53 protein-coding genes (1 of these 53 running past the window's edge) are annotated in these 57,671 nt (G+C 40.9%); 24 read left to right on the top strand and 29 right to left on the bottom strand.

Translation table 11 applies throughout. The annotated features are described in order from the left end of the window. A protein-coding gene (locus Q3A68_RS22040) for a sensor histidine kinase (protein ID WP_302903307.1) crosses the window boundary here: on the bottom strand, positions 1–516 show its start. It extends 1,629 nt beyond the left edge of the window; only the first 516 of its 2,145 coding nucleotides appear in the window; it begins with the start codon at positions 514–516; the stop codon falls past the left edge of the window. A 121-nt stretch (positions 517–637) separates the two neighbouring features. Between Q3A68_RS22040 and Q3A68_RS22035 the strand changes: the two genes are divergently transcribed. Both Q3A68_RS22035 and Q3A68_RS22030 read left to right on the top strand, forming a co-directional pair. Further along, complete coding sequence (locus tag Q3A68_RS22035) at positions 638–1,087, top strand: response regulator (protein ID WP_302903306.1); 450 nt, start codon at positions 638–640, stop codon at positions 1,085–1,087. Positions 1,088–1,231: 144 nt separating this feature from the next. After that, positions 1,232–2,248: a PorP/SprF family type IX secretion system membrane protein gene (locus Q3A68_RS22030; protein ID WP_302903305.1), complete on the top strand. Its 1,017-nt coding sequence runs from the start codon at positions 1,232–1,234 to the stop codon at positions 2,246–2,248. A 4-nt stretch (positions 2,249–2,252) separates the two neighbouring features. On the opposite strand, the gene rpoN is transcribed toward Q3A68_RS22030, so the two are convergent. Beyond that, positions 2,253–3,728 carry an RNA polymerase factor sigma-54 gene (gene rpoN, locus Q3A68_RS22025; protein WP_302903304.1) on the bottom strand — a complete coding sequence of 492 codons (1,476 nt, stop codon included), beginning with the start codon at positions 3,726–3,728 and terminating at the stop codon, positions 2,253–2,255. Positions 3,729–3,915: 187 nt separating this feature from the next. On the opposite strand from rpoN, the gene mscL reads away from it, so the two are divergent. Next, entirely contained in the window at positions 3,916–4,329 is a 414-nt protein-coding gene (mscL, locus tag Q3A68_RS22020) for a large-conductance mechanosensitive channel protein MscL (RefSeq protein WP_302903303.1), read from the top strand. 84 nt (positions 4,330–4,413) lie between these two features. Here mscL and Q3A68_RS22015 read toward each other — a convergent pair whose 3' ends face one another. Further along, entirely contained in the window at positions 4,414–5,295 is an 882-nt protein-coding gene (locus Q3A68_RS22015; protein WP_302903302.1) for a ChaN family lipoprotein, read from the bottom strand. A gap of 169 nt (positions 5,296–5,464) precedes the next feature. Here Q3A68_RS22015 and rpmH point away from each other — a divergent pair, with 169 nt between their 5' ends. From rpmH to tsaB, 4 genes are all read left to right on the top strand, one after another. Further along, positions 5,465–5,623, top strand: coding sequence for a 50S ribosomal protein L34 (rpmH, locus tag Q3A68_RS22010; protein ID WP_302903301.1), 159 nt, complete (start codon positions 5,465–5,467; stop codon positions 5,621–5,623). A 70-nt stretch (positions 5,624–5,693) separates the two neighbouring features. Further along, positions 5,694–6,086, top strand: coding sequence for a ribonuclease P protein component (gene rnpA, locus Q3A68_RS22005; protein ID WP_302903300.1), 393 nt, complete (start codon positions 5,694–5,696; stop codon positions 6,084–6,086). After that, positions 6,083–6,325, top strand: a complete 243-nt coding sequence (yidD, locus tag Q3A68_RS22000; RefSeq protein ID WP_302903299.1) for a membrane protein insertion efficiency factor YidD — start codon at positions 6,083–6,085, stop codon at positions 6,323–6,325. The genes rnpA and yidD overlap by 4 nt, the downstream gene beginning before the upstream one ends. Positions 6,326–6,328: 3 nt before the next feature. Further along, positions 6,329–7,015, top strand: a complete 687-nt coding sequence (gene tsaB / locus Q3A68_RS21995) for a tRNA (adenosine(37)-N6)-threonylcarbamoyltransferase complex dimerization subunit type 1 TsaB (protein WP_368045696.1) — start codon at positions 6,329–6,331, stop codon at positions 7,013–7,015. 6 nt (positions 7,016–7,021) lie between these two features. On the opposite strand, the gene Q3A68_RS21990 is transcribed toward tsaB, so the two are convergent. Both Q3A68_RS21990 and Q3A68_RS21985 read right to left on the bottom strand, forming a co-directional pair. Continuing rightward, positions 7,022–8,443: a DUF5723 family protein gene (locus tag Q3A68_RS21990; RefSeq protein WP_302903298.1), complete on the bottom strand. Its 1,422-nt coding sequence runs from the start codon at positions 8,441–8,443 to the stop codon at positions 7,022–7,024. Between the two features lie 152 nt (positions 8,444–8,595). Next, positions 8,596–10,179 carry a hypothetical protein gene (locus tag Q3A68_RS21985; RefSeq protein ID WP_302903297.1) on the bottom strand — a complete coding sequence of 528 codons (1,584 nt, stop codon included), beginning with the start codon at positions 10,177–10,179 and terminating at the stop codon, positions 8,596–8,598. 81 nt (positions 10,180–10,260) lie between these two features. Between Q3A68_RS21985 and Q3A68_RS21980 the strand changes: the two genes are divergently transcribed. Both Q3A68_RS21980 and priA read left to right on the top strand, forming a co-directional pair. After that, positions 10,261–10,653 carry a DUF423 domain-containing protein gene (locus Q3A68_RS21980; RefSeq protein WP_302903296.1) on the top strand — a complete coding sequence of 131 codons (393 nt, stop codon included), beginning with the start codon at positions 10,261–10,263 and terminating at the stop codon, positions 10,651–10,653. Then, positions 10,653–13,139 (top strand): replication restart helicase PriA, encoded by a 2,487-nt coding sequence (priA, locus tag Q3A68_RS21975; RefSeq protein ID WP_302903295.1) that lies wholly within the window; start codon positions 10,653–10,655, stop codon positions 13,137–13,139. Before Q3A68_RS21980 ends, priA begins: the two co-directional genes overlap by 1 nt. Positions 13,140–13,143: 4 nt before the next feature. Here the strand turns inward: priA and Q3A68_RS21970 are convergent, their stop codons facing one another. After that, positions 13,144–13,488: a hypothetical protein gene (locus Q3A68_RS21970; RefSeq protein WP_302903294.1), complete on the bottom strand. Its 345-nt coding sequence runs from the start codon at positions 13,486–13,488 to the stop codon at positions 13,144–13,146. 131 nt (positions 13,489–13,619) lie between these two features. Between Q3A68_RS21970 and Q3A68_RS21965 the strand changes: the two genes are divergently transcribed. Continuing rightward, positions 13,620–14,276: a protein-L-isoaspartate(D-aspartate) O-methyltransferase gene (locus Q3A68_RS21965; protein WP_302903315.1), complete on the top strand. Its 657-nt coding sequence runs from the start codon at positions 13,620–13,622 to the stop codon at positions 14,274–14,276. A 50-nt stretch (positions 14,277–14,326) separates the two neighbouring features. On the opposite strand, the gene smpB is transcribed toward Q3A68_RS21965, so the two are convergent. The 3 genes from smpB to Q3A68_RS21950 are packed head-to-tail and all read right to left on the bottom strand — an operon-like array spanning position 14,327 to position 17,351. Then, positions 14,327–14,779: an SsrA-binding protein SmpB gene (smpB, locus tag Q3A68_RS21960; RefSeq protein ID WP_302903293.1), complete on the bottom strand. Its 453-nt coding sequence runs from the start codon at positions 14,777–14,779 to the stop codon at positions 14,327–14,329. 26 nt (positions 14,780–14,805) lie between these two features. Continuing rightward, on the bottom strand, positions 14,806–16,704 hold the full coding sequence (locus Q3A68_RS21955; RefSeq protein WP_302903292.1) for an Nramp family divalent metal transporter: 1,899 nt from the start codon (positions 16,702–16,704) through the stop codon (positions 14,806–14,808). Further along, on the bottom strand, positions 16,701–17,351 hold the full coding sequence (locus tag Q3A68_RS21950; protein WP_302903291.1) for a metal-dependent transcriptional regulator: 651 nt from the start codon (positions 17,349–17,351) through the stop codon (positions 16,701–16,703). Before Q3A68_RS21950 ends, Q3A68_RS21955 begins: the two co-directional genes overlap by 4 nt. Before the next feature lie 126 nt (positions 17,352–17,477). Between Q3A68_RS21950 and Q3A68_RS21945 the strand changes: the two genes are divergently transcribed. Continuing rightward, entirely contained in the window at positions 17,478–17,948 is a 471-nt protein-coding gene (locus Q3A68_RS21945) for an Lrp/AsnC family transcriptional regulator (protein ID WP_302903290.1), read from the top strand. 86 nt (positions 17,949–18,034) lie between these two features. Here the strand turns inward: Q3A68_RS21945 and ung are convergent, their stop codons facing one another. Further along, positions 18,035–18,712 carry a uracil-DNA glycosylase gene (gene ung / locus Q3A68_RS21940; RefSeq protein WP_302903289.1) on the bottom strand — a complete coding sequence of 226 codons (678 nt, stop codon included), beginning with the start codon at positions 18,710–18,712 and terminating at the stop codon, positions 18,035–18,037. Positions 18,713–18,787: 75 nt separating this feature from the next. Here ung and Q3A68_RS21935 point away from each other — a divergent pair, with 75 nt between their 5' ends. Then, complete coding sequence (locus Q3A68_RS21935; protein WP_302903288.1) at positions 18,788–19,336, top strand: tetratricopeptide repeat protein; 549 nt, start codon at positions 18,788–18,790, stop codon at positions 19,334–19,336. Positions 19,337–19,371: 35 nt separating this feature from the next. Here Q3A68_RS21935 and Q3A68_RS21930 read toward each other — a convergent pair whose 3' ends face one another. From Q3A68_RS21930 to Q3A68_RS21900, 7 genes are all read right to left on the bottom strand, one after another. Continuing rightward, positions 19,372–19,584 carry a hypothetical protein gene (locus tag Q3A68_RS21930; RefSeq protein WP_302903287.1) on the bottom strand — a complete coding sequence of 71 codons (213 nt, stop codon included), beginning with the start codon at positions 19,582–19,584 and terminating at the stop codon, positions 19,372–19,374. A 165-nt stretch (positions 19,585–19,749) separates the two neighbouring features. Further along, positions 19,750–21,474, bottom strand: coding sequence for a lysine--tRNA ligase (gene lysS / locus Q3A68_RS21925; protein WP_302903286.1), 1,725 nt, complete (start codon positions 21,472–21,474; stop codon positions 19,750–19,752). A gap of 116 nt (positions 21,475–21,590) precedes the next feature. Then, the gene (locus Q3A68_RS21920) at positions 21,591–21,809 is read right to left on the bottom strand and encodes a hypothetical protein (RefSeq protein ID WP_302903285.1); all 219 of its coding nucleotides are present in this window, start codon (positions 21,807–21,809) and stop codon (positions 21,591–21,593) included. Between the two features lie 33 nt (positions 21,810–21,842). Continuing rightward, on the bottom strand, positions 21,843–23,756 hold the full coding sequence (locus tag Q3A68_RS21915) for an AMP-dependent synthetase/ligase (RefSeq protein ID WP_302903284.1): 1,914 nt from the start codon (positions 23,754–23,756) through the stop codon (positions 21,843–21,845). Between the two features lie 133 nt (positions 23,757–23,889). Then, positions 23,890–24,216 (bottom strand): HesB/IscA family protein, encoded by a 327-nt coding sequence (locus tag Q3A68_RS21910; protein WP_302903283.1) that lies wholly within the window; start codon positions 24,214–24,216, stop codon positions 23,890–23,892. A gap of 129 nt (positions 24,217–24,345) precedes the next feature. Next, positions 24,346–24,759, bottom strand: a complete 414-nt coding sequence (iscU, locus tag Q3A68_RS21905) for a Fe-S cluster assembly scaffold IscU (RefSeq protein ID WP_302903282.1) — start codon at positions 24,757–24,759, stop codon at positions 24,346–24,348. 118 nt (positions 24,760–24,877) lie between these two features. Continuing rightward, positions 24,878–26,089, bottom strand: a complete 1,212-nt coding sequence (locus Q3A68_RS21900) for an IscS subfamily cysteine desulfurase (RefSeq protein WP_302903281.1) — start codon at positions 26,087–26,089, stop codon at positions 24,878–24,880. 109 nt (positions 26,090–26,198) lie between these two features. Between Q3A68_RS21900 and mce the strand changes: the two genes are divergently transcribed. Then, the gene (gene mce / locus Q3A68_RS21895) at positions 26,199–26,600 is read left to right on the top strand and encodes a methylmalonyl-CoA epimerase (RefSeq protein WP_302903280.1); all 402 of its coding nucleotides are present in this window, start codon (positions 26,199–26,201) and stop codon (positions 26,598–26,600) included. Between the two features lies 1 nt (position 26,601). On the opposite strand, the gene Q3A68_RS21890 is transcribed toward mce, so the two are convergent. After that, entirely contained in the window at positions 26,602–27,573 is a 972-nt protein-coding gene (locus Q3A68_RS21890) for an ion channel (protein ID WP_302903279.1), read from the bottom strand. Positions 27,574–27,888: 315 nt separating this feature from the next. Between Q3A68_RS21890 and trpD the strand changes: the two genes are divergently transcribed. The 4 genes from trpD (at position 27,889) to trpA (ending at position 31,521) form a co-directional block, all read left to right on the top strand. Further along, a complete protein-coding gene (gene trpD / locus Q3A68_RS21885) occupies positions 27,889–28,881 on the top strand; it encodes an anthranilate phosphoribosyltransferase (protein ID WP_302903278.1) in 993 nt (330 codons plus the stop codon). Then, the gene (locus Q3A68_RS21880; RefSeq protein ID WP_302903277.1) at positions 28,881–29,495 is read left to right on the top strand and encodes a phosphoribosylanthranilate isomerase; all 615 of its coding nucleotides are present in this window, start codon (positions 28,881–28,883) and stop codon (positions 29,493–29,495) included. Before trpD ends, Q3A68_RS21880 begins: the two co-directional genes overlap by 1 nt. Further along, on the top strand, positions 29,492–30,673 hold the full coding sequence (gene trpB / locus Q3A68_RS21875) for a tryptophan synthase subunit beta (protein ID WP_302903276.1): 1,182 nt from the start codon (positions 29,492–29,494) through the stop codon (positions 30,671–30,673). The genes Q3A68_RS21880 and trpB overlap by 4 nt, the downstream gene beginning before the upstream one ends. Positions 30,674–30,750: 77 nt before the next feature. Further along, positions 30,751–31,521: a tryptophan synthase subunit alpha gene (gene trpA / locus Q3A68_RS21870; protein WP_302903275.1), complete on the top strand. Its 771-nt coding sequence runs from the start codon at positions 30,751–30,753 to the stop codon at positions 31,519–31,521. Between the two features lie 45 nt (positions 31,522–31,566). Here the strand turns inward: trpA and Q3A68_RS21865 are convergent, their stop codons facing one another. The 3 genes from Q3A68_RS21865 to sucC form a co-directional block, all read right to left on the bottom strand. Next, complete coding sequence (locus Q3A68_RS21865) at positions 31,567–32,187, bottom strand: L-threonylcarbamoyladenylate synthase (protein WP_302903274.1); 621 nt, start codon at positions 32,185–32,187, stop codon at positions 31,567–31,569. Positions 32,188–32,320: 133 nt separating this feature from the next. Further along, the gene (locus Q3A68_RS21860; protein ID WP_302903273.1) at positions 32,321–32,863 is read right to left on the bottom strand and encodes a YceI family protein; all 543 of its coding nucleotides are present in this window, start codon (positions 32,861–32,863) and stop codon (positions 32,321–32,323) included. A 297-nt stretch (positions 32,864–33,160) separates the two neighbouring features. Then, complete coding sequence (gene sucC, locus Q3A68_RS21855) at positions 33,161–34,354, bottom strand: ADP-forming succinate--CoA ligase subunit beta (protein WP_302903272.1); 1,194 nt, start codon at positions 34,352–34,354, stop codon at positions 33,161–33,163. A 186-nt stretch (positions 34,355–34,540) separates the two neighbouring features. On the opposite strand from sucC, the gene Q3A68_RS21850 reads away from it, so the two are divergent. The 4 genes from Q3A68_RS21850 to Q3A68_RS21835 all read left to right on the top strand — a co-directional run bounded on the left by Q3A68_RS21850 (position 34,541) and on the right by Q3A68_RS21835 (position 37,736). After that, the gene (locus tag Q3A68_RS21850; protein ID WP_302903271.1) at positions 34,541–35,194 is read left to right on the top strand and encodes an ABC transporter ATP-binding protein; all 654 of its coding nucleotides are present in this window, start codon (positions 34,541–34,543) and stop codon (positions 35,192–35,194) included. 6 nt (positions 35,195–35,200) lie between these two features. Further along, entirely contained in the window at positions 35,201–35,509 is a 309-nt protein-coding gene (locus Q3A68_RS21845) for a hypothetical protein (RefSeq protein ID WP_302903270.1), read from the top strand. After that, on the top strand, positions 35,496–36,113 hold the full coding sequence (locus Q3A68_RS21840; protein ID WP_302903269.1) for an HAD hydrolase-like protein: 618 nt from the start codon (positions 35,496–35,498) through the stop codon (positions 36,111–36,113). The genes Q3A68_RS21845 and Q3A68_RS21840 overlap by 14 nt, the downstream gene beginning before the upstream one ends. Positions 36,114–36,176: 63 nt before the next feature. After that, positions 36,177–37,736 (top strand): S41 family peptidase, encoded by a 1,560-nt coding sequence (locus Q3A68_RS21835; RefSeq protein ID WP_302903268.1) that lies wholly within the window; start codon positions 36,177–36,179, stop codon positions 37,734–37,736. A 61-nt stretch (positions 37,737–37,797) separates the two neighbouring features. On the opposite strand, the gene smc is transcribed toward Q3A68_RS21835, so the two are convergent. The 5 genes from smc to lpdA form a co-directional block, all read right to left on the bottom strand. Then, on the bottom strand, positions 37,798–41,334 hold the full coding sequence (gene smc / locus Q3A68_RS21830) for a chromosome segregation protein SMC (RefSeq protein WP_302903267.1): 3,537 nt from the start codon (positions 41,332–41,334) through the stop codon (positions 37,798–37,800). Positions 41,335–41,429: 95 nt separating this feature from the next. Continuing rightward, positions 41,430–42,215: a PhzF family phenazine biosynthesis protein gene (locus tag Q3A68_RS21825; protein ID WP_302903266.1), complete on the bottom strand. Its 786-nt coding sequence runs from the start codon at positions 42,213–42,215 to the stop codon at positions 41,430–41,432. A gap of 234 nt (positions 42,216–42,449) precedes the next feature. Continuing rightward, on the bottom strand, positions 42,450–43,310 hold the full coding sequence (locus tag Q3A68_RS21820; protein WP_094570678.1) for a sigma-70 family RNA polymerase sigma factor: 861 nt from the start codon (positions 43,308–43,310) through the stop codon (positions 42,450–42,452). Between the two features lie 148 nt (positions 43,311–43,458). Then, positions 43,459–44,298, bottom strand: coding sequence for an MBL fold metallo-hydrolase (locus tag Q3A68_RS21815; RefSeq protein ID WP_302903265.1), 840 nt, complete (start codon positions 44,296–44,298; stop codon positions 43,459–43,461). 76 nt (positions 44,299–44,374) lie between these two features. Beyond that, positions 44,375–45,763, bottom strand: coding sequence for a dihydrolipoyl dehydrogenase (gene lpdA / locus Q3A68_RS21810; protein WP_302903264.1), 1,389 nt, complete (start codon positions 45,761–45,763; stop codon positions 44,375–44,377). A 331-nt stretch (positions 45,764–46,094) separates the two neighbouring features. Here lpdA and Q3A68_RS21805 point away from each other — a divergent pair, with 331 nt between their 5' ends. Further along, the gene (locus Q3A68_RS21805; protein WP_302903263.1) at positions 46,095–49,433 is read left to right on the top strand and encodes a TonB-dependent receptor; all 3,339 of its coding nucleotides are present in this window, start codon (positions 46,095–46,097) and stop codon (positions 49,431–49,433) included. Between the two features lie 85 nt (positions 49,434–49,518). Here Q3A68_RS21805 and Q3A68_RS21800 read toward each other — a convergent pair whose 3' ends face one another. The 3 genes from Q3A68_RS21800 to Q3A68_RS21790 form a co-directional block, all read right to left on the bottom strand. Then, positions 49,519–50,700 carry an AIR synthase related protein gene (locus Q3A68_RS21800; RefSeq protein ID WP_302903262.1) on the bottom strand — a complete coding sequence of 394 codons (1,182 nt, stop codon included), beginning with the start codon at positions 50,698–50,700 and terminating at the stop codon, positions 49,519–49,521. 103 nt (positions 50,701–50,803) lie between these two features. Continuing rightward, positions 50,804–52,657 (bottom strand): chloride channel protein, encoded by a 1,854-nt coding sequence (locus Q3A68_RS21795; protein ID WP_302903261.1) that lies wholly within the window; start codon positions 52,655–52,657, stop codon positions 50,804–50,806. 136 nt (positions 52,658–52,793) lie between these two features. Further along, on the bottom strand, positions 52,794–54,968 hold the full coding sequence (locus tag Q3A68_RS21790; RefSeq protein ID WP_302903260.1) for a glutamine synthetase III family protein: 2,175 nt from the start codon (positions 54,966–54,968) through the stop codon (positions 52,794–52,796). Positions 54,969–55,524: 556 nt separating this feature from the next. Between Q3A68_RS21790 and Q3A68_RS21785 the strand changes: the two genes are divergently transcribed. After that, positions 55,525–57,153 carry an ammonium transporter gene (locus tag Q3A68_RS21785; RefSeq protein ID WP_302903259.1) on the top strand — a complete coding sequence of 543 codons (1,629 nt, stop codon included), beginning with the start codon at positions 55,525–55,527 and terminating at the stop codon, positions 57,151–57,153. Positions 57,154–57,387: 234 nt separating this feature from the next. After that, the coding region (locus Q3A68_RS21780; protein WP_302903258.1) for an outer membrane beta-barrel protein at positions 57,388–57,671 on the top strand (284 nt) is incomplete at its 3' end.

Here is a 57,671-nt window from a genome sequence, read left to right as displayed (position 1 = left end):
GTTAGCGCTGCTTATCTGAATTGGTATAACGCCTGGAGAGCTGCTTTTCACCCTGAGATAAATTGTACGGATTGAATCAGGGAAAATGATACAATTAATAAAGGTGTTATTTTGCTTAATAAGTTTTGAATCGCGGGACGGGATATCTGAGGTCAAACTAATTATATGTTTGCTTTTCTCCGGGTCGGTATAATAAATGTCAAAATTGTCAATTACGCCCGGGCCAATGTTAATTGGTACAAATGCTCTTGTTGTTTTGTTCTTTAGTATAAACTTAAGCCAGGTTGTCGGTTTTGAGTAATTCAGTATGGGCAATGAGGAACTAATGGGGTGGAAATTGGGATTAGATATAACATCATTGATTTTATAACGACTTGCAGTGTCTTCCAACTCAAAAAAATAATTGTGAGTTAAAAGCTTTGTTTCCTTTTCGTGAATAGTTAAAGTATCTACCTGAGCGGCAAAAAGCAAAGTATTTTGTACGATAAGGTATATGATTAGGAATATTTTTCTCATTTTTACAAATGGCTTTTTCGCAATTGGTATGATTTACCATTAAAAATGCACAGAAAATTAAACTTTTAAGAATATTTTCAGTTAAAGTTTGTATACCTAAAACTCTAAAAAAATTAATTGTATGTCTTTCGGAGTACTGTACGTTGACGATGAGATTAATAATCTGAATAGTTTTAAGGCAGCGTTCCGGCGCGATTTTGACATATATACGGCTCAATCGGCCCGAGAAGGACGAAAAGTTTTGGATACTAATGAGATCGGAGTAATCATTACTGATCAGCGTATGCCGGGTATGACCGGTATTGAGTTTCTGGAATCTATTTTACCTGTGTATCCTGATACAATCAGGATTCTTCTCACCGGGTTTTCAGACATGAATGCAGTAATGGATGCAATCAACAGGGGGCAGGTTTATAAGTACCTCGTAAAACCCTGGCAGAATGACGAGTTGAAGCTCTACATCCAGAACGCATTGGAAATTTATCACCTGCGTCGTGAAAACAAGGACCTGGCTCAAAAATTGCACCAGGCTAATCTACAATTGGCTCAGTTGAATAAACAAAAGCAATAATTTTTTATTTCCTTTACTGATAACCGGGATAATAGGTTTTGGTATATTCGCTTAGCGACTTTACTTTTTGTTGTTGCCCTTATATTTTTAGAACCTTATTAACACCAAGTCCATTTTTACATAGTGTGGTATTGCTGATCAGGGATGAAAAAACTTTTACATACGTTTATTCTGCTTTTGCTATTTCAGTTAAGCAATGCACAGCAAAAACCGCAATACACACAATATGTATTTAATAATATCTTACTAAATCCGGCGGTTACAGGCATTGAAAATTATATTGATCTGAAAGCAGGTTACCGCAGCCAATGGACAGGGCTCCAGGGAGCACCGATAACGAGCTACCTGACTGTCAGTGCGCCGTTCGGATCGGATTTTGTGCGTGGTGATGCAGCCTCGATGTCGCCCGGCAACGAAGCAAACCCTTATAGCCGTTTGTACAGCCAGAACTACGAAGCTGCCGAGCCACACCATGGTATTGGTTTTATGATGGTATCCGATCAGGCCGGTCCGATTAGTACCACCAATATCAATGCAACTTATGCTTATCATCTTGGTTTGGCAAGCAACTTTAATTTATCACTTGGCGTTGCAGGAGGTCTGAATCATATTAGCCTTAATACTTCTCAGCTATTATTGGAGAACCCCAATGATCCGGCAATTACAAATGGGAACAACAGTCAATGGAAACCCGACTTAAGCATAGGTGTTTGGGGGTACTCGGCAGATTATTATTTCGGTATTTCGGCCCAGCAATTGTTATCTCAAAATCGATATTTTACTACTACTAATAAAAGCTATAACCAAAGCAAAACTGTGCCTCAATATTTTGTGACTGCTGGTTACAAAATGTATTTATCTGATGATATAACATTAATGCCGTCGGCTCTGCTGAAAATTATACAACCAGAGCCAGTTGCTTTTGACGTTAATATGAAGCTGGCTTTCAGAGATAGATTCTGGATAGGAGGGGCTTACCGGAATCAGGATTCAGTTGCCGGACTTATGGGTCTTAATATCAGTTCGCTGATCAATATCAGCTATTCTTACGACTATACGACCTCTGCCTTGCGTACAGTAAGCAACGGCACGCACGAGATTGTAATAGGTTTGATGCTGAATAACCAGGATCGGGTAGTGTCGCCACGACATGGGTGGTGAAATTTTAGAGCTCTTTGCGTAGTCTTGCAACCGGAATATTCATTTGCTCACGGTATTTGGCAACCGTTCTGCGGGCAATATTATAGCCGGCATCTTTCAAAATCTCTGTCAGCTTTTCATCAGCCAATGGATGTCGCTTGTCTTCCCGGCCAATATGTTCTTCCAGTATCTTTTTCACCTCTTTGTTAGATACTTCCTCGCCGCTTTCAGTTTGTATGGCCTCTGAGAAGAAGGATTTCAACAGAAAAGTGCCGTGCTCGGTTTGTACATATTTTGAGTTGGCCACCCGTGATACGGTCGAGATATCCATACCTATCCTGTCGGCAATATCCTTTAGGATCATTGGCTTCAGGTTCTTTTCATCACCGGTCAGGAAAAACTCGTACTGATACTGCATGATGGCATTCATTGTTTTTAACAACGTTTGCTGACGTTGTTTTATAGCATCTATAAACCATTTTGCCGAATCGAGCTTTTGTTTTACAAACTGAACCGCTTCTTTTAGTTTTTTATCTTTTTGAGATGCCTTGTCGTAATGCTCAAACATTTCCTGGTATGAACGGCTTACCCGGAGTTCGGGTGCGTTTTTTGCGTTTAAGGTCAATACCAGTGTGCCATCGTTATTGGAAATATGAAAATCAGGTATCACCTGCATTTGCTTGGTGTTAACTTCGCTGGAATCACCGGGCTTAGGATTGAGCTTTAGTATTTCATTGATCACGCCCCTGAGCTCAACAGAGTTCATATTTAGCGATTTTTCCAGTTTATCGTAGTGTTTACGGGTAAACTCTTCCAAATAATTTTCAACTACCTGGATGGCCTTTTTTATGATTGGATCTCCGTTTTCTTTCCGCCTAAGTTGTATCAGCAAACATTCCTGTAAACTGCGCGCCCCTACACCCGGAGGATCAAAGGATTGTATCACCTTCAGCATTTCCTCTACTTCTTCATCCTCAGCAAATATATTTTGCGAGAAGGCAAGATCATCTGTAAGTGAAGTAGTAGAACGGCGAAGGTATCCGTCATCGTCAAGACTGCCGATAATTTGCTGACCTATCCTGAAATCTTTATCTGATAAAGGAAGCAAGTCGAGCTGTGCCTGTAAGTTTTCAAAAAACGAACTCTGCACAGCTATCGGTATTTCTTTACGGTCATCCTCATCATCCCCATTTTGATCATAGCGTGAACCGTATTCGTTCAGATTGTCTTCCTGTAAGTAGTCGTCGATATTGAATTCGTCCGCCGGCCCTTCATTTTCATCGCTATTGTAGGATTCTTCTTCCGGATCGCGGTCAGGGTATTGTTCTTCGGGCTCGTTCAGATTGGTTAAACTTAAATCTTCAAGCGCGGGATTTTCCTCCAGCTCTTCTTTTATGCGCGTATCAAGCGATACTGTAGGTACCTGCAACAGCTTAATAAACTGTATCTGCTGCGGGGAGAGCTTTTGTAAAAGTTTCTGTTGAAGATTCTGTTTTAACATAATTAGACGGCCAAAAATACATCAATTAATGTTAACTAAAAAGTTAACTTTTTGATTCGGCTTACATCCCTTTAACGTAATCTGGTTATAAGTGTTTACCTTGCCGGGGTAATAATATTTTTTTGAAAAGAATATTTTAATATCTTTAATTAACTAACAATCCTATTCACTAAATCCTTTTTTTACTATGGCTATTGTAAAAGAATTTAAAGAGTTCGCCATGCGCGGCAATGTAGTCGATCTTGCTGTCGGTGTCATCATCGGTGCTGCCTTCGGAAAGATCGTTACTTCTCTTGTAAATGATATCATAATGCCGCCGATAGGCTATCTCACCGGTGGAATTGATTTCAAAAATCTGAAGGTTATTATTAAAGAGGGGGATCCTGCTAAAAAGATAGCTGATGTTTCTATCAACTACGGTAACTTCATCAATACGCTTATTGAATTCCTGATCGTTGCCTTCTGTATTTTTATGATAGTGAAAGCGATTAATTCTCTTAAGAAACCGGAAGAGGCGCCAGCGCCTGCTCCTGATCCAGGGCCTACCAAAGAAGAAGTTTTATTGACTGAGATAAGAGATTTACTGGCGAAAGGGAAATAATAATAGTTTAATAACAGAAATATGCTCATGCCCTGATTGGTTTATGCTGGTCGGGGTATGTTTATTGAGTGATTTTGTATTGAATTAATAAGTCCTGGGAAGTTTCGGATCGGTCAAAATAATGTAGTCGTTATTCTTGCTGAATTTGACCCAGTCGGGGTTGTCGAAGTTTTCATCTGAAAATATAGCTATATTCATTATTCTGACCTTTGATGAATATTTCTTTAGCTGCGCTGCTGCGCCCAATTTTTCTTCGCTGTGAAAACCTCCGTTTAACTGTAGTATTTTATAATCCTTATGTTTTTTTAAGAATTGTGCGATAGACCAACCCATGGTTGCATCCCACAGGTTTTGCGCCTGGTACATTTGCATCCCGCCCATATTACTGCTATGCCCACCCATTATCTGCAGAAACTTTTCGTAATAGGCACCTGTTGCAGTATCTATTGGCAGCGGCGGAAGCCACGCTTGACCTGTCTTGCTTAGCTTTTCTAAACTGGTTAATCCCATCCTGTTCACCATATTTACATACCGGGCAGGTGCATTTGCTGCTAAAACGGGTATTTGTTGTGTTTTTGCCAGTTCTATTAGTGAACGGTAATCTTTATAATTATGCCAGGCGCGCGCTTCCGAAATAAAATTCTTTTCACGTATCAAGCCTTCCAGGTATTCGTTTAGTACATTCTGACAATCAGTTTCGAACATTTCCATTGACAGCGCCGTTTTACCGGGATAACTTGCTGCTAATTTGGTTAGAAAAGTCAGCTCAAGAACATGGCAGGTGGAGTCATTGTGTTCTTCTCCAAAGAAAAGGACGCCTGCATTGCTCATGTCGCTAATGATATCATCGACGGATATTATTTTCTGATTTCGGGTGTCGTAAATTTTGTAATGACGAGAAAAATCTTCCTGGCAAAAGGCAAACAACGGCAGTAACAGGAGTGATAAAATAATGCTGATCTTCATAACAATGCGAGTAAATTTAAGTAAATAACGCTGTATATATTTAAATTGCACCTTTAGTTTGTTGCAAAATAACCTATTCAACAAATAAGTAATTTGTATTTGACAAGTTTAAAAAATACGCTACATTTGCACTCTTGTTTTTAAAAGCGACGAATAGAATAAAAATACAATGAAAAGAACGTTCCAGCCTTCTCAAAGAAAAAGAAGAAATAAACACGGTTTCCGTGAGCGCATGGCAACTGCCAATGGCAGAAGAGTATTAGCAGCAAGAAGAGCCAAAGGCAGAAAGAAATTAACAGTTTCTGACGAACGCAGCCACAAAGCATAATTTAGACTAAATTGCTTATTCCTCCATATGGGGGTGGGGGCCGGCTGTTTTTACAATTGCGGTTCTGATCATGAGCAAAACATATACTTTTACAAAAGAAGAACGTTTATGTAATAAGAAGCTGATCGATCAGCTTTATCATAACGGTTCTTCTTTTTTATGTTATCCTTTTAAGGTTTCGTGGGCCTTGTCTGCTGATCCGCAGCCATTTCCGGCGCAGGTATTATTCTCTGTATCCAAAAAGCGATATAAAAAAGCAGTCGACCGTAACCTGATAAAGCGACGCCTGCGTGAGGCTTACCGCCTGAACAAACACCAATCCTTATATTCGTTACTGAGTGATGCCGGCAAAAACATTGTTTTTTCAATTAGCTTTATAGGGAAAGAAATAGCCCCATATGACTTTATTGAAAAGAAGATGCTCAAATTGTTATCGCAGCTTTCGGAGCAGGTGACCAAATGAAGATAATTATTGACATATTGAAAAAGATAGTAGGTAGCTTTTTCGTTATCCTGATCAGAATATACCAATACTTTATCTCGCCACTCACCGGCGCTTCGTGCCGTTATACACCAACTTGTTCGCAATATGGCGTTGAGGCCATAAAAAAATACGGAGCCTTTAAAGGGGGCTGGTTGACTTTAAAACGTATTGCCAGTTGCAATCCATGGGGAGGGCATGGCCACGACCCGGTACCTTAAAATATGATGAGCCTGATATTACAAATAGAAACCGCTACTACCGTATGTTCGGTAGCGCTTTCAGAAAATGGAAGCGTATTGGCGCATAAAGAAATACAACAACGGAATGTTCATGCCGAGGTGATTACCTTATTTATTGATGAGGTGCTGAAAATGGCCGGAAAGCAATATAGACAGTTGAACGCAGTTGCTGTAAGCTGTGGTCCTGGCTCGTACACTGGATTGCGGATAGGCATATCGGTTACAAAAGGCTTATGCTATTCATTGGATATCCCATTTATCGCTGTTGAAACGCTCGAAGCAATGACTGACGGGATGATTGCTGAAACCTCAGATAACGATGTGCTGTTTTGCCCGATGATTGACGCTCGCAGGATGGAAGTGTTTACTGCCATTTTTGATGCGGAAGGCCAAAGGATAAGATCCACCTCAGCCGAGATAATAGATCAATATAGCTTTTCAGACTTACTCAAAACCAATAAGATCATATTTTTTGGTGATGGTGCAGCTAAATGCAGTGAAGTATTAGGTGCAAATCCCCATGTTCAGATTATCCCAGATTTCCAGAATTCAGCACTACACCTTACCGAAAAGGCAACTGAAAAATTTATAAATAAGGATTTTGAGGATACAGCTTACTTCGAGCCGTATTACCTGAAAGACTTTATAGCCGGGAAAAAGTCTGTTTAAGCGATATTAATATGCTTTAAATATTCTGTTCCACAGCCGGGCCAGGAAACCTTTGTTGCCATCAGGGATGGTATTTGCATTTAATGGATGTTCAATCACTGGTCCGAATTTTAGGGCGAATCCCAGATAGAAATCAGCCCCGGTAAATGAACTATTAGCGTACGTAGCCGTTTTGCTTGTTGAACTGGCAAAAGAGAGTGTACGTGTTAAACGATCGCTACCAATAAAGATCTCCATATTATTGGGCTTATACATCAATTGTAAACCGATATTAAACAAGTTTAAATTGTCATATGAAGCCATTAAACTGCCATTGAACGCTTTGTATTGAAAATGGTTGACCATTGCCCCGGCAAAACCATCATAAAACAGGTCCTTTGCTACAATGAGTGTCGGCAAATATTTTAGCGTATTGTCGTCGTTGAGATAATACGATTTAGTTGCGCTTAGTTCTGCACGACCGTTAGTGGATGAATTAAAAGAGGTGGTTTGAGACCCTGATGTGAATAAATCATAAACGGCACCATATATATTCTTTTCGCGTTTGGCTGAAGATAGGCCGGTTATGGTTGTTGTATTATCAAAATTGCTAACGACCGAATTACTATACCAATGAATAAATCCAAGGTCCTTCAGGTTTCCCTGGAAGGTAATATTATCATCGGTTGTATATGACAGACCGGCGCTGAATTGTAATCCGGGGCTGCGCGATGTCGGATAAAAGCTCTGCTTGTCAAAAGCGCCAGGGCCTTTACTATACGAATATTTTCCTCTGAGCGAAATAGTTGCAGCATCATTTAGCCTGTCAAAACTCAAATGGGATTCGTAAATATCCAGTTTGGTATAATCTATCCCCATTAGCAAACCCACTTTAAAACCTACAGCAACCTGATTACTTATTTTTTCGCGATAAGTAAAACCAAGATCATGATATATCTGGTTATAAAAGTGGTTGTTGAGGACATTATCATAAATATTGTCCGGAAAAGTAGAAGGCCCGTTAAATAAGCCGATTGATTCATCAGTAAATACGCCTCTGCCCTCAGATTTGGTTTCGAAAAAAAAGCCCAGTTCTTCATAACCGTTCAAACTGGCAAACATTTTAAACATCAGGGTATATGCTGAAGCATTCGCATTTACCCGGTTTAAAGCACCACTGCCAATTTGAAGTGAGGAGTTATCATATTTTGAGCTGAATGCCCTGCTCAGCAGAGTTGACTGAGCGTTGCCAGTCAGGAAAAAATTGCCATCAAAGTTGGGAACTAGGAAATTAAAGGCATATTTTTTACTCGTATCAGGTATAAAAGATCGTTGTGAAGGGTTCTCGAATGAATCGAATAAAGTACCCGTATTGTACAACGAATATTGTTGCGAAAAGCCCGTAGCTGCTATTAACAAGAAACAAGAAATAAGTAAAATCTTCTTCATTAAAGTGAATAAGGGGGCTTTTATTAGCGTAAAAGTATTAAATATAAGCTTTTTAAACTTTATTATATAATGAAATTTAAATTAAGCGCTAGTGCGTTAAACGAATTTTAAACCCGATAGTTATCTTAAATATACATTTTTTTGAAAAACTTTTATCGGGCCGTAGTATCGGTACTTAACTGCATACAAAAATTGGTGTAGTAATTTTTGTCGGATGATGTGAGTTGCCAGGCAGCAGCATAGTAGTCTTTCCAGCCAGGTGAAGTACGCTCAAAGGCTTCATAAAATGCTGGTTTCATATCTTCTTTAAAAAGTTGCAGTGCATTCTTGAACTGTATAAAAAACGACAGGTTACTTCGCTCGGAAAGCAATTTATCAAACTGGCTATAACCGTCTGTTTTATTAAGAAATTTCCTGTTGTTATAGCTGTCATCGTAGCTTTTCATTTCCAGGATACTATTTGTTAAAACAAGATAATTATCAAATACCTTAAAATAAGGTTTTTTAAAGGCGCTAAATGCCTCACCCAATAGCAATTGGGGTATTTTCTCGTAATTGAATAATCCTGTATTGTTGTCACCCATCTGGCTGATATTGCTAAGCAAGGTTCGTGCCCGTGATCCGTCTTTTACCTGGATAATGGCAATCCGCTCATGAAAACGGGTTGTGATTTCTGCAAATTCGTTGCTAAGTAATTTTGTAAATTCTTTTTTCAGTGAGATACCGGTCTCTGATTTAACTTTATTGATGAGTTTTGACCTTTCATCTTTTAAATTGGCCCTGGACTGCCAGTCGCTCAGATCGGATTCGAATTTTTCCGGATCAGAAACCGCAAAACTGGTGCTGTATGCGGTTGTGGAAGGGAAAATCTCTTTCAGGCGGGTCTCTATAGGCTGTTGATAGCTAAAAATACCAAGGTAACTGTCATCCGGGCTGTCTTGTAACTTAGTCGATCCATTGAACATCAAGGCGTCGTTCTTATAGTTTAAACTTAATGCTGCAAATGCTGGAAGTTGTCGGAAGGATCTGAATAGGTCTGGGTTCTTGTTTGCAAATATCTGCGAGAACAGGGGTGATAATGCCTTATAGTTGATATATAAATTGGCCAGGGAATTGGAGCTTTGCCTATCGGAAAGTAAAACGAAAGCCTGCTTCTCTTTCTGATAATCATATTTTGAACATTCTTCGATCAATGGTTTTGAAAAGCTCCCGGAAAGTGTCTGATCGTCTTTGTTAATCAAATAAAACCGGCGCTTAATATCACTCAGGTAAATAACATAGCCTTGTTTTTCACCAATACTAAAAGTGTTGAGTACTAAACCATTTTTCTTTTGTTTCGATAGCTCATCAAACAGCTCCGGCTCGAAGCCTTTCGGGATAGATATAGTGACCAGAAAATCAATATCATCCCCTTTTTGCGGGTGAATGGATATGTATAGGTTTTGACCCGATAAATGCGGCTCGATTACTGGGTTTTGCAGTATTCTTTTCTTAAGCGCTATTAGTTCGGTCATTTTATCCTCACCAATCAGGCTCATAAAAAGCTTATTGCCGGTAAAAATGTCGTATAAGCTTTTTTCGTTGTTGAACTCAAGTATCAGTGAAGCATCATTGGGGATTGTCCGAAGGGCCTGGGTGGTTTGTTGTGAAACGCCGCCCAGGTTTTTGAAATAGACCACGGTTACCAGCACAGTAGCTATAAGCAATATTATGGTGGCAAATATGAGTCGCTTCATCTTGTGTATTACAAAGGTAGATTTTTACCGTATAGCCGTAAAGTAATACTTTCAATTGGTAACTTAGCACTTTATATCTACATGAACAGACGAATTATTATTACCGCTTCGATATTTGGCCTGTTGGCGGTAATCTCAGGTGCTTTTGCCGCTCACGGATTAAAACAGTATTTATCTCCATCGCAATTAGAAATATGGCATACGGGCGTTCAATACCAGTTTTATCATGTATTTGCGTTGCTGTTTTTAGCTATGTTTGCTAAACCCGAAAGCAGGTTGACGGATGCGGCTTATTATCTTTTTACTTTTGGCATAATCTGCTTTTCCGGTTCGATATATTTATTAGCCTGCCGCGAACTGCTGGGTTGGGGATGGATAATTGCAATGGGGCCGGTAACACCACTGGGCGGTTTGATGTTCATAGCCGGATGGGCAACGATGGCTTTGGCCGCTTTCAGAAATAAACAGTCGTAATGCTCGAATTTGCCGAAGTACAACATACCGATCGGGAGACGCTTTTTGTCGAGGTGATTTTGCCTTTGGCAATAGCGAAAAACTACACCTATCGCGTCCCTTTTCATCTGAATAATGAGGTGGTACCAGGCAAAAGGGTGGTAGTGCAATTCGGCAAGAGCAAGTTATATACTGCGATAATCGCCTCAATTGGTATCCAGGCCCCCGAAAAATACGAGGCCAAATATCTGATGGAAATTCTGGACGATCGTCCGGTTGTTTCTGAACGTCAATTGCAGTTCTGGCAATGGCTGGCCGAGTATTATATGTGTACGGTAGGCGAGGTGATGAATGCCGCGCTGCCGTCGGCACTGAAACTAGCCAGCGAGACAAGGGTTGTTCTGAATAAGGGTTTTGAATTTGATAGAACTGCTCTGCACGATAAGGAATTCATGATCGTCGAGGCGCTTGAACTGCAATCAGAACTTACGGTTGGCGATATTGCCAAATTGCTTGGCCAAAAAACAGTGATGCCTATTTTGAAATTAATGTTCGAAAAGAACATTATCAATATTTCAGAAGAGGTAAGCGGGCGTTACAAACCACGCAAGAAGACGTTTATTAAACTTAACCCGATTTATAACGATCCTGAAAATTTAAAGGAACTGTTCCCGATACTGGAAAAGCGTGCACCTAAGCAAGCAGATGCTTTGCTGGCCTATATTAAACTGGCGCGTCATCAAAAAAATATTTCGAAAAGTGAATTGGCAGAGGAAAGTGGAGCGGGTGATGCGAGTATTAAGTCATTGATTGAGAAAGAGGTATTTATTGCCGAAGAGAAGAATGTCAGCCGTTTATATTTTGATGAAGAGGAATTTAGCAGCGATTTTTTATTAAGTCAGAATCAACAAACTGCACTGAATGAAATTAAGGAGCAGTTTGAACAAAAAGATGTGGTGCTGCTGCATGGGGTAACCTCATCGGGTAAAACGCAGATCTATATTCGGTTGATAGAAGATATGATCAACTCGGGCAGGCAGGTGCTTTATCTCTTGCCGGAGATCGCACTTACAACCCATATCATTGAGCGTCTTCGGCAATATTTCGGAAGCAGTATTGGTGTTTACCATTCCCGGTTTAATGATAATGAAAGGGTAGAGGTCTGGCAAAAGGTATTGAACCACGAATATAAAGTGGTGTTAGGTGCACGTTCATCGATGTTTTTACCTTTTGATGATCTGGGATTGATCATTGTGGATGAAGAACACGAAACCTCGTACAAGCAATTTGACCCCGCTCCCCGCTATAATGCCCGCGATGCAGCTATTTATTTGGCCAATACTTATCACAGCAAAGTGCTTTTAGGTTCGGCTACACCTTCGTTTGAGACGTATTACAATGCTCGTATGCACAAATATGGCTTGGTTGAATTGCTGGAACGATTTGGTGGTGTAGAGTTACCACAAACTGAAGTCGTAAGCATATCTGAGGAGATCAAAAAGAAAACCATGCAGTCGCATTTTACCAGTGTGCTGATGGAAGATATGGTAAAGGCGCTTTCAAACAAAGAGCAGGTAATTCTCTTTCAGAACCGCAGAGGCTATGCGCCATTGCTAATTTGCCGAAGCTGCGCCTATACACCCAAGTGTATTAATTGCGATGTAAGCCTTACTTATCATAAAAGCAGCGGGAAGCTGCATTGCCATTACTGCGGATATAAGGAAGATGCTCCATCCATTTGTCCAGCATGTGGTTCGACACATTTGGAATACAAAGGATTTGGTACTGAAAAAGTAGAAGACGAGCTCGCTATGTTGCTCCCTGAAGCCAGAATTAGCAGGATGGATCTGGATACTACACGCTCCAAAAACTCCCTGCAAAATATCCTGAATGATCTGGAAGAGAAGCGGATTGATATCTTGGTTGGTACACAAATGGTAGCAAAGGGACTGGATTTTTCAGATATTACAGTAATAGGAATCATTAATGCCGATAGTTTATTAAAATATCCCGACTACCGGGCTAATGAACGTAGTTTCCAGATGCTGGCGCAGGTAAGTGGTCGGGCAGGGCGCAGGGGCAAACAAGGAAAGGTTGTGATTCAGACTTATGACCCCAATCATCGGGTGATCAAACAAGTGATCGAAAATGATTACAAAGATCTTTACCTGACCGAGATGGAGGAACGAAGAAGTTTTAAATATCCCCCGTTTTACCGCATCATCAACCTGGATATTAAGCACAAAAATGCAGATATTTTATACAACCAGGCCGAATACCTGGCAGCAGAGCTCCGGAAGAATTTTGGTGACCGGGTAATTGGCCCGGAAGTGCCGCTGATCAGTCGTATCCGCAACTATTATATCAAATCTATTATGCTCAAATTTGAGAAGGATGGAGTGTCGATTAATCGCGCCAAAGCAGCTATCCGGGATATTATCACGCAGTTTCAAACTGTCAAACTTAGCAAAGGGAGTATCATTCAGCCTGACGTCGATCCGTACTAAGCTATTATCTGCCCTTGATATCGGTGATATGAATAACCGGAATACGAGTGTTCGGGTTCATTCCGCATTGAAATGCGGCGTCCGAAAGCTCAAAATTGACCGTAATATTTAATTTGTCTTTTTGAAATTCTGTGGGAAGGTTATCAGCGTGATAAAAAGTCACCGAATCTGTTTGTACCAGATAGTCGCATCCGTCAGCAGCAACAGGGCCTGTATTAATGATAGTGGCTTTAATGCCCGACATGGTTGGTTTAATCGAGATTGTGTTTCCCTTATGACAGCTTAAAGCAATCATAGTAAATACCCCAAAAGCAATAGCCGGCGATATTAAAATCCTGCACTTTCTCATAACGACTTTTTTAGCTTTACGTGATGGAGAGTTGTAACGATACAATTATACCGGTAATAATTTAGTTGTGGACAAATTGAATGAATTTCACAAATGCTAAAACCCGCTTTTTGTATAACTTTGCCTGTGTAATGGCTTATAAATTTGTTGATAATTACCGCGAAAAAGGTGCCCGTAAACAGTTAGTTGATATTCTAAAAAAGAAGGGCATTGACGATGAATCAGTACTAAAAGCTATAGGGAAAGTTCCACGCCATTACTTTTTTGATGAAACTTTCTGGAACCAGGCTTATAAAGATATCGCCTTCCCGATAGGCGAAGGACAAACTATTTCGCAGCCTTATACTGTTGCTTATCAAACACAACTACTGCACATTAAAAAAGGGAATAAGGTGCTTGAGATCGGTACAGGGTCGGGTTACCAGGCTTGTATATTGATGGAACTTGGCGCTAAGGTTTATACAATAGAACGCCAGGAAAAATTGTATGAAAGAACTGTGCAGGTTTTGCCTTATATGGGGTATAAAGCACATTTCTTTTTAGGCGATGGCTCCAAGGGCATTCCTGAACATGCGCCATACGATAAAATTATCGTTACCGCCGGCGCACCCATGGTACCCGAAGAATTGTTAAGGCAATTAGCTATTGGCGGCATATTGGTAATCCCCGTAGGCGATGCCGAAACCCAAAAGATGGTCACCATATTAAAAACAGCCGAGAATGATTACGAAAGGCACGTTTTGGATACATTTCGGTTTGTGCCACTCGTGGGAGATAGAGCGTGGTGAGGTAAGCAGCAGTGGCAGCAGCAAGTAGCAGTAATTGACTGCAACTGCCACTATCTTTTCATCGCCCTATCCATCTCGATCTTTGTGTCGCGCTCTTTTAAAGTATCACGCTTATCGTAAGTCTTTTTACCCTGGGCCAAACCGATCTCCAGCTTAGCAAAACCACGCTCACTAATAAACAAGGCAAGCGGAACAATGGTCAAGCCCTTTTCTTCGCCTCGTGTTTGTAGCTTCTTTAGCTCTTTTTTGTTAAGCAGCAGCACGCGGTCTCGCTTGGCTTCGTGGTTATAAAATGAACCGTAGGAATATTCGGAGATATGCAGATTGCGTACATATAGTTGGTTGTCGATAAACGTGCAAAAGGCGTCATTCAGGTTGGCTTTGCCGTCACGAATAGACTTGATCTCGGTGCCCAGCAGTTTTATGCCCGCTGTGTATTTGTCGAGAATCGAGTATTCAAAATAAGCTCTTTTGTTTTTTATATAGATATCCTGCTGGCTCATCCCTGCTATTTTGACGCAAATATAGTTTATTGTGGTTTGACCACAAGCACCGGAACATTCACCTTGTGCCTGACAGAATTTACTGTAGTGCCAAAAATCAGGTCTTTGATCGCTTTATGACCATGGGAGCCCATCACAATAAAATCAATTCTTTCTTCATTCACAATTTTTGCAATGGCGCTGGCGGCTGTGCCATAACCTATTCTTGCCTCAGCTTTATAACCGAGCTCCTCTAGTGCCGAGACATATTTATTCAGGTTATCTACATCACTTTGCGTTTCATGGTCCATTACCTCGGTGCCGTAATAACGCGCCCCGGCTGTCTCAACCACATGTATCAGTGTATATTTGGCATGCTTGTGGCCTTGCATAATGGCATGTCTGATGCACTCCCGGTCATTTTTTGAGAAATCTATGGTAACAGCGATATGATTATAAGAGATTGCCGTCAGATCGGTAATGGTGGTTGCCAGGCCATGCGGTACCTGTGCCGGACGGTCGTAATGTTTAAATAATAGTGGCCTTAAAAATACATAAATCAGTAATGCTGCAACGCCGATTGTTATAGGCACAACCAGCCCATATATCCATCCGGAAGCAGATGGATATTGCTTTATCCAATCGGTGATCTGGTCGACCACTAATTTGCCATTTAATCCAATGATCAAAATAGCGCATGCCCACGCCAATATTCTAACCTTTAAGCTTATAGCAAATTTACCCATCCTTTTGCGGTCTGACGTAAAATGGATCAAAGGTACAATGGCAAATCCCAATTGCAGACTAAGTACCACCTGACTTAATATAATGAGGCTGCCTAAACCACCTTCGCCAAAGTAAACGATGGTTAACATTGCCGGAATAATTGCCAGCAATCGTGTAAGCAGGCGGCGCAGCCAGGGCTCAATACGAAGGTTGATGTGCCCTTCCATAATGATCTGCCCTGCCAGGGTGCCGGTAATGGTAGAGCTTTGTCCGGATGCAATTAAGGCAATAGCGAACAGGGTAGGCGCAAGAGCTCCAAAAATATGTTCCAGTAATTTGTAGGCATCCTGGATTTCGGCCACCTCGAAATATCCGTTTCTAAAAAAAGCACTTGCAGCCAATATTAATATAGCTGCGTTTACAAAAAAGGCAAGATTAAGAGCTATGGTCGTGTCGAAAAGGTTGAACTTGATGGCTGACTTAATTCCTTCATCCGTTCTGGTGATCTGGCGCGTCTGTACTAATGAAGAATGCAGATACAGATTATGCGGCATTACTGTTGCACCGATTATCCCGATTGCTATATAGAGCATTTCGTGGCTCACCTTATCACCTTTAAATAAATTGCTGGGGATAAATCCTTTAGCTATACCCTGAAAATCAGGTCCAACTATAAACATCTCGATTAGATAAGAGGCCCCAATGATAGATATCATTGCGATAATAAAAGCTTCCAGTTTTCGCATGCCTTTGTTCATCAGGAAGAGCATTAATACAGTGTCCGTAATAGTCAGAGAGACACCCCATATCAATGGCAAATGAAACAATAGCTGTAAACCGATGGCCATACCTATAATTTCGGCCAGGTCGCAGGCGATGATCGCAATCTGAGCCAGGATATAAAGACAGAAATTTGCAAAACGCGGATAAGTATTTTTAGAGGCCTGGGCCAGATCGAGCCCGCGCACTATTCCCAATCGTGCACTTAATGATTGCAATAACAATGCAATCAGGTTTGAAACGAATAGCACCCATATCAATTTGTATCCAAAGGCGCTGCCGCCTGCAATATCAGTTGCCCAATTACCCGGGTCCATGTAGCCGACACTTACTAAATAAGCAGGGCCAATAAATGCCAGTAATTTGCGCCAGCCTATCTTATTCTCTGTGGCTACGCTGCTATGTACATTACTTAGTGATTGATGTTGTTCGGTATTCATATAGATATAAGCAGATTATTAGCCACTTCACGGCTGATATGAATTTTTTTATCTTCTACTAATAAAATAACCGAATGATCATAGTCATTTATCTCGGCTACCTTTATCGTTTTGCCAATGGTTAATTGCATTCTCTCCAGGTATTGCAAAAATGCAGACGAATGGTCCCTAACACCCGAAATAATGCCCTTCTCGTTTGTGGTAAGTGCTGATACAGGTTTTAATTCGTGTGTTTTAAATAATCCATTGCTGTCTGGTATAGGATCTCCGTGCGGATCATATCTGGGATTACCCATAAAGTTGTCCAGCCGGTCGATTAACTCTTTTGATGAAATATGTTCGAGTTCCTCCGCTACATCGTGCACTTCGTCCCATTTAAAGTTGAGCTTCTCGACCAAAAAATATTCCCAGAGCCTGTGCTTACGGATAATGCTAATGGCAATTTTTTCGCCGGAAGGCGTAAGGGTAACGCCCTGATATTTGGCATAGTTGATCAGTTCCTTGTCAGCCAGTTTCTTGAGCATGTCCGTCACTGACGCTGCTTTTGTATTCAGCGCAGCCGCAATCTGATTAGTACTTACGCTCTCAGATTGTAAGGATAGATGATATATTGCTTTTAAATAATTCTCTTCAGTAAAAGTATTCATTTAAACAAATCTAATAATAATTTTAGACTAATCTAAAAATTTTATTCAAAAAATTTATTTTTGTTTAAGTACATTTGTGAGAAATTTTATTCTGCTGATGCAGGAAAAACTATATTTGTACTTACCATGGCAGCTGAACTCGATAAAATAGACCTCCAGATCCTTAGAACTTTACAGGAAAACGGCAGAATTACTAATTTGCAGCTATCAAATGAGATTGGCCTTTCGCCGGCTCCAACCCTCGAGCGTGTGCGTAAACTGGAAAATGCAGAGTATATCAAAAGCTATCACGCGCTGGTAGATGAAGAAAAACTTGGTTTAGGAATCAAAACGTTTATCCAGGTATCGTTAGACTTTCATAAAAATAACACCATCCAGGTGTTTCTGGACGAGATAAAAAATATCAAAGAGGTTACCGAATGCCACCATGTAACCGGTCAGTGCGATTTTCTGTTGAAGGTTTATGTCCGCGATATCAAATCGTACGAGCAACTGATCATGGAAAAAATTAGCCGTATCCCGGTTGTGAAAACATTTCAGACCATGATGATCATGTCGACCAGTAAGAAGGAACCTATAGTTCCGCTCGAATATTAATGTGCGGATTGCAGATGTGTAAATGTGCAGATGGAATCTTACAATAATCGATAGTCAAAGCATCCGCACATCCTCGCATTTGCATATCAATGAATTTGCCAGTCAATCGGCTTTTTCCCTTCTCTTATTAATATTTCGTTTGTTTTTGAAAATGGCTTTGAACCAAAAAAACCGCGATCAGCTGAAAAAGGTGAAGGGTGGGGCGATTTAATTATAAAGTGTTTGGATTTATCGATCAGCTCGGCCTTTGCCTGCGCATAAGCTCCCCAAAGAATAAATACAATGCCTTCCTTTTTATCGGAGATGGTTTGGATTACTTTATCAGTAAACTCTTCCCATCCTTTTTTCTGGTGTGACCCTGGGGTTCCGGCGCGAACAGTTAGGGTAGCGTTAAGCAGCATCACGCCCTGCTCGGCCCATTCGGTTAACTCGCCATGGTTAGGAATAACAAAACCGGGAATGTCAGCTGATAGTTCTTTGTAAATATTTTTAAGTGACGGTGGAGAGGTAATACCCCTTTGCACCGAAAAGGACAGCCCATGTGCTTGGTTTGGGCCGTGATAGGGGTCCTGCCCCAATATTAACACCTTTAATTTATCAAAGGGCGTTTTCCAGAAGGCATTAAATATATCAGCATTTCGGGGATAGGTGCGATGACCGGCATCTTGCTCCTCGTTCAAGAAATGCCTGAGTTTTTTCATATAGTCTTTTTCAAATTCGTCGTGTAAAACTTCCACCCAGGATGGTTCGAAATTTAATGCCATAAATATGCGCGTGGATATTGGTTAAGAATACAAATAAACGGATATTTGCATTCTATTTTTATAGCATATAAAATTATGTCGAATCTAGTACGATTAATTATTGCCTGCGTCGTGGCAGGAGCGGGCGTAACGCTTTGTGGCTTTGGTTTTTGGGGTTGGGGTATATCGGTATTTCTTTTAGGCGGACTTATCCTGCTTACTTTCTTTTTCAATGAAAATATGCTGATTGCACAGTTTTATCTGCGTAAAGATAATACAGCTAAAGCTGAACAGTGGTTAAATAAGATCACCAATTACGAAAACCAGTTAAACAAGAGCCAGCATGGTTATTATAACTTATTGATTGGTTTGCTGGAATCGCGCAAGGCGCCGATGAAATCAGAAAAATACTTTAAGAAAGCGCTTTCGTTAGGGATGAAGATGTCGCACAATGTGGCATTGGCTAAATTAAGCCTGGCAGGTATTGCGATGGCCAAACGCAACAAGCGCGAAGCGCAGATGTATTTGCAGGAAGCAACAAAGGATGATAAAAACAAATTGCTTGCTGACCAGATAAAGATGATGAAAGGCCAGCTTGCTCAAATGGATAAACAGGTGGTTCGTGGTGGATACCGCCAGTTCTAAAAAAAACAGCCTTTAAAAGAGAACACTTTTAAAGCCTATTTTTCGTCAATAAAGCTATAGTAGTCTGGCTCAGGCGAATTATTCTGTCTCGGCGACATATATCGCTCGGTTATAGAGTGATCATCAGAAGAAGGATTGGCTACTTCTACAATTTTCAATAGGCTTCTGATAAACGACAGATCGAAATTGCTACGGTTTAGCTTTATCAGGTATTCGTTTTCAGTAATTTCTAATATCGAGTTAGTCATGATTTCTGCATAATTTGTGTAATTATAAAATTATACAGAGAAATTGATACAAAAGTTTTATTTGTTTTATGATTTCATTAACAAATTGTTACCGGAAGTCGGTTTGTGGTGCGCAGTTGGCAGTCTGCGGTATAATAGTGCAAACTGCTAACCGGTAACTGTCAACTATTTTTCAAACCAGGCCATTACCACTTCTTTTGCCGGCATGGTAATGTCAAGCTTCAGTTTTTTGCGCATACCCCCCAGATCGTTAAATACTTTATTGGGATTTGCAGCTTTTAGCTCTTCAATGGTGTTGAAGCCCATTTGGTTAAGCACCTGCACCCATTCAGCAGGAACGCCTATTTTAATAAAATCATCTGCTGTAGCCACTTTAGCTTTTTTCTCCGGACGCATTTGCGGAAAGAATAATACTTCCTGTATGGTGTGTTGGTTGGTCATTAGCATTACAAAGCGGTCGATGCCAATACCCAAACCGGATGTGGGCGGCATGCCATATTCTAACGCGCGTAAAAAGTCATCATCCATTGCCATCGCTTCTTGGTCACCACGACCGGCCAGTTCCAATTGCTCTTCAAAACGCTGGCGCTGATCTATTGGGTCATTCAACTCTGAATAGGCATTGGCTATTTCCTTGCCGTTTACAAACAGCTCAAAGCGTTCAACCAAACCTTCTTTACTGCGGTGCTTTTTAGCAAGTGGCGTCATCTCGATAGGATAATCGGTAATATAGGTTGGCTGTATCAAGTTAGCTTCTACTTTGGCACTGAATATCTCGTCGATCAATTTGCCTTTGCCCATGGTATCATCGATCTCGATATTTAGATCGGCGCAGGTTTTCCTCAGAGCAGCCTCATCCATTGCAGATACGTCTATCCCGGTATATTTCTGGATAGATTCATACATGGTTAATCGGGTATAAGGTCCCGCAAAGTTGATCTCGTTTTCGCCTACCTGAACTACCGGAATACCATTAACCGCACGGGTTACATACTCCAGGCAGTTTTCAACCATCTCCATCATCCAGATATAATCCTTGTAAGCAACGTAGATCTCGACCGAGGTAAACTCAGGGTTGTGGGTGCGGTCCATACCTTCGTTACGGAACATCTTACCGAATTCATACACACCGTCAAATCCGGCTACGATCAACCTTTTTAAGTATAATTCATTAGCGATACGCAGGAAAAGCTGCATATCTAACGTATTGTGATGTGTTTTGAAAGGCCGTGCCGCTGCGCCGCCGTGTATTGCCTGCAGAATTGGGGTTTCTACCTCCATCCATCCCTGCGAGTTAAAGTAATCGCGCATTGAGCTGATTACTTTCGAGCGTTTCATAAATATCTGCTTAAACTCTGGGTTTACTGTCAGATCGACGTAACGCTGACGATAGCGCAATTCAGGGTCAGTAAAGGCATCATGAATATTTCCTTCTTCATCCCGTTTAACGATCGGCAGTGGTTTTAACGATTTAGATAGTAATGTAAATTCCTGCACATGAACAGAAACCTCACCGGTTTGAGTGGTGAAAACATAACCTTTTACCCCGATGTAGTCTCCTAAATCCAGCAGTTTTTTAAATACAGTATTGTAGAGCGTTTTATCTTCACCCGGGCAGATATCATCACGTTTAAGATAAATCTGTATACGCCCGGTAGAATCTTGCAATTTAGCAAATGAGGCGCTTCCCATCACGTTGAAACTCATTATCCTGCCGGCGATAGTGACCTGTTTATAGGTATCCGGAAATTTTTCAAAGTTTTCCAAAATATCCTGCGCGGTGGCAGTGACCTTAAACTCTTCGGGCGGGTAAGGATTGATGCCCAGCGCGCGGAGTTGATTTAGCTTCTCGCGGCGCAAAATTTCCTGTTCGGATAAAACGATACTCATAGTCTTTATTAAGGCTGCAAAAATAGCGTTTTTTTAGATTTGCGAGGTGAGATTTGCGATATGACTTTGTATTTAGGCAGATATGCCTAGAACATGTCTAATACGGTCGAAAAAACTTATGCTTTTAATATTTTTAACTGATTTATGCTTCTCTCAATTTGCTCAAGCTCGGCAAGGAAATTTGTCAGGCTGACTAATTTATTAAATTCATTCTCCATCCCCGGACGATTTAACCGATCAATTTTTTTCTTCACCTCAGCTTTGGTCGCAGAAAGTGCTGTTGTAAAATCGGGCAAAATTTTTGCGTAAAAATTATTGTTAGGTGATATGTCCATGGTATGTGATTTGAACAAATGAATTAAATGATGTTAATCTACCTCGGCCTCCTGTAAATACATATCATCAATAGCTTCGGCGTATTTTTTCTCTATTACTTTGCGCTTAGCCTTCATGGTAGGAGTGATCTCGCCCTCATCCATACTGAACGGATTGCGCTTCACCTTGAAGTTTTTGATCCGCTCAAACTTGGCCAGTTCGATTGATAAACGTTTGACGTCGCGGGCGATCCAGTCGACTATTTCCGAATCTTCTATAAACAGATCAGGATTAGTGAAAAACTCTTCCGTAAGGCCAAATGTTTCTTGCATAATCTCTTTGGCGGGTACAATAATGGCTGTGATATATTCGCGTTTATCACCCACTAAAAATATCTGTTCTATCCGTGAGCTTTTTAAATAAGTGTTCTCAACAGGAGTAGGGTAAATGTTTTTACCATAAGCGTTTACCAGCATGTTTTTCAGCCTGTCGGTAATTTGCAGATTGCCTTTGTAAAAGCGGCCTATATCACCCGTGTGGAACCAGCCATCGGGGTCAATTACATTGGCAGTTTCCTCTGGTTTGTTCCAGTAACCTTTCATTACGCAATGCCCGCGAACAATGATCTCGCCTTCTTCTGACTGAAAATCTTGCTTAAAAGTATGATGCGTTTGGACAGTGTAGATCTCTTTTGTATCTACGTTTTGTATCGCTACCTCAATACGTGGTATTATGCGGCCCACCGTTCCATAGATCACCCGTTCATTTTCTGTAACAGCCATTACAGGTGAAGTTTCTGTTAATCCAAATCCTTCTAATACTTTGATTCCCAGGTCTCCAAAAAATTCTCCAATGTTTTTTGGTAATGCGCCTCCGCCGGATATAAGGAACTTTAACCGCCCGCCGGTCTTTTCTTTTATTTTACTGAATACCAGCTTTTCTGCAATCCTGTGCTGGCCGCGAAGTATTAGTCCTGGCTTTTTCCCACCCTCATACTGTAACCTGTATTTTTTGCCAATACCAAGCGCCCAGAGGAAAATTTTAGTTTTTGCGCCACCAGCTGACAAACCATTTTTCATGGCCCTGTCGTGAATACGCTCCAGCAAACGGGGTACACAGCACATAATGGTTGGTCTTACCTCTGCCATGTTTTTGGCCAACAAGTCTAAGCTTTGGGCGAATGCGATCTGGCAGCCTTCATGTAAACAGATATGGTATGTGGCCGTGCGCTCAAATACGTGTGAAAGTGGCAAAAAGGACAGGAATATATCTGTCTTTTCCAAGACCTGAATTTGCTCAAGACTGGCCCGAACATTTTCCGTAAGGTTGTGATGAGTTAGCATGACGCCCTTAGGAATACCTGTAGTACCCGAAGTATAAATAAGGCATGATAAATCGGACGGTAAAATAGCCTCGCGCGCGCTGTTGATAGCATGGCGATATTTGTCAACTATTTGTTTGCCTTCTTCAATTACTTCATGAAACCCGATAACCCCGGCGTTGAGGCTTACTTTCTCAGTATATTTCTCATAGTCATCAAAAGCAGGTAGGATGCGTATAAGATCAGGGCAATTGTTGGCTGCTTTAATTACTTTTCTGAATAAAAACGGGTTGCCGACAAGAATGGTTTTTGCACCGGAATCATTTAAAATATACTCAATTTCGCTTTCTGAAAGAGTAGGATATATCGAGGTATTTACAGCGCCGATTTGCTGTAATGCCTGATCATAATATACGTAATCAGGACCGTTTTCAATAATTAGAGCCAAACGGTCACCTTTCATGATACCCATATCCAAAAACCAGGCGGATATAGCATCAGCCTTCTCTATGGTTTCACGATAGGAAATACTTACCCAGCCATCCTTTACTTTATGTGTCATAAATGTATGAGTGTCGGGATGGATATTGGCAACAACGTTGCGTATTAGACTCGGAACAGTCGATCGACCAGCTACTGTATTCATTAAATAATCAGGTTGTAAAATTGATTTTCCAGATAAATATAGGATGATTATACCGAATTATAAAAGCAATTACACCGATTCTATTTTATAGAACCGGTGTAATCGGAATAAATCTGCGAAATCAACAATAATATTATACTGAGAAACTTTCACCGCAACCGCAAGTACGGGTTGCATTAGGGTTGTGAAAGTTAAAGCCTTTGCCATTCAACCCGTCTGAAAAATCAAGCTCAGTGCCGGCAAGGTACAGGAACGACTTCATATCTAAAGCCAAACGAATTCCTTTGTCTTCAAAAAATTGGTCACCCTTTTTTATTTCATTATCAAAATCAAGGTTATAAGACAAGCCGGAGCATCCACCTCCCTGCACCGATACCCGCAGAAAATAAGAACCATCCAGGTTCGAATCCCGCATCAGGTGATCTATCTTTCCTTTTGCTTTATCTGTTATAGTTACCATTTTTGAGATTTGAGATTTGAGATTTGAGATTTGAGATTTGAGATAGACTCAAATTTTCAAGCTCAAATCAGTTCACAACTAGGCCAGATACAAGAGTTTCACATCTCATATCTAACATCTCACATCTGATTAGTGATGTGTTTTTTCGCTTACAATTGGCGTTAAGCCATTTTTTACGCGATAATCGTTAATAGCTGCTTTGATCGCATCTTCCGCCAATACGGAGCAGTGAATTTTTACCGGTGGTAAAGCCAATTCTTCAACGATATCCATATTATCGATCTTCATCGCATCGTCGATGGATTTACCTTTAAGCCACTCGGTTGCCAGTGACGAAGAGGCGATAGCTGAACCGCAGCCAAATGTTTTGAATTTAGCATCAGTGATGACATTGTTATCATCAACCTGGATCTGCAGGCGCATAACGTCGCCGCACTCAGGGGCACCAACCAAGCCAGTGCCAACTTTGTCGCTGCTTTTATCCAAAGTACCAACGTTGCGCGGATTGGTATAGTGATCAATTACTTTATCTGAATAAGCCATAGCTTTAATTTTTTAATTTGTCAATTTGAAGATTTGAAAATGAATTCAAATCCAGTTAATTTTTTAATTATTATACTGCAATTTTCAAATCTTCAAATTGCAGCATCTTCAAATTATCTTAGTGTTCCGCCCACTCAATTGAGTTAAGGTCGATACCTTCTTTGAACATTTCCCATAGTGGTGAAAGTTCGCGCAGGTGAGTAACCGATTTTTTGGTTACTTCAACAGCATAATCAACTTCCTCTTCGGTGGTAAAACGACCTAATCCGAAACGGATAGATGAATGCGCCAGGTCATCGGACAAGCCTAAACTCTTCAATACATATGATGGTTCAAGTGATGCTGATGTACAGGCAGAACCTGACGAAACGGCCAGATCTTTCATTGCCATCATTAATCCTTCACCTTCTACGTATTTGAATGATATATTGGCTACATGCGGCAAACGATGTTCAATATTACCGTTCACATAGCTTTCTTCCAGCACTAAAAGTGATTTTTGTAGTTTATCGCGCAGAACAGATAAACGTTTTGCTTCGCTTTCCATTTCCTGCATGCAAAGTTCACAGGCTTTTCCAAAACCAACAATGCCCGGAACATTCAAGGTGCCAGACCGCATACCGCGCTCGTGGCCGCCGCCGTCCATTTGTGCAGTAACTTTAACACGTGGTCCTTTACGACGTACATATAATGCACCTACACCTTTAGGACCGTATATTTTATGTGCGCTAAAAGCTAACAGGTCAATTCCGTCAGCATTTACATCAACAGGGATTTTACCAACAGCTTGTGTAGCGTCTGTCATGAACAGCGCACCATATTTATGTGCAATAGCGGCAATTTCTTTTATAGGTTGAATTACGCCGATCTCGTTGTTGCCATACATTATGGAAACCAAAATAGTTTCTTTGGTCATAGCAGCTTCCAACTCGTTCAGGTCGATCATGCCATCTTCCTTAACCGGTAAATAAGTAACCTTTCCGCCTAGTTTTTCGATGTGTTTACAGGTGTCCAGTACAGCTTTATGCTCGGTAACCGCAGTTATAATGTGGTTGCCTTTGTCCTGGTACATTTCAAAAACACCTTTTATAGCCAGGTTATCGGCTTCGGTAGCGCCTGAGGTAAAGATGATCTCTTTTTCAGTTGCACCAATAATTTTGGCTACCTGTTCACGTGCGTAATCAACAGCTTCTTCTGCCACCCATCCAAATGCATGATTGCGGCTCGCGGCATTACCAAATTTCTGGGTAAAATAGGGCACCATCGCATCCAGTACCCGTGGGTCCATGGGCGTTGTGGCATTATTATCCAGGTATATAGGAATGTTCATATTTTATATCTAATTATTAACAATACAAAGATATGCAAAGTTTTTATTTAAAATCATTCAAAACAAGGACGAATAATCAGATAAAGGTAATTATTTGCAATATTTGGGTATGAGAAAGATCGAGCACATTGGTATTGCTGTAAAGGATATTGCTGGGGCAGGCATGATTTATGAAAAGCTTTTAAATACAACGGTATATAAAATAGAAGATGTTGCATCAGAGGGAGTTAGAACTGCGTTCCTGAAATCCGGTCCAAATAAAATAGAATTGCTCGAGCCCTCATCTGCCGATAGCCCTATCCATAAATTTATCGAAAAAAGGGGCGAGGGGATACACCACATAGCCTTTGATGTAGAGGATATTGTAGCCGAGATGGCACGGTTGAAAAAGGAAGGTTTTGTATTATTAAATGATCAACCCAAAGAAGGCGCAGATAATAAATTAATTTGTTTCCTGCATCCAAAAGGCGCTAATGGCGTGCTGATCGAGCTTTGTCAGACCAAACTGTAAGTTAAGCCGGGCTCTGTTGCGTTAAACTCGGCTCCAGTTTTGAAAAATCACTGATCTTGCTCAAATCTAATACAATCCTGCCATCCTCTTCGCGGTCAAATGCCGGGTTGAATTTGGCGTCCCATACCAAATGTTCACATTGATAGGATGTTCGTGAATGTACTGTTTGCGAAAAAGTATCATCAAACGCCTTTAATAAGATGGCAAAACTTGCCTGAGAGTTTTTTAAATCATCAAGAGTAATATCTTTCAACGGACTGTTTTCGTCAAGCGGATGCACAACGGTCCAGCTTAAAGTTAGTATGCTTACCCTTTTCCTTTCCAGTTCGAGCGGGAAGAACCTTCTCACCTTTTTTCCGTCGACATCTTCATTATAAGAAAATGTGATCTCCATTTGAAGATCTATCAGCGTACTGCGGCGTAAGTTGGCGAGCCGGAACATAATTCCTTTACCTCCATCTTTATATGGTGAGATCAATAGGTTTTGGCTGTAAACGATTTTGGCTGTTGGTCTTGAAAAACGGCCGTATAATAAACCTGTAGCGAGAGCAAAGGCGAGCAATCCCATCATAGATTCTAAGGCAGCAACACTGTTTGCGGCCATCCCCTTTGGACTGATGTGCCCATAGCCAACTGTCGAAATAGTTTGCGCTGAAAAGAAAAAAGCGTCCCAAAAATGCTGATAGGTGTTGGCTCCTTCAGCCCCGTTAAGGTTTTGTACACCTATAAAAAGGTAAATAAAAGCAAATAAAGTATTAATAATCAAGTAGCCACACAATACAATCAGCCAGAATTTGCCCCAGCTCATGGTAATCAGCTTATGGTAATTATCTGCGGTATTATAAAATGGTAGACCTTTGCGTTTTACATTGACTGATCCATCCTGCCTGATGAGCGGCTGATTTTTGAGAACAGGCTGCGTGCCAAATCCAAGGTCATCTTCGGGATTAAATTTACGTTTGTGGATAGCCATGCTGTGGTTGGTTGTAGTTGTTGTATTGGTTTTAAAGGTTATAAAGGTTGCAGAAATTGGAAGAAAAAATCAAATATTTCAACCAATACAACTTCTCCAACCACTGCAACTTCACCCCAATTTTCAGTAAAAATATCATTCCCCTTGCTTTTAGTAAAAACTATTTCCATATTTGTCACACAAGACCATGAATAAAGTATTAAACAACAATTGGTGGTGGCTTAACGAGTAATCGTAAGGCAGTCCCGTGTTTGTTTAAAAATGATATATACAAGAGGGTTGCCACAAGGCAGCCCTTTTTTATTAGCTATTAGCATGAAAGCAATATTAAACCATTTATTTGAGCATAAAACATTTACCCGCGAACAGTCGAAGGAAATTTTGACCAGCATTGCGCAGGGAAAATATAATAATTCGCAAATGGCGGCATTTATGACAGCCTATTGCATGCGTACAATTACGGTTGATGAGTTGGAAGGCTTCCGGGACGCAATGCTTGACTTGTGTTTGCCTGCTAACCTGGAGACAAATGAGTTAGTCGATCTTTGCGGAACAGGAGGAGACGGAAAGGATACCTTTAATATTTCTACACTCGCCTCATTTATTGTGGCAGGTGCAGGGTATAAAGTAGCTAAACATGGTAATTATGGTGTATCATCGGGCTGTGGCTCATCCAATGTGATGGAATTTCTGGGTTATCAGTTTACTAATGAAAGCGATAAACTCAACCGGAGCATTGATAAAGCCAATATATGCTTTCTGCATGCACCGTTATTTCACCCTGCAATGAAAACGGTCGCGCCAATACGAAGGGAGTTGGGTGTAAAAACCTTCTTTAACATGCTGGGGCCGATGGTGAATCCAGCCAAACCAAAGAACCAGATGGTAGGGGTATTTAACCTGGAATTAGCTCGTATATATGCCTATCTGTATCAGAAATCAGATGTAAAATACACTATCCTGAATGCATTGGATGGTTATGACGAAATATCATTAACCGGCGACTTCAAAACGTTCTCTGCCGAAGGTGAGAGAATCAACAGCATTGAAAGTCTGGGTTTTGAACGACTTGATCCGGCAGAGATAGGAGGGGGGAGTACTGTGAAAGAATCGGCAGATATATTTATGAATGTGTTAAATGGAGATGGCACTACTGCTCAGAACAATGTAGTGATATGTAATGCGGCTTTGGCCATTAAGACAATTCATCCAGAGAGAACATTTGGCGACTGCTTTTATGAGGCCGATGGGGCTTTGTTGAGCAAGAGAGCATTAAACAGTTTTAAAACATTGATCAGCAGCAACTAATGCAGATAAAGATATGCGGACTGAAACACCGGGACAATATTGAAGCCATTGCAGCATTTAAGCCTGATTATGTTGGGTTTATCTGTTATGCGCCTTCACCGCGTTTTGCTGCCGAACTGGATGATGAAGTATTGGCTGTTGTGCCCGAAACAATTGCTAAGACAGCTGTTTTTGTCAATGAGACGGCAGAAACGATAGACCAGTTGATCGACAAATATCATTTTGATGCGATTCAATTGCATGGTAATGAAGACCCTGATTTTTGCGCAAGATTTAAAGGCGATGTAACTGTGCTGAAGGCTTTTGGTATTGACGGGGATTTTGATTTTGAAAGACTGAATCCGTACGTTGGTAGTGTCGACTTTTTTCTGTTCGATACCAAAACAGATAAGCATGGCGGCTCTGGGAAAAGCTTTGACTGGTCATTACTGGATAAATACGAACTGGATGTCCCTTTCTTTTTAAGCGGGGGACTGGGCATGGATAATCTGGAGGAGGTGAAATCGATCAAGCACCCTCAATTTTATGGAGTTGACCTGAACAGTCGCTTTGAAATTGAACCGGGATTAAAAGATATTGAAAAATTAAAAAACGCATTCGAACTATTACGATGAAATACGGAGTTAACGAGCACGGGTATTACGGCGATTTTGGCGGGGCTTATATCCCCGAAATGCTGTATCCTAATGTGGAAGAACTAAGACAGCAATATGTCCAGATACTTAATGATCCTGGGTTTAAGGCTGAGTTTGATCAGCTTTTAAGGGACTATGTAGGTCGGCCTTCACCACTATATCCGGCAAAAAGATATTCTGAGAAATATGGTGCCAATATATTTTTCAAGCGCGAGGACCTGAACCATACAGGTTCACATAAGATTAATAACGCTATCGGGCAGATATTGCTGGCGCGCCGCCTTGGTAAAAAACGAATCATCGCTGAAACCGGTGCAGGTCAGCATGGTGTGGCTACTGCGACTGTTTGCGCTTTAATGGGTATTGAATGCGTAGTATATATGGGTGAGGTGGATATGGAACGCCAGGCGCCAAACGTTTCGCGTATGAAAATGCTGGGCGCAAAGGTGGTTCCGGCTACATCAGGCAGTAAAACATTGAAGGATGCTACGAACGAGGCTATGCGCGACTGGATCAATAACCCGGTTGATACGCATTATATTATTGGTTCGGTTGTGGGGCCATATCCTTATCCGGAGATGGTGGCGCAGTTCCAATCGATCATTTCACTGGAAACAAAAAAGCAATTATTGGAGCATACCGGAAATGAATTACCTCAATATGTAATGGCCTGTGTGGGCGGTGGCAGCAATGCGATGGGAATGTTCTACCATTTTTTGGATGATGAATCTGTTCAGTTGATCGCAGTTGAAGCCGCAGGGAAGGGCGTAGAAAGCGGGCACTCAGCAGCTACAACTTTCCTAGGCCGTGAGGGGGTCTTGCATGGCAGTCGTACTATTCTAATGCAAACTGATGATGGACAGGTAGTAGAACCTTATTCTATCTCGGCGGGTTTGGATTATCCGGGAATCGGTCCGCAGCATGCCCATTTATACAAAATAAAGCGTGCGCAATATGTAAATATCACTGATGACGAAGCTCTGCAAGCAGGTTTATTGTGCTCGCAACTTGAAGGAATTATCCCGGCTATAGAAACAGCACATGCGCTGGCCTATTTAGAAAAGATGACTTTTAAAAACGATGATAATGTAGTGATCTGCATTTCGGGCAGGGGGGATAAGGATTTGAGTACATATATTAAATATTTCGGATATTAACTGTCCATGGACCATGGTCGATAGTCCATGGTCTTTTTGTTTTACTGTGGTCTATTGACCATTGACTATTGACCAAAATGAACCGACTGAACAAACTCTTCGAATCAAAAAAAGATAACCTGTTATCCATCTATTTTACTGCGGGGTATCCAGAACTGAATACAACGCTTGACATTGCGGAATCATTGGAAAAAGCGGGTGTGGATTTCCTGGAAATAGGTTTCCCATATTCGGACCCGGTTGCTGATGGCCCTACCATTCAGCATAGCTCTGAAAAGGCGTTGGAAAATGGAATGAACCTAAACCAATTGTTTGAAGAGCTGAAAGATTTACGCAAGCGTATCAGCATACCTATCTTGTTAATGGGTTATGTAAACCCTATGGTTCAGTATGGTATCGAAAGGTTCTGCAAAAAAGCAGCTGAAGTTGGAGTGGATGGTGTCATCGTACCCGATTTGCCGATGTATGAATATGAAGCTTTGTACTCCAAATACTTCACTGAAAATGGCCTGAGCAATATCTTCCTGGTTACCCCGCAAACATCTGAGGACCGCATCAGAAAGATCGACGGCCTGACCAATAGCTTTATTTACCTGTTGTCTTCCTCATCCATCACTGGGAAAAACCTTCAGGTATCCAATGCTATCGAGGATTATTACAAACGCATTAAATCCATGCAACTGAAAAATCCGGCAGTAATTGGTTTTGGTATTTCCAACAACGAAACCTTTACAAAAGCTTGTGAATATGCCCGTGGCGCTATTGTTGGCAGTGCGTTTGTGAAGTTTTTGGAGACTGAGAATTACTTGGAGAAGATACCGGAGTTTGTAAAGGCAATTAGACTTTGAGTAGAATTACGAAGTTTTCAAAACTTCGTAATTCTCAAGTAATTCTTACAAATACAACTCCAAATCCCCCTTACCCTCACGAACAACTTCAAATTCACCTTGGGTACAATCCACAACAGTTGATGGTATATTTCCACCATAACCACCATCAATTACAATATCAACCTGATCTTCATATTTCTCTTCAATCAGTTCAGGATCGGTAGAATATTCAATGATATCATCATCATCGTGGATAGATGTTGAAAGTATCGGATGGCCCAGCACTCTTACTATCTCGCGTGCTATACTATTGTCCGGAACGCGGATACCCACTGTTTTTTTATTAGAACTTAATAGCTTCGGTACGTTGTGATTTGCATTAAAAATAAAGGTAAATGGTCCCGGTAAAGCCTTTTTAAGTACGCGAAACGTGGCATTGTCAATTGGTTTGATATAATCCGATATATGGCTCAGGTCATAGCAGATAAATGAGAAATTGGCTTTCTCCGGTTTGATCCGCCTGATCTGGCATATCTTTTCAATAGCTTTTTGATTGGTAATATCGCAGCCCAAACCGTAAACGGTATCAGTAGGATAGATGATCAATCCACCGCGACGAAGTACGTCGGCTATCTGTTCAATTGCTTTCGGGTTTGGGTTTTCGGGATATATCTTTATTAGCATAGTGATTTAACAAATATACCCTCTGACAGCTTTAAAAAAGAAAAAGCCAATTGTTTTCACAAATGGCCTTCAAATAATCTTATGTAAGTCAATCAATCAACTTAATCAACCAATCAACTCAATCTAACTAAAATTACTGTTGTTTTGTAAGCTGTGCGTTGATGGTCAGCTTAATATCTTCGCCAACTACTACTGAGCCTGCTTCTGTTACGCCGTCCCAGGTTAAACCAAACTCTTTACGATTGATTTTGCCAGTGATTTCGAAACCAGCTTTGGTGTTACCATAAAAATCAGTAGCTGAACCGCCGAATTCAACATCAAGTTTAACTGGCTTAGTAACGTCTTTAATAGTCAGATCGCCCTTTAATTCATATTCGTCATCATCAGTTTTCTTGAAAGAAGTTGACTGAAATTTGATATGTGGATATTTTTCAGATTCAAAAAACTCAGGACCTTTCAGGTGCTCATCACGCATGGTCTGGTTGGTATCGATGCTATTGATATCAATAGAGAAGTTGATTTTCGCGTCCTGGAAATCTTCATTTTCAGATTCTACTGTTCCTTCAAAACTTTTGAAGAAACCACTTACAGTTGAGATAACAAGGTGTTTAACCTTAAACTGTACTTCGGAATGCATTGGGTCAATTGCCCATTTTGTTGCTGTTTGTGTTTCCATGATCTTTAATGATTGTTTTATGAATCAAAGGTAAATAATATATGTTTAAACATCTATTTTATTTTCGAAGATTACATTTTGTCGACAAATCGTATAGACTTTAACCCATCAGTGTGGTTTTTGTTCATATGAAACAATGAAATCAGTTAATAGAACAAATCTTTATTTTAAATATTACCTGAACATGAAGGCAATAAAAAAAGCCCGTTAAGGGCTCTTTTTAATATCGGATTTCGAATGTTGAATTTCGACTATAGAAACTAATCTCTGATTAACTAGTTAACTGATCTCTAACTACTACTTCTTCAACACTTCCTCTACACGTTGAGCAGCTTCTTTCAGCAGGATAGCAGAGTACACTTTCAAACCTGATTCATCGATCAACTTTTTAGCTTCTTCAGCATTTGTACCTTGCAGACGAACGATGATAGGAACCTTGATATTTCCTAATTCCTTATAAGCATCAATCACACCTTGTGCCACACGGTCACAACGAACGATACCTCCGAAAATGTTGATCAGGATAGCTTTTACATTCGGATCTTTAAGGATAATATTGAAAGCAGCCTTAACAGTTTCAGCATTGGCCGTACCGCCTACGTCAAGAAAGTTGGCAGGCTCACCACCGGCAAGCTTGATTATATCCATTGTAGCCATTGCCAAACCGGCGCCGTTTACCATACAACCAACGTTTCCGTCAAGTTTCACATAGTTAAGGTTTGATTTGCTGGCTTCAACTTCGTTAGGATCTTCTTCATGGAAGTCGCGCAGGTCAGCAAAATCCGGGTGACGGAATAAACCGTTATCATCCAGGTTTACTTTAGCGTCCACAGCTAATATTTTATTGTCAGATGTTTTTAAAACAGGGTTGATTTCGAACAGAGATGAATCTGTCGCATCATAAGCTTTATACAAAGCAGTCACAAATTTCACCATGTCTTTAAAGGCATCACCCGAAAGGCCTAGATTAAAAGCAATCTTACGTGCCTGAAATGGCTGTAAACCTACTTTCGGATCAATTTCTTCTTTAAATATCAGGTGAGGGGTATGTTCAGCTACATGCTCGATATCCATACCACCCTCTGTAGAATACATTACAATATTGCGGCCTTTTGCGCGGTCAAGCAATACACTTACGTAGAATTCTTTCGTTTCACTTTCTCCCGGATAATAAACATCCTGGGCTACTAATACCTTATGTACTTTTTTGCCTTCAGGGCCGGTTTGCGGGGTTACCAATTGCATGCCTAAAATGGCTGCTGCTTTTTCCCTAACCTCATCCATGTTTTTTGCCAGCTTAACGCCACCGCCTTTACCGCGACCGCCGGCATGTATTTGCGCTTTAATTACTACCCAACTTGATCCTAAATCTCCCTTTAATTTTTGAGCGGCTGCGGCTGCCTGTTCAACAGTATCGGCAACAATGCCTTCCTGCACCCTTACTCCAAAGCTTTTTAAAATGGCTTTACCCTGGTATTCGTGAATATTCATGTTGTGTGAAGAATTTGCGCCAAAGCTAATTCTTTTTGTTGAAATGTTGTAAAGTTGAAAGGCTGAAATCTCGGAAGAGATCAGAATAACTTGAAAAAATGGATTTACATTAACAAATAGCGAAAATTGAGGCAAAAAAAATAACTTTACAACCTTAAAACGTTCCAACTTTACAACGAATTACCCATGCTCAAGGCCCACGCTATACATAAATCATACGGACAGCTTAAGATATTGAAAGGGGTAGATTTTGAAGTAAAAAAAGGAGAGATCGTTACTATTGTCGGAGCGTCAGGTGCAGGGAAGAGCTCATTATTAAATATATTGGGTACGCTCGATAAACCTGATTCGGGAAGTGTGGTTATTGGTAATACGGATGTTAGTAAGCTTAATAACAAAGATCTGAGTGCGTTCAGGAACAAACAGATCGGCTTTGTATTCCAATTTCACCACCTGCTTGTCGAATTTAATGCGCTCGAGAACGTATGTATCCCGGCATTGATAGCTGGTGATAACCGGGTAGTCGCCGAAAAAAAAGCACAGCTATTACTAAATAGGTTGGGGTTAAAAGACAGGATGACACATAAGCCTGGTCAGCTTTCGGGCGGCGAACAGCAAAGAGTGGCCGTTGCGCGTGCATTGGTTAATAATCCGGCAATGATTTTTGCAGATGAGCCATCAGGTAACCTGGATTCAACCAATGCCAACGAATTACATCATTTATTCAGTGAATTAAGGGATGAGTTTCATCAAACCTTTGTGATAGTTACGCATAACGAACATCTGGCCGAGTTATCCGACAGGAAAGTGCTGATGAAAGATGGTTTAATTGTTCAATAAACAAAAGTGTATACGCTTATTACAGCAGCCGCAACAGCAGAAGCATACCGATTGAAAAACGCGTTGAATAAAGATGATGTGATATTGGGTGATTATATCGAATTGCCTGATATATTGGTTAGATCGGGTAAAGTGATTGCCCTGCCCAATCCTAAAAATTCTGCCTATACACACCAGGTGTTGGCTTTATGCCTTGATAAAGGTATCAGTAATGTATACGCTCTGCGCGAAGAAGAAAAAGAGTTGTTACAGAATGCAAAACAATTGTTTGGCGAATACGATATACAAATAGAGACTGCTGATGATAAAATATAGCGAGATCGATCCACGCAAAGATGCCTTTATATTTGAGCTGGATGATGTTCTTTATCCAGAGAAAGACTACTTGTATCAAATTTACTACCTCTTTACTGCTTTTTTGGAATACACGGAGATGATCGACGCTAAAGAAGCAACCTCATTTATGGTGGATACGTACTTAGCAGAAGGGAAGGAGGTCGTTTTTGATCGCCTGAAGGAAAAACTGGGGCTTGATGAGAAATACAGGCAAAACTTTAAGCATTTGAATATTACTGCCAAATTACCTTTAAAACTGTTACTGGATGAAGCTTTGCTTGTTTTTATGCAGGATATAGTGATTGACCGTAAGAAGATTTTTATCCTTACCAATGGTACTCCTGAACAGCAGCTAAATAAGATAAAACAAACGGAATGGCATGGGCTCGAGCCTTATCTTACCTGTTATTTTGCGGATGAGATAGCGCCCAAGCCCGAAACCGATAGCTTGGATTTACTGATAAAAAACCATAACTTACAACGACGAAATATTTTGATGATCGGAAATTCAGATGTGGACCGACAATGCGCAGATGCTTCCGGTGTAGATTTAATTAAACCAATAGAGTTTTCAGAGGTCTGACTATAACATAATTTTGTATATTTCGTTTAAGTCAAGATATTTCAGAGTCATAACTACTACAACATGAAAAGATTTTTTTACTTAACTTTTGCTCTTGGCGTTTTGTTTTTTACTGCTTGTAAGAGCAATAAGAAAAGTAACCCATCACCTGTGGGGCCAGATGCTCCCGGAACCACACTTGATAAGATTAAAGATTCGGTGTTTTTGTATGCTAAAGAAGATTATTTGTGGTACAATTCTTTACCTACATATGCAACATTTAACCCAAGATCATTTACTGGAGCCGATGATATTACTGCATTAACCAACGAGGTTAACGCTATCTCACAGTATGCGATCAACCCTGCTACGAGCCAGCCCTATGAATATTATTCAGACGGCCCCGGAGAAGCCAAATATTCTTTTATAGACGACGGAACTGTTTCGGGAGAATTAAACGGCGTTCATGGTGATTTTGGCTTTGCTCCATTTTATAATCTGGTTAATGACTTGCGTGTAAAATATGTTTACCCGGGTTCTCCTGCTGATCTGGCAGGTATCAAACGCGGTTACCAGATAACCAGCATCAACGGCAATTCAAGCGTATCATATGATGGACCTGGTTATGGAAACAGTACCAATCTTAATTTCGTAATCAATGCTTATTCCAATAGTAATACCATCTCAATGACCTTAAAGAAGCCGGATGGTACCACACTCACTGTTGCAAATATGAATGTATCTACTTATACAGTTAACCCTGTTTTAAAAGATACCGTATTTGATCAGGGCAACGGGCATAAAGTAGGCTATATCGTATTCAACAGTTTTACTTCAGGTGCTAACGCTGATCCAAAACTTGATCCAGTGTTTGCTGATTTTGCAGCGCAGGGTGTTACGGACCTGGTAGTTGACCTTCGTTATAATGGCGGTGGATATGTATCGACTGCAGAGCATATTGATAACCTGATCGTCCCTTCTTCAAAATCAGGTACTTTAATGTATAACACTTACTATAATGATATACTAACCAATGGGAAAGAAGTTTTATTGAAAAACCAATGGCGAAAGGATCAAACAACAGGCCAGGATTACAATTATGGTCAGTTTAGCTATTCTGTTGCAGATAATGCGGTTAACTTCACCAAGGCAGGATCATTAAATGTGAACAGGGTATTCTTTATCATCACCGGGTCAACCGCATCAGCAAGTGAGTTGACCATTAACAATCTGCGCCCGGTTATGGACGTACAGTTTATAGGTGAAACAAGCTATGGCAAACCAGTAGGTTTCTTCGACATAGATATTAATAAGTACCAAATGTATGTTCCCGAATTTTATACTCAAAACTCAGCAGGTCAGGGAGGATATTATGGTGGATTTACGCCTGGCACAAGTACCTATCCTGGTGTAGCAGACTACGACGATGTGACTAAAGACTTTGGTGATCCGACAGAGGGGCTTTTGGCGCACGTTTTAAATTATGTTAAAACAGGCACCTATGCCGTAAAAACTCAGGCAATACAAAGCGTTCAGGCAAAATATGGTACTTTCTCCATGGCTGTACAAACTGCTGCAGCGCATAAAATGGATCAGCATAAATTTACTGGCATGATCTTTAATAACATCAAGAAGAAAAAATAAGATTTTTGATTGATAGGTGTCACAAAGGCATAGAGTATTACTTTACGCCTTTCGTTTTTGGTTAATCAGCAAGCTCCCTGAGATCTACAGGAACAACCCGTGATATTCCCTGTTCAACCATTGTCACTCCGTAAATTACATCGGTGCTGGCAATGGTTCTTTTATTGTGGGATACGATGATGAATTGTGATTGTCCCGAGAATTCGCGTATGATATTATTGAATTTATCAATATTGGTATCATCCAATGGTGCATCCACCTCATCAAAAATACAGAATGGGGCAGGTTTGAGCAGATAAAGCGAAAAAAGAATAGCAGTCGCGGTCAATGTTTTCTCACCGCCCGAAAGTTGATTGATGGATAACGGCCGTTTCCCTTTTGGACGGGCTATAATATCGATATCAGATTCTAATGGATTTTCAGGATCAGTTAATATCAGATCGCAAGAGTCCTCTTCATTGAACAGTGAACGGAATACTTTGATAAAGTTTTCCCGCACATTGGTAAATGCTGTCATGAATTTTTCTCGCGCTGTGTCATCAATTTCCTGGATAGTCTTCAGTAATGATGCTTTTGCTTCGAGTAAGTCTTTCTTCTGCGATTGAATAAACTCAAAACGCTGGTTCATCTCATTATAAGCTTCAACAGCTAATGGGTTAATTGGCCCGAATTCATCCAGTTGCCGTTTTAACTTGTCGGTTTTTTCACGCAGATCACCTTCATTTTCATTTTCGGGCGCTCCAGTGTCCAGCAATTCGTTGATGTCGATATTAAACTCTACTGATAACCTTTCCTTTAATGCGTTCAGCTCAATCTTCAGGTTATTCTTTTGATCTTTCAGCTCATTTTCAATCACTTCCGCCTGATCCTTTTTACGACGCAGTGCTGTTATATCATTTTCTGTTTCGGTGATTTTGCCGCGCCAGGTATAATATTCCTGTTCAGCTTGCTGAGTGGCTTTTTCAAGTTCGTCCTTTTGGCTATACATTTCCAGTAGATCTTCATCGGAATGCCCTGCCTGTGCCAGGTTTTCGCCGATTGCCTGCTTTACTTTCTCCAGCTCTGTACTGTTTTGTGTAATCCGGCTTTCGAGACTTTCTTTCTGAGTTTCGCGATAGTCCATGTCCTTCACCAATCCAGACACTTTATTCTGCTGCTGATGAAAACGGATATTTTCCTGATTGTATCGGTTTGATTGCACGGAGGTGTATTCGTTCAACTCATTAAACGTCAATTGCTTTTCATTAAGCAGATCGCTTTGAATATCCTTTTGTGTTTTCAGTTCCGCAAGCTCGGGCTGTAAACGCAGCATGTCGTCTTTAATGCTATTTATCTTTTGTGCTATATCCTCTTTCCGGTTGCGGCTGTTCTCAATAAAGGCCTGGTATTGTTCCTGCCGCGTTTTTACGGTGATCAACTCTGTATTGAGACGATTAAGGTCTTGTTGCTGCTGATTGATCTCACTACTTTTGCCTGCGGCTTTTAATGCCGTCAGTTTACTCTGCAGTTCTTCCGCTTTATGGCGAAGATTGATCAACCCATTGTCAATAGTTTTGATCTCTTTAGCCAGATTTTCCAGGTTTTTAGCGCGACCGATACGCTTACCCTCAAACAAGCCAACGGAGCCGCCGGCCATAGTAAATTTCGATTTATTGAACTTACCACTCTTGCCAATCAGAACAAGATCACCATGAATTGCAGTATTATTCAGGTCATTTTCCGTTGAATCATTTACCAGGTAAACATTTTTCAATAAATGATTGCAGAGACCGAGGTATCGTTTTTCAACTTCTATTACACTTAAAGCAGGTATGGCATCTGCAATTGGTGCAGGAGTAATACCTGAATTGTCGTAATTGCTTAGTACAAAAAACTGGGCACGGCCTTTTGATGAATTGCTCAATAGATTGATAGCTGAAATTGCTTCGTCATAATTTTCAACTACATAGTAGTTCATCAATGGCTCAAGGTAGTTTTCTATGGCAACCCGGTATTCTTCCTGGCAAAAAAGTATATCACTGAACAAGGGAGCACTTTTAGCCCAGCCTGCAGTCTTTTTCAGAAAACGGATGGATTCAGGGAAGCCTTCCAGGCTGTCCACCATGCTTTTGGTAAGGTTATACTCGTTTTGTTTGGCATCCAGTTTACGACTTTCTTTAATGATGGTGTCCTTTGCAATTTCCGATTCAGCTACAGTATCTTTTATTTGTTGTTGTAGTTTATTCTCAAATTCGACAAGTGTTTCCAGGTCTTTTTCCATCGACTCGGCCCGGCTTTGCAGCCCTGCAACTACCTGGGTAAAATGCGAAAGTTCCGCCTCTTTACTGGTCGCATCCTCAATGTTCCGTTGACTTTCCTGCTCTAAGGCCTGCTCCTGTATCTGCAAAATATCGATGTCTTTTTCGGTTTTGTAGATCTGGTTTTGCAAGCGGTTATTAATGCTGGTCAGCTCATTTAGTTCTGCGCGGGCTGATCCTTGTTGCTCGCGCAGTTCGTCAACAGCTAGTTTCAGATCGCTCACCAAAACTCGTATAACTTCAAGGTTCTCATCTTCCTGTGCCTTTTCTTCGGCAAGGCGTTTGATATTATATAAAACGTGATTCAATTGATTGCGGTCACGTTCTAACTCTTCATTTAACCTTCCTTCTTTGTCCTGTTGGAATTTAAGATGCTCGTTTTTGATCTTTTTCTCGCTCTCATAAGCCCTGATCTTGGAAACATACTCGTTAGTAGCTTTTTGTTGGGTCGATAGATTTTTTTCTTTTGTCAGACTATCCAGTTTTTGCTGTTGCAGACCTGCCTCCAGGCTATCTATTTGGGCTACGATACCCAGTTTCTCACCATGTTGTTTCTGCTCCTGTTCGTCGATCTTATTCAGCGATTCGCTAAAAGAGATGATCTTGAAAGAAGCCAGCATGACGCTCAAGGTTTTATATTGCTCCTTAAGCCTGTAATAGCGTTCTGTCTTTTTTGCCTGGTTCTCTAAGGTTTTAAGATTTTTTTCGATCTCTGACAACAAATCCTCTACACGCTCCAGATCGGCTTCGGTATCTTTCAGTTTATTGAAAGTTTGTTTTTTGCGGAGTTTATATTTGGATATGCCGGATGCTTCCTCAAATAGATTTCGGCGAGAACCTTCCTTGTTATTGATGATCTCGTCGATCATTTTCAACTCGATAATAGAGTAAGAGTCAGCCCCGATACCTGTATCAAGGAAAAGATCAGTGATGTCCTTTAAACGGCATTGAACGTCATTCAGCCGGTATTCACTCTCACCCGCGCGATAAAGCTTACGGGTTACAGTAACCTGCGAATACTCTGTAGGAAGTATGTTTTTGGTATTATCAAAAGTGAGCGAAACCTCGGCCAGGTTAGCGGCCTTGCGATTTTTGCTACCATTGAATATAATGTTCTCCATTTTTTCGGAACGGAGCATACGGGTACTTTGTTCGCCCAATACCCACCGGATAGCGTCAACTACATTGGATTTACCGCAGCCATTCGGACCCACAATAGCCGTAACGCCCTCATTAAAATTGATCGTTATCTTATCGCCGAAGCTCTTAAATCCCTTAATCTCTAATTTGCTAAGCTGCATTAACCTGCTTTTTTATACGCTGAAAGCTAAAAGCATAAAGCTGAAAGGTTTTTTTAAAATTCTTAGCTTTCAGATTTTACCTTTTTGCTTTAAGCTCAAATAAATATTTCTCCTTTTAAATAGGTGACGGCATTGCCGCTCATTAGCACGCGTTCACCCTTGTTTTCGCACCAGAGTTCACCTTTACGCGATGATAGTTGGTAAGCGTGTAATTTATCTTTTCCCAATTTGCTGGCCCAATAGGGTATAAGGTTGCAATGGGCCGAACCTGTTACCGGGTCTTCGGGTATGCCGGCACCTGGAGCAAAGAAGCGCGAAACAAAATCGACAGTCTTACCGGGGGCGGTCACTATTACGCCAACTGTATCCAGTTTTGATAAAGCAAAGAAATCAGGAGAGATATCCACGATATCATCCTCCGATTGATAAACTACAAAATAATCCCTCGAACGATAGGCCGCAACAGGAGTTTTCTCCCCTAATGCTTCTGACAGACCATTAGGCAATTCAATAGGAATAGGTGGGCGTGACGGGAAATTCATAGTGTACTTGCTGCCATCCTTTTTTATAGTCAAGGTCCCTGCCTTTACCGTCTCAAAATTTATGACATCGCCTTTGTACTCCAGTTCCGTAAATATGATGTGTGCTGAGGCCAGTGTAGCATGTCCGCACAAGTCGATCTCATAAGCTGGCGTAAACCATCTAAGTTTATAACCATCATCATTCTTTACAAAAAAGGCTGTTTCGGCCAGGTTATTTTCCGCGGCTATCTTTTGCATTGTTTCGTCAGGCAGCCATTCATTAAGCGGACAAATAGCGGCCGGATTCCCTCCGAAAAGGCGATTTGTAAAAGCATCAGCCTGGTAAATAGGGATAGTCATAACAAATTATGTTTAGCTGATAAATGTACTTTTAAATTATCAATTATTCAATGTGATTGAAGCTAAATTGAGGTTTCAAGAATCAAAAATAGCACGGGTTAATTGAGGTAAATTGTGCAATTTATTGGTTAGCAAATGATCTTATTTGAACATGCCCCAATACAAATCGAGGAGAAAGGATATTTATACAATAGAAATAAAAACCCCCGGTGGTTTGCCGGGGGCCTCAAAGGATTAACCTAAATATGATTTCAGAATTTTACTTCTGGACGTATGTCTCAATCGTTGCAGCGCTTTGTCTTTTATCTGACGAACGCGTTCGCGTGTCAGATTGAATTTCTCGCCAATTTCTTCCAGCGAAAGCGGATGGTTGGTACCTAGTCCGAAGAATAATACGATGATCTCGCGCTCACGCTCGGTAAGCGTTGAAAGCGAACGTTTAATCTCTTCAGACAGCGACTCGTTGATCAAAATAGAGTCGGTGTTCGGTTCCTGGTTTTCCAATACATCAAGCAAAGTATTTTCTTCGCCTTGTACAAACGGAGCATCCATAGAAACATGACGCCCTGAATTACTTAATGTATCAGAGATCTTGTCCACAGTAGTTTCCAGCATATCGGCCAATTCTTCGGGCGATGGCTCGCGCTCATACTCTTGTTCAAGTTTTGAGAACGCCTTGCTGATCTTACTCAATGAACCCACCTGGTTCAATGGTAAACGAACAATACGAGATTGCTCTGCAATAGCCTGTAATATGGACTGACGAATCCACCATACGGCATAGGAGATGAACTTGAAACCCTTAGTTTCGTCAAAACGCTTTGCCGCTTTAATAAGGCCCAAATTGCCTTCGTTTATCAGGTCGCCTAGTGTAAGGCCCTGATTCTGATATTGTTTTGCAACTGACACAACAAAGCGCAGATTGGTCTTTGTTAGTCTTTCAAGAGCCGCCTGATCGCCCTCTCTGATCTTTTGTGCCAGAATTACTTCTTCTTCAGCAGTGATTAAGTCAACTTTACCAATTTCGTGAAGATATTTATCAAGCGATTGTGATTCGCGATTGGTAATAGATTGGGTTATTTTGAGTTGTCTCATCTATATTTATTACCTCAATTCTTAATTTAGAATTGAACGCGCAAAGGTACAAAATTGTTATGAAAAAAAAACAACCTAACCTATCTTTACATTCAAATTAAAATAAGTAGCTTTTTAAACTTAAAAATTGATTTGTTAACTATTTGGTTTACAGTTCGTTTAGCTTGAAAGTTTCTTTAACCCTTATACCTCTTTCAGTCTGTTGTAATGTACAGCATTCGTTCACAGGATCGTGCTCAAAATACAAAATATATTCCTTTTCCAAGGCTTCGGTTAAAAATATTTTCTTTTCATTGAGGGTTGTTAAAGGAAACATATCGTACGCCATCACATAGGGTAGAGGTAGATGGCCGACAGATGGCAGAAGATCAGCCATATACAATATTTTTCTGCCATTGTAACTCACCAACGGCAGCATCATAGCATCGGTGTGACCGTAAACAAAGCGGACATCAAAACTTTTCATAAAATGGGTACCATCTCTGGCGTCAATAAACTTTAGCTGTCCGCTCTCCTGTATAGGCAATATGTTTTCTTTTAAAAAGGACGCTTTTTCCCGATCGTTAGGGTTAATGGCCCAATCCCAATGCTGTTGGTTGCTCCAATAGGTGGCGTTTTTAAAAGTGGGCACCAGTTTTTCGCCCTGTCTCTTTACCGCACCGCCAACATGATCGAAATGCAGGTGGGTGAGGAAAACATCGGTAATATCATCCGTTGTAAAACCAAGTTTGGCGAGAGACGAGGTTAAACTTGCATCACCATGAAGATAATAGTAACTGAAGAATTTTGCGTCCTGCTTATCACCGATTCCTGTATCGATTAATATCAACCGGTCTCCGTCTTCAACCAGTAAACAACGCATGGCCCAGGTACACAGGTTGTTCTCGTCAGCCGGATTTGTTTTGTTCCAGATAGTTTTAGGAACGACGCCAAACATAGCCCCGCCATCTAGTTTAAAAAAGCCGGTATCGATGGTGTGGAGTTTCATAGATTGGTTCATAGATCATAGTCGATGGTTCATAGCAGGAACAATCCATGAACTATGAACCATCAACTATCAGCTCTTATAAATGAATACACTCACCGTAAGCTTCTGCAGCAGCTTCCATCACTGCCTCGCTCATGGTTGGGTGAGGGTGAACCGATTTGATGATCTCGTGACCGGTAGTTTCCAGTTTGCGGGCGGTAACCACTTCTGCAATCATTTCAGTTACGTTATGGCCCAGCATGTGTGCGCCAAGGAACTCACCGTATTTTGCATCAAAGATCACTTTTACAAAGCCATCTTTAGCGCCTGCGGCGGACGCCTTTCCTGATGCAGAGAATGGGAATTTACCCACTTTAATCTCATAGCCGGCTTCTTTAGCGGCTTTTTCAGTATAACCAACCGAAGCAATTTCAGGACTGCAATAAGTACAGCCCGGTATATTATTATAATTTAATGGTTCAGGGTTATGGCCTGTTATTTTTTCTACGCAGATGATGCCTTCTGCAGAAGCAACGTGTGCCAGCGCCTGACCTTTTACGATATCACCAATAGCATAAATGCCCTCTACATTAGTTTTGTAAAAATCGTCAACAATAACTTTGCCTCTGTCGGTTTTTACACCTAACTCTTCAAGGCCAATGCCCTCAATGTTAGTGCTGATACCTACCGCGGACAATACGATCTCGGCTTCTAAAGAAACATTGCCAGTAGGGGTCTTAACACTCACTTTGCAAATATCTCCGGTGCTGTCTACCGATTCAACATTTGAACTGGTCATGATCTCGATACCCTGTTTTTTCAGGATACGGCTTAAGCCTTTTGAAACCTCTTCGTCTTCTAAAGGAACAATATTATCCAGGAATTCAACAACGGTTACTTTGGTACCAATAGTATTATAAAAATAGGCAAATTCGATACCGATAGCACCGGAGCCAACCACAATCATCGTCTTTGGCTGCTTTGGAAGGTTCATAGCCTGACGGTAACCGATCACTTTTACGCCATCCTGTTTGATGTTAGGAAGTTCGCGTGAGCGGCCGCCAGTAGCTAAAATAATATGCTTTGCAGTGTATGATTTGGTAGCACCGTCAGCAGCTTTTACCTCAACGGTATTTTTTGCTTTTAGCTTGCCGGTACCCATTATTACTTCAATTTTATTCTTTTTCATCAGGAACTGAACGCCTTTGCTCATTCCGTCTGCAACACCACGACTTCTTTTTATTACTGATTCGAAATCAACCTCACCACCTGCGACCTTCACGCCGTAATCAGGAGCATGATTTAAATACTCAAATACCTGTGCGCTTTTTAATAAAGCCTTTGTCGGAATACAACCCCAGTTAAGGCAAATGCCACCTAATGATTCTTTCTCAACTATAGCAGTTTTCAGGCCAAGCTGTGAGGCACGTATAGCAGCTACATATCCTCCGGGGCCAGACCCTATTACAATTAAATCGTAGTCCATGTTTTTATCCTTTTTTTGAATTCGATGCCAAAGCTAAATAAAAAGGCGGGAATAGAAAAAAACCGCCGTTGGGGGCTTCTTTTTTTACATATTGAACAGATAAAATAATATTAACTCTATCAAAATAATAGATTAACCAACGGTTTAAAAATGAATGTTTTATGCGAAAATGATCTGGATATTTTCATATCATTAAATAGTTGTGTGTTAATTGTATTAAATGTTGAGAAATTCATAAAAAATATTAATATTAAATTAACATTGGTGAGTGGTCTGTTATTTATCTTTGCGCCACATCAGTTCATTCACAATAATTAACTAAAGAACAAGTATGAGGAAGTTTTTACTTTTAACCTTATTATTAACCAGCATCAGTTTCCTTGGGATAAGGAACGCAAATGCACAAGGTGTGACGACTGCGTCAGTTAACGGGATCGTTTCCGATAGCAAGGGAGCAATACCTGGAGCAACTGTAACAGTCACACACATCCCTACCGGAACGGTATATGCTACCGTTAGCCGCGGCGACGGACGTTACAACTTACCCAACCTAAGAGTAGGTGGTCCGTACACAGTTAAAATAACATTTATTGGCTACAAAGATTTTGTCCAGGAAGGCATAACCCTTTCAATTGGCCAGGATCAACGTATTGATGCCAGGATTGAAGAGAACAACACCAACCTTAAAGAGGTGACTATCACTGGTACCCAGGGTAAAGTGATCAATTCTTCACGTACAGGTGCACGCGAAACCATAACACGTGCTCAGATCGAAAGTCTGCCTACCATCAACCGTTCATTGCAGGACTTTACAAAATTAACTCCTTCTGCAAACGGGTTGAACTTTGGTGGACGCAGCAGTGGCTATAACAACATCACTGTTGACGGTGCATTGTTCAATAACTCGTTCGGGTTATCAGGCACATTAGGCGGCCAAGCTAACTCGCAACCAATTTCGTTGGATGCTATCGACCAGATACAAGTTGATATTGCACCATATGACGTTCGTCAGGGTAACTTTACAGGCGCAGGGGTTAACACTGTGGTTAAATCAGGCACTAACGAGTTCAAAGGAACCGTTTATGATTACATCCGCAGCACTGGTCTTACTGGTTATCACGCCGGCGTTACCGACATTACAAAAACGCCATTTACTTATCGTCAAACTGGTTTAAGCGTTGGCGGTCCGATCATCAAAAACAAGTTATTCTTCTTCTTATCTGGTGAGCAGGAAAGAATTAGTGCTCCTGCAACTTCTTATGTTGCAAGTGCACCGGGTGTAAGCGGGGCAAATGTATCCCAGGCGGATGCTGCTACGCTTAATCAGATCAGAGATACCTTGCTCACCAAATATCACTACAACCCGGGCGCATATCAGGGTTATAGCTATCAAACTCATAGCGACAAATTAACAGCTAAGATTGACTGGAATATTGACAAGAACAATACGCTGAGTGCAAAATACTTCTATCTGAAATCTTATAAAGATCAGCCGGCAAGTAATTCAGGTATCGTGGGTATTAGCAATACTACGCGTGCTCCGGGTGTGACTACCCTGCCATTTTATGGTTCTGGTTATCGTATCAACAATAATTTCAATATAGGTATTATTGAGTTGGATACCCGTATCAGCAGCAGCATGTCAAACAGATTAACTGTAGGTTACTCAGCTTTGCGCGATTACCGTGCTTCGTTGGGTGGCGCTGCAATTCCAATGGTTGATATTGGCAATGGTGTTGCTACTAGTGATCCGGTTACCGGAATCGTCACTGAAACTACTGCATCAGCAGTTATGACTAGTTTCGGTTATGAGTTATTTACCGCGAATAACATATTAAATACAAACATTGCACAGTTTTCTGACGACTTTACGATATATGCTGGAAGGCATGAGATTACTATTGGTACAAACGACCAAATCCAGAGCTATAAAAATGGTTTTGCTCCAAACTACAATGGGTTGTATACCTATAACTCTGCTTACGATTTCCTAAATGGTTTACCAGCGGCAGCTTATTCAACCAGGTTTTCTGTAACAGGAGCTTTCCCTTATGCAAAAATTAAGGCGGGTATTTACAGCGTATATGCTCAGGACAAATTTCACGCAACTGATAATCTTCGTATAACTTACGGCATAAGGGCCGATTACGATGATTTCCCAACTACTTTGCAACAAAACGCAAACGCAACTGCTTTAACCTTCCAGGGTGGAACACACGTTGATCCGTCGGTTTTACCAAAAAACAGGGTGCAATTATCACCTCGTTTAGGCTTCAACTGGGATGTGAAAGGTGACCAAAGTACTCAAGTTAGGGGTGGAACAGGATTATTCACGGGTACAGTACCTTTTGTATGGATATCTAACCAGGCTTCAAATAATGGAGTATTATTCGGTTCTTATACTATAAATAAAGGTAATATAAATAATACCCCGGCGCAAAACGCACAGCTGATATTCAATCCGAACGTAAATGCGAACAGGCCAGCGAATGCTGTTGCAAACACATCGTATGAGTTAGACATTGCGGATCCAAATCTGAAATACCCTAAAATTTGGAGAACAAATTTGGCTGTTGACCAAAAATTACCCGGCGGCGTTATCGCAACTATCGAAGGTGCTTATAGCAAAGACATCAATGCCATATACCATAAAAATTTGGTGCTTTCTGATGGGTATACCATATTACCTGGAACTGAAGGGCAGATTCGTTATAATTCTAAGAATACTACGCCTGCTGCTTCTGCTGCAACCGCGCAAAATCCTTCAATCACCGGTCTTTATTACATGACCAATACCAACAAAGGGTATTCATGGTTCATTACCGGCCAGTTGCAAAAAAGCTTCAGCAATGGCTTGTATGCAAACGTAGCATATACTCATACGGTATCTAAAGACGTGAACGATGGTGGTTCAACAGCATCAACCATCTGGAGCACAAGGTATGTTGCAGGTAACCCTAATGCTGATAATCTGTCAAATAGCTCTTATGTACAACCAAACCGTGTTATTGCATCCTTTGCTTATAAAAAGGAATACTTTAAGCATGCAGCAACAACTGTTGGGTTGATATTCGAAGCAGCAAATAACGGTGCAGTTTCTTATACAACAGCTAGTAATACAGGTGCTATCGGCGATCTTAACAACGATGGCGCTAATAATGATTTAATGTATATCCCTAGAAGCAAAGGAGATATCATTTTAGTTGCTAATGATGCAAAGGACTTGCGTACACCAGATCAGTTATGGACACAGTTAAATAACTTTATCAATCAAGATCCATATCTAAGCAAACACAGAGGTCAATTTGCTAAAAGGAACGGAGCTATATTGCCAACTTATAAAAGAGCAGACTTGCACCTTGCACAAGATTTCTTTATACAATCAGGTAAGGTAAAGAATACTTTAGAGGTAACATTTGATATTATCAACGTTGGTAACCTCCTGAATCGTAACTGGGGTTTATACCAGACTTCATTTAACGGATTTAACAATGGTTCAGTAGCAGTGTTGAAATACCAGGGAATTGACGCTGCTACAGGTCAGGCTAAATATTCATTCCCGTATCTTGACGCCAACAACCTGATACCTGTTACCAGCTCATACAAAACTGATATCAGCCAATTATCGCGCTGGCAAGCTCAGTTAGGTTTACGTTATATATTTAACTAATATTGATTAATCATGACAACAAAAAACCCCGCTCCAATGGACCGGGGTTTTTTGTTGTTAAAAAATATAAGCTCCTTATATCGGATTAGTTATATACAAACTCTCCAAACTCCGATTTTACGGTCACTTGTTTCTTTTCGGCTGCCTCCACACAGCCAATAATTTGTGCGTCAACGCCAAAGCTTTTGGATATGCTGATCAGGTCAGACGAGATCTCTTGCGGAACGTATAATTCCATACGGTGACCCATATTAAACACTTTATACATTTCCTGCCAGCTGGTTCCGGATTCTTCGTATATCAATTTAAATAGTGGCGGAACCTGGAACAGGTTATCTTTTATTACATGCAGATTATCGATAAAATGCAGCACTTTGGTTTGTGCACCACCACTGCAATGCACCATGCCATGAATCTGGCTGCGGTAAGTATCCAATATCTTTTTGATAATTGGTGCATAGGTGCGGGTAGGGGAAAGAACCAGTTTACCTGCCGTTACGCTTTCGCCATTACCTATAGAGATTTTATCAGTCAGGTTTTTGCTGCCCGAGAATACCAATTCATATGGCACAGCATGATCGTAGCTTTCGGGGAATTTTTCGGCAGTAGTTTTATTGAATACATCATGACGGGCAGATGTTAAACCATTAGAGCCCATGCCGCCATTGTATTCCTTTTCGTAAGTGGCTTTACCATACGAAGCCAGACCGACAATTACATCTCCCGGTTTTATGCGGTCGTTCGAGATTACATCTTCACGTTTCATCCGACAGGTTACCGTCGAGTCGACAATGATAGTCCGCACAAGGTCGCCAACATCAGCCGTTTCGCCGCCTGTAGAGTATATTCCTATTCCGGCGTCACGTAGTTCGGTTAAAATTTCTTCGGTACCATTAATAATAGCAGCGATTACATCGCCCGGTATCAGGTTTTTATTACGGCCTATAGTGGATGAAAGCAGAATATTATCGATGGCGCCTACACAGAGCAGGTCATCAAGATTCATGATAATGGCGTCCTGGGCTATACCGCGCCAAACTGATAGGTCTCCGGTTTCTTTCCAGTAACTGTAGGCCAGGGATGATTTGGTTCCGGCTCCATCAGCATGCATAATATTGCAGTAAGCCGGATCGCCGTTTAATATATCTGGAATTATTTTACAGAAAGCTTTGGGGAAAATGCCTTTGTCAATGTTTTTTATAGCATTGTGAACATCATCTTTTGAGGCTGATACGCCCCTTTGATCATATCGTTGCGAAGAAATCATGGGCAAATATAGTGAATAGTGATGAGTGGTGAATAGCTAGTGGTGAACGGTCAATTATTTCAACTTCTACAACCAATACAACATTTACAACTACACTTCCGCTTTATAAATCAGAGTACTCTTTTAGTAACTGGCGATACTTATTTAAAGCAGCCGATTTAGAAATAAAACCCAGAAATTGATTCCGATCGTCAACAACTGGCAATACCCAGGTTGATGTTTCATCAAACTTATTGATAACAGAAACCATATTCTCGTGATTGCTTATTACCTGTACAGGTATTTTCATGAATGTAAGTATATCGGTTTCCCGAAAATCAGGGTTGAACAGGACAGGTCTTAAGTCGTCGAGGAAAATTACACCGGCCAGCTCTCCTTCATTAAGCACAGCAATGATGTTTCGTTTTCCATGTTTTACTACTTCCATCAAATCCTGAAATGTTGCCTTGATATCCAGTGTGAGCGCATGTTGTTCGATCAGTTCTTCAACATTGATCAATAAAAGAAGATTTTTATCATGCTCCCGTGTAAATATTTTACCTTCATCCGCTAGTTTTTTCAAGTCAGGAGAGATAGGAGAAAACCATTTGCCTATCAGGAACGATATTACGCAAACGATCATCAAAGGGATAAAAAGATCATAACCTGAGCTCGACTCAGCTATCAGAAACGTAGCGGTTAATGGGGCATATAATACGCCACTCATTACCCCCGCCATTCCAACAATGATCAGGTTGATGGTAGGAACATTCTGAATTCCCATCCACGAACAAATAAAGGCAAAGAGGCAACCCAGCGTTCCCCCGGCAAATAATGAGGGCGCAAAGTTGCCACCGTTACCGCCGCTATACAAGGTTACAGAGGTAGCAAAGGCTTTTAACAGACAAACCAGTCCGAGAAAACTTACCACAACCCACTCTTGATAACCAATGAAGTCAAAAAAACTATGCTCTATAATATGGTGTATATCGCCGTTGGTAAATGATTTGATACTTTCATAGCCTTCGCCGAAAAGGGGCGGCAACAGCAGACAAAGCAAGGAAAGAATAATACCACCAATAAGGGCTTTTTGAATTCTGGATACCTTTATACTATGAAAGAAATGCTCAACCCGTTGCGAGATCACAATAAAATACCTCGCATACAAGCCACACAAGATGCCAAGGATAAGATAATATGGAACATTATGGTAATTAAAATCGTGCCGCGCCCTGAAATTGAATAATACTTCTTCCTTTAATATAACACGTGAGAGTAAACTCCCGCATACTGCTGCAACAACAAGCGGAATAAAATCAGTAAAAACTACGCCGGTTAATAGTATCTCGAAAGCAAACATAATCCCGGCTATCGGGGCATTAAAGGCTGCTGCAATTCCGGCTGCTGCGCCCGAGGCCAGCAATAGGGTGCGGTCCTTATAATTTAGCTGGTAAGTTTGTGCGAAGTTTGAACCTATTGCCGATCCGGTTACAGCGATAGGGCTTTCGAGACCAACTGATCCACCCAAACCTACAGTTACAGCACTCTGTATAACCTGCGAATACATCTTTACAGATGATACAAAGCTTGAGTTGCGGGCAATCTCAAAGAGAATAGCCGGTATGCCTTTGCGATCCTGTCCCTTGAAAAAATAGATAACAATAAGCGTCGTCAGCACAATACCCAGAAAAGGGAACAGACCGTAAAAAATAATCTGTTCACTGAAATGTACTTTACTGGTAATGATGAAATGTATATAATGAACGAGCGATTTTAGAACAACTCCGGCCAGGCCAGCAGAACATCCAACCAGTATGCCCGAAAAAATAAGAAATTGATTATGCGATAATTTAGCGTTGAGCCAATGGATAACAATCTCGTAGCTTTTAACTTTCCTCAAGCTGTATTTGCGTGATTTTTTTACCAGCTCAACAAATTCGAGGTATTTTTTTAGGTTTTTATGCTTTTTTAACGACATCTCAACTTTGCAAAAGTGATTAAATAATTTTCATGAAAGAAAATTATTTATCGCCCGCAAATGGCTCTTGTAAAAAAAGGAAAATAAGAAGCACCAATTTGATTGCGGTTAATCAAATTGGTGCTTTGATGGGTGTTTATTTAATAAATATCAGCTCTCTGAATTTAGGAAGAGGCCAAAGTTCGTCATCAATCAATTGCTCCAGCTTGTCTACATGATAGCGGATAGGATCAAAAAAAGTTTTTACTTTTTCATCGTACTCCATAGCCTTTTCGCGGACATCTTCAATAATGTTTGCTTTTTTTCGCTCGGTCACCATTGCCTCCACGTTTGACTTAATAAAGTTGACATGCTCGGATATCTTTGTAATAATGTCCAATTGGGCAGAATAACTGGATTCTTTCAAACCTATATCTTTTAATCCTTTTACATTTTCAACCAGGTTGCTTTGATAAGCTATTGCTGCCGGTATGATAACGTTGGTTACTATTTCGCCAATTACACGGGCTTCTATCTGTAACTTCTTATAGAAGCTATCCAATAATATTTCATGACGGGCATGTGCTTCTCTTTTGCTGAATACTCCGGTGTCTTCAAATAAGATGGTCGATTTTTCAGAAAGTATAGCATCAAGTGCTTTCGGAGTAGTTTTAAAATTGGACAAACCTCTCGCTGCGGCTTCTTTTTCCCATTCCTCACTATAACCGTTGCCCTCAAAGCGTATATTTTTTGATTCCTTGATATACTTTTTGATAACCATTAGTAAGGCAACATCTTTCTTTTCACCTTTTTTTATCAGCTTATCCACGTCATACTTGAATTTTCTGAGCTGATCTGCCATTATCATATTTAAGATGGTCATCGGACCAGAGCAATTTGCTGACGAACCTACGGCGCGCAACTCAAATTTATTTCCTGTAAAGGCGAAAGGAGAGGTGCGGTTCCGGTCGGTGTTATCCTTTAATATTACGGGTATCTTCGGGATGCCCTGCCATAACAAAGCATCGTCCTTTATCTTCTTACTGATTCTTGAGGTTTCGATCTCATCAAGCACATCACTCAGTTGGCTGCCCAGGAATATAGATATAATAGCAGGCGGCGCTTCATTTGCGCCAAGACGGTGATCATTATTCACTGATGCAATAGAAGCACGCAATAAATCGGCGTGTTCATAAACGGCCCTGATGGTATTTACAAAGAAGGTAAGGAACATCAGGTTGTTTTTTGGTGTCTTGCCAGGTGACAACAAGTTTCTACCTGTATTGGTGATCATTGACCAGTTATTATGCTTGCCCGATCCGTTGATGCCCGCATAAGGTTTTTCGTGCAGTAACACCTTAAAGTTATGGCGTTTTGCTACACGATCCATCAGGTCCATCAATAACTGGTTATGATCTATCGCCAGGTTGATCTCTTCATATATAGGTGCGCACTCAAACTGCGATGGCGCAACTTCATTATGGCGGGTCTTTAGCGGAATACCCAATTGAAGGGCTTCAGTTTCCATGTCCTGCATAAAGGCGTATACACGTTCAGGGATCGAACCAAAATAATGATCTTCCAATTGCTGGTTTTTTGCCGACATGTGCCCGAATAAGGTACGGCCCGTTAGATACAGATCTGGCCGTGCATTAAATAAGGCTATATCAACCAGGAAATATTCTTGCTCAATACCTAATGATGCATTAACTTTTTCTATGCTCTTATCGAAATAATGGCATACATCCACCGCAGCCTTATCCAGCGCGCTTAATGCCTTTAATAATGGTACCTTATAATCTAATGCCTCGCCGGTATAAGAAACGAATACGGTAGGTATACACAAGGTACGCCCCATAATAAATGCAGGTGACGAAGGATCCCATGCAGTGTAACCTCGCGCCTCAAAAGTATTGCGTATGCCCCCGCTTGGGAAGCTGGAAGCGTCCGGCTCCTGTTGCGCTAAAGCATCACCCGAGAAGACTTCGATAGCTCCGCCATCACCGGTCGGTTCAAAAAAAGCATCATGCTTTTCAGCCGTCGAGCCGGTAAGCGGCTGAAACCAGTGTGTATAATGCGTAGCGTTTTTGCTCATTGCCCACGATTTCATTACCGATGCTACCTGCTCGGCCATATCCCTGGGGATAGGCTCACCTTTTTCAATAGAGTTGATAATAACCTGGTAAGCTTCTTTTGAAAGATATTCTTTCATTTTCAGCTTGTCAAATACGTTGGAATTGAAATAATCTGAGATTTTAGTTGAGGGTAGCTTTACATCGGGCATGGTTCTATTTAGTACAGCCCGCAAAGCCTGAAATCGAATGTTTGACATCTTTATCGAATTAAAGGTTATCTCAAAAGTAAAATTATCTGTGAGAATACACAGAATATTTGGCCAAAATATCTGATAATTTAAAAAAAGCATGTCCAAACAATGCTTTTTAATGGTATTGGCACGTCAAAGGGCTAAAAATTTGCAATTTTTTTCAAAAAGTGTCTGTTTGAGAAGTGTTTTTTGATGAAATTTTGAAAAATAGCCAGAAGTTGGCCGCTGAAATTTAAAAAGGTGTAATTTTTACATCAGATTTGTGTGATGTGCTTTGATATTGATCTTTTTTAATTGAAAATAATGCAAAATGTGTATATTTTTTACCATGTTTTTTATGATTTTCATAATTCTTCATGTTTTTATGTAAAAATGGCAATTAAAAATTTGTTTTTTTTGAAAAACATACATAATTTCATAAAAAATTAATAAAATCATATTTAAAATTTAAAAAATGTATGATTCTATTAAAAGTTTAGGTGATATATTTAATATTAAATGCGTTAAACATTCAAAATATCATAAAATTCGTTCATATCAATCAAACTAAATTAAACAAACAATGAAAGTAAAATCTCCAAAAGTGAACTTGTTCAGTCTTCTCCGACAACTGACGCGTGAAAGGTGGGCGCTCGGAGCGACCATTTTTTCTGGAAAAATGATCGGATTAGGTTTAGTGCTGGTAGCCATGATGACTATTCCAGGACTATTACCTACCGCTGCCCATGCTGCTACCGCACCGGCTAAACCAACTGACCTGGAAACATCGATGATGAATACGATGAATACAGTGTGGACATTGGTGGCCGCATTTCTGGTTTTTGGGATGCAGGCTGGTTTCGTAATGCTTGAAGCAGGCTTTGCCCGCAAGCGCGAAACAGTGAATGTGTTGATGGAGTGCGTGTTTGATACCTGCCTTTGCGGTATCCTGTTTTATGCTGTAGGCTATGCCTTCATGTTCGGATGGGGCAATGGCTTCATCGGATGGCATGGAGATCCTACAGGAAAGATCAGCGGATCATGGTTCTTCCTTCAAAACACACCTGAGACTTATGGCAGCACCGGTATCCCGGTAATTGCACACTGGATATTCCAGTACGCTTTTGCTGACACCTGTTCAACTATCGTTTCTGGTGCGATGATCGGTCGTACAAGCTTCCGTGGAGATATTCTTTACAGTATAGGTATTACCGGCTTTATTTACCCAATCATAGGTCACTGGGCTTGGGGACCTGATGGGTTTTTAGCACTAATGGGTTCTAAAGGCAACTTCTTTGAATCATTAGGTCAAGGCTTCCGCGATTTCGCAGGTTCAACAGTTGTGCACACTATTGGTGGTATAGCATCATTAGCCGGTGCAGTTGTTTTAGGACCTCGTATTGGACGTATATTCAAACGTGATAATAAAGAGAAAGGCGGCATGCCACCGGGACATAACATGTTAGTTGCCGCTGTAGGTACATTTATCTTATGGTTCGGCTGGTATGGATTTAACCCTGGTAGTACACTTTCTGCTATGGACGTACAAGGTATTGGTCGTGTTGCTACCAATACAACTCTGGCGGCCTGCTCAGGCGGTATGTTTGCTATGATCGCTGCATTGTGGTGGGGTGATACTAAGGGTAAATTTGACTTAGGGTACACGCTGAACGGCTGTCTTGGTGGCCTGGTTGCTATTACCTGTCCTTGTTACTGGGTAAGCCCACTTGGTGCTACCATATTGGGTGCTGTTGCAGGTTTAGTTGTATTTGGCGGTATGTACCTTATCGAGTGGTTCAGAATTGACGATCCAGTAGGTGCTGTTTCAGTACACGGTTTCGCTGGTATCTGGGGTACTTTATCATTAGGTCTGTTCGCTTCTGGTCAATTTGGTGCAACTGGCCCAACTGGTCCGGATAACTCAGCTCCTGTAACTGGTCTATTCTACGGTGGTGGCTGGAGCGTATTCGAAGCTCAGGCTATAGGTACATTTACTATTGCTGCTGCTGTATTTGTTGTTACAGGGATCATGATGTTTATTATAAATAAACTTCCAAATCCTTGGAAACTGCGTGTTGAAGAACATGGCGAAACAGGATTGGGCGGCCTGGATGTATTCGATCATGGTATCGAAGTTTATCCTGCTCAGGATGACGATGTAAGCCTGACCGGCTTATTCGACAAAGGTGTTAAATTACCTGCAGAAGCTTAATAGATAATAAGCACTGTAATTCTTCATAGATCCCGTGCGGTTGCTAAAACATAGTCTGAGATTTTACAACCAGGATAAAATTGACCGCACGGGATTTTTCTAAGTCTTTAGTAAAATTCCCAGGATCTTAATAACTGCTAAAACATGAAGTTTATGCTTACTGGGGATTTTATGTTCCAAATCAATCAAATCAAACCAAATAGTTCAAATCAAATCAATCAAACAACAATTGTCATGAAAAAAATACTTTTACTACTATCACTATTCGTTATTGCTGTCGCGTCAGCCAAAGCCTCTACATCAGCAGTTGCCGATACCGGCAAGGTTGGCACCACAGCTGATCCAAAAGATCCGCCGCTGATTTTCTCAGGTTCGGTAGATACCTATTATAAATATGACTTTTCAGGTCACAATAATATCGGGACCAGCTTTGCCTCTGACCAAAACTCTGTATCAATCGGAATGGTTGACCTGGGCTTAAAAAAGAAAGTTGGAAAAGCTGCTTTTGTAGGTGAATT

Source organism: Mucilaginibacter tolerans (assembly GCF_030519375.1).
Classification (GTDB): Bacteria; Bacteroidota; Bacteroidia; order Sphingobacteriales; family Sphingobacteriaceae; genus Mucilaginibacter.
The sequence above is the reverse complement of the archived record's forward strand: the minus strand, read 5'-3'. Positions and strand labels throughout refer to the sequence as shown.

Bases quoted from the DNA above. Each gene is read 5' to 3' on its own strand.
- Q3A68_RS21920 (WP_302903285.1), bottom strand. From the start codon at position 21,809: ATGGACATATCACCTAACAATAATTTTTACGCAAAAATTTTGCCCGAT.
- lpdA (WP_302903264.1), bottom strand. From the start codon at position 45,763: ATGGACTACGATTTAATTGTAATAGGGTCTGGCCCCGGAGGATATGTA.
- Q3A68_RS21815 (WP_302903265.1), bottom strand. From the start codon at position 44,298: ATGAAACTCCACACCATCGATACCGGCTTTTTTAAACTAGATGGCGGG.
- mce (WP_302903280.1), top strand. From the start codon at position 26,199: ATGAGAAAGATCGAGCACATTGGTATTGCTGTAAAGGATATTGCTGGG.
- Q3A68_RS21985 (WP_302903297.1), bottom strand. From the start codon at position 10,179: ATGAAGCGACTCATATTTGCCACCATAATATTGCTTATAGCTACTGTG.
- Q3A68_RS21825 (WP_302903266.1), bottom strand. From the start codon at position 42,215: ATGACTATCCCTATTTACCAGGCTGATGCTTTTACAAATCGCCTTTTC.
- Q3A68_RS21965 (WP_302903315.1), top strand. From the start codon at position 13,620: ATGGCTTATAAATTTGTTGATAATTACCGCGAAAAAGGTGCCCGTAAA.
- Q3A68_RS21970 (WP_302903294.1), bottom strand. From the start codon at position 13,488: ATGAGAAAGTGCAGGATTTTAATATCGCCGGCTATTGCTTTTGGGGTA.
- rpoN (WP_302903304.1), bottom strand. From the start codon at position 3,728: ATGTTAAAACAGAATCTTCAACAGAAACTTTTACAAAAGCTCTCCCCG.
- priA (WP_302903295.1), top strand. From the start codon at position 10,653: ATGCTCGAATTTGCCGAAGTACAACATACCGATCGGGAGACGCTTTTT.
- sucC (WP_302903272.1), bottom strand. From the start codon at position 34,354: ATGAATATTCACGAATACCAGGGTAAAGCCATTTTAAAAAGCTTTGGA.
- lysS (WP_302903286.1), bottom strand. From the start codon at position 21,474: ATGAGTATCGTTTTATCCGAACAGGAAATTTTGCGCCGCGAGAAGCTA.
- Q3A68_RS21945 (WP_302903290.1), top strand. From the start codon at position 17,478: ATGGCAGCTGAACTCGATAAAATAGACCTCCAGATCCTTAGAACTTTA.
- Q3A68_RS21865 (WP_302903274.1), bottom strand. From the start codon at position 32,187: ATGCTAATAAAGATATATCCCGAAAACCCAAACCCGAAAGCAATTGAA.
- trpD (WP_302903278.1), top strand. From the start codon at position 27,889: ATGAAAGCAATATTAAACCATTTATTTGAGCATAAAACATTTACCCGC.
- Q3A68_RS21850 (WP_302903271.1), top strand. From the start codon at position 34,541: ATGCTCAAGGCCCACGCTATACATAAATCATACGGACAGCTTAAGATA.
- Q3A68_RS21820 (WP_094570678.1), bottom strand. From the start codon at position 43,310: ATGAGACAACTCAAAATAACCCAATCTATTACCAATCGCGAATCACAA.
- smc (WP_302903267.1), bottom strand. From the start codon at position 41,334: ATGCAGCTTAGCAAATTAGAGATTAAGGGATTTAAGAGCTTCGGCGAT.
- tsaB (WP_368045696.1), top strand. From the start codon at position 6,329: ATGATGAGCCTGATATTACAAATAGAAACCGCTACTACCGTATGTTCG.
- smpB (WP_302903293.1), bottom strand. From the start codon at position 14,779: ATGAGCCAGCAGGATATCTATATAAAAAACAAAAGAGCTTATTTTGAA.
- Q3A68_RS21930 (WP_302903287.1), bottom strand. From the start codon at position 19,584: ATGACTAACTCGATATTAGAAATTACTGAAAACGAATACCTGATAAAG.
- Q3A68_RS21910 (WP_302903283.1), bottom strand. From the start codon at position 24,216: ATGGTAACTATAACAGATAAAGCAAAAGGAAAGATAGATCACCTGATG.
- Q3A68_RS21805 (WP_302903263.1), top strand. From the start codon at position 46,095: ATGAGGAAGTTTTTACTTTTAACCTTATTATTAACCAGCATCAGTTTC.
- Q3A68_RS22015 (WP_302903302.1), bottom strand. From the start codon at position 5,295: ATGAAGATCAGCATTATTTTATCACTCCTGTTACTGCCGTTGTTTGCC.
- rpmH (WP_302903301.1), top strand. From the start codon at position 5,465: ATGAAAAGAACGTTCCAGCCTTCTCAAAGAAAAAGAAGAAATAAACAC.
- yidD (WP_302903299.1), top strand. From the start codon at position 6,083: ATGAAGATAATTATTGACATATTGAAAAAGATAGTAGGTAGCTTTTTC.
- Q3A68_RS21915 (WP_302903284.1), bottom strand. From the start codon at position 23,756: ATGAATACAGTAGCTGGTCGATCGACTGTTCCGAGTCTAATACGCAAC.
- Q3A68_RS21890 (WP_302903279.1), bottom strand. From the start codon at position 27,573: ATGGCTATCCACAAACGTAAATTTAATCCCGAAGATGACCTTGGATTT.
- Q3A68_RS21835 (WP_302903268.1), top strand. From the start codon at position 36,177: ATGAAAAGATTTTTTTACTTAACTTTTGCTCTTGGCGTTTTGTTTTTT.
- trpB (WP_302903276.1), top strand. From the start codon at position 29,492: ATGAAATACGGAGTTAACGAGCACGGGTATTACGGCGATTTTGGCGGG.
- rnpA (WP_302903300.1), top strand. From the start codon at position 5,694: ATGAGCAAAACATATACTTTTACAAAAGAAGAACGTTTATGTAATAAG.
- iscU (WP_302903282.1), bottom strand. From the start codon at position 24,759: ATGGCTTATTCAGATAAAGTAATTGATCACTATACCAATCCGCGCAAC.
- Q3A68_RS21840 (WP_302903269.1), top strand. From the start codon at position 35,496: ATGATAAAATATAGCGAGATCGATCCACGCAAAGATGCCTTTATATTT.
- mscL (WP_302903303.1), top strand. From the start codon at position 3,916: ATGGCTATTGTAAAAGAATTTAAAGAGTTCGCCATGCGCGGCAATGTA.
- Q3A68_RS21990 (WP_302903298.1), bottom strand. From the start codon at position 8,443: ATGAAGAAGATTTTACTTATTTCTTGTTTCTTGTTAATAGCAGCTACG.
- Q3A68_RS21900 (WP_302903281.1), bottom strand. From the start codon at position 26,089: ATGAACATTCCTATATACCTGGATAATAATGCCACAACGCCCATGGAC.
- Q3A68_RS21800 (WP_302903262.1), bottom strand. From the start codon at position 50,700: ATGATTTCTTCGCAACGATATGATCAAAGGGGCGTATCAGCCTCAAAA.
- ung (WP_302903289.1), bottom strand. From the start codon at position 18,712: ATGGCATTAAATTTCGAACCATCCTGGGTGGAAGTTTTACACGACGAA.
- Q3A68_RS22035 (WP_302903306.1), top strand. From the start codon at position 638: ATGTCTTTCGGAGTACTGTACGTTGACGATGAGATTAATAATCTGAAT.
- Q3A68_RS21790 (WP_302903260.1), bottom strand. From the start codon at position 54,968: ATGTCAAACATTCGATTTCAGGCTTTGCGGGCTGTACTAAATAGAACC.
- Q3A68_RS21880 (WP_302903277.1), top strand. From the start codon at position 28,881: ATGCAGATAAAGATATGCGGACTGAAACACCGGGACAATATTGAAGCC.
- Q3A68_RS21980 (WP_302903296.1), top strand. From the start codon at position 10,261: ATGAACAGACGAATTATTATTACCGCTTCGATATTTGGCCTGTTGGCG.
- Q3A68_RS21935 (WP_302903288.1), top strand. From the start codon at position 18,788: ATGTCGAATCTAGTACGATTAATTATTGCCTGCGTCGTGGCAGGAGCG.
- Q3A68_RS21950 (WP_302903291.1), bottom strand. From the start codon at position 17,351: ATGAATACTTTTACTGAAGAGAATTATTTAAAAGCAATATATCATCTA.
- Q3A68_RS22030 (WP_302903305.1), top strand. From the start codon at position 1,232: ATGAAAAAACTTTTACATACGTTTATTCTGCTTTTGCTATTTCAGTTA.
- trpA (WP_302903275.1), top strand. From the start codon at position 30,751: ATGAACCGACTGAACAAACTCTTCGAATCAAAAAAAGATAACCTGTTA.
- Q3A68_RS21785 (WP_302903259.1), top strand. From the start codon at position 55,525: ATGAAAGTAAAATCTCCAAAAGTGAACTTGTTCAGTCTTCTCCGACAA.
- Q3A68_RS21860 (WP_302903273.1), bottom strand. From the start codon at position 32,863: ATGGAAACACAAACAGCAACAAAATGGGCAATTGACCCAATGCATTCC.
- Q3A68_RS21795 (WP_302903261.1), bottom strand. From the start codon at position 52,657: ATGTCGTTAAAAAAGCATAAAAACCTAAAAAAATACCTCGAATTTGTT.
- Q3A68_RS21955 (WP_302903292.1), bottom strand. From the start codon at position 16,704: ATGAATACCGAACAACATCAATCACTAAGTAATGTACATAGCAGCGTA.